This is a genomic window from Kocuria sp. CPCC 205235, from assembly GCF_040980905.1.
GTDB classification, from domain to species: domain Bacteria; phylum Actinomycetota; class Actinomycetes; order Actinomycetales; family Micrococcaceae; genus Kocuria; species Kocuria carniphila.
In genome coordinates this window covers 1-57,671 of the sequence record NZ_JAVKPR010000008.1, presented here as the reverse complement: position 1 = coordinate 57,671, position 57,671 = coordinate 1, and the positions used below count along the sequence as shown (strand labels likewise).

Sequence of the window (57,671 nt, the reverse complement as noted above, 5' to 3'; positions counted from 1 at the left end):
TCACGGAAAAGGTCGAAGAGGTCTCGACCGGAGAACTGGTCGAGCATCTGCTGCAGCAGGCCTACGGTGAAGCGACCGTCGAGCTGAATCAGACCCAGCGGAGGGGGAGAAAGGTGGCCCAGCAGGGCAGCCAGGACACCGTGGCCAAGCACCGTCGCACGGCCGAGCTCGCGTACCGACAGGACACCGTTCCGCGCACCGTGTACGTCTCCACGGAACCGGAACAGGCCCCGGAGCTCGAGAACTGGTTGAGCGAATTGCGCGGTTCCCGGGTGACCATCTCAGTCCCGCAGCGCGGTGACAAGGCACAGCTGCTGGAAACGGTGTCCGAGAACGCCCGCCAGGCGCTGGCGTTGCACAAGTCCCGCCGAGCTGGCGACCTGACCACGCGCTCCGCCTCCCTGCAGCAGCTGCAGGAGGCACTGGATCTCCCGGACGCGCTCATGCGCATTGAGTGCTACGACATCTCCCACGTGCAGGGTACCAACGTCGTGGCCTCCATGGTGGTCTTCGAGGACGGTCTGCCCCGCAAGGGGGAGTACCGCAAGTTCTCGATCACCGGTGATGCCGCCCGCGATGACACGGCTTCGATGTATGACGTGATCCACCGCCGCTTCACACGCCACCTCGAACAGCAACGCAAGGCCGCCGAACGCGGTGTGACCTCCGGTGAGGTCACCGCGGATCAGGCCGATGAGGACAACGGCCGGGTCTTCGCGTACCCACCGAACCTGGTGATCGTGGACGGTGGACCGCCCCAGGTGGCCGCCGCGCAGCGTGCCCTCGATGACCTGGGGATTACCGACGTGTACGTGGTCGGGCTGGCCAAAAGACTCGAAGAAGTCTGGTTGCCGGACGACGAATTCCCGCTCATCCTGCCCCGCGCCTCCGAAGGGCTGTACCTACTGCAGCGCGTGCGCGATGAAGCACACCGCTTCGCGATCAAGTTCCATCGTGAAAAGCGCTCCAAGTCCATGACCGTGTCCACCTTGGATGCCGTCCCGGGGCTCGGACCGGCCAAGCACAAGGCCCTCATGAAGCACTTCGGATCGATCAAGAAATTGCGTGCGGCGACCGTTGATGAGATCGCTCAGGTCAAGGGTTTCGGCCCGGGTCTGGCCGAGCGGGTGGTGGCTGCGCTGGGAGGCGGGGAAGCGCCGTCGGCGGCCGTGGACGTGGGGACGGGGGAGTTGCTCGATTGAAACTGGACTACCCTGGAAGCGGACCCATTGCAGGCAAACAGTCAGGCGGCGCAGACGGACATGAGTAATCCAACTCCTGAGTCGGATTCCCCCACCCCCCAACTGCAACCGGTTAAACCCCCCACCTCCGAACTTTTGATCGTCACCGGGATGTCCGGTGCCGGTCGCTCCACGGCGGCCAACGCGCTCGAGGATCTGGGCTGGTACGTGGTGGACAACCTGCCACCCCAGATGCTGAGTACCCTGGCGGATCTGGTCGCACGCACCCCGGAGACCCTGCCCAAGCTGGCGGTCGTCATCGACGTGCGCGGCAAGGCGCTGTTCAATGACATGCGCGAGACGCTCGCGGCGCTGGAGAACTCCGGTGTGGAGTTCTCGGTGCTGTTCCTGGACGCCTCGGACGAGGTGCTGGTCTCGCGCTACGAACACCAGCGCAGGCCCCACCCGCTGCAGGCCGGTGGCCGAATCCTGGACGGCATCAAGGCAGAACGTTCACTGCTCCAGGATTTGCGTGAATCCTCGGATTCCGTGCTGGACACGTCGTCCTTCAACGTGCACGCGCTCACGCGCGCCGTGGCGGACATGTTTTCGACCAACGGTCCGGTGGTGCTGCGGTTGACCGTCATGAGCTTCGGTTTCAAGTACGGCGTGCCTGCGGACGCGAATTTCGTGGCCGACGTCCGTTTCATCCCCAATCCCCACTGGGTTCCGGCGTTGCGTCCGCGCACCGGCAAGGACCCCGAGGTGCGGGATTACGTGTTCGGTCATTCCGGTACGGCCACATTCGTCGATCGTTTCGTCTCCATGCTTGAACCGGTGTTCGCCGGCTATCGGACGGAGAATAAGCACTACGCGACCATCGCCATTGGTTGCACGGGAGGTAAGCACCGTTCCGTGGCGGTCACCGAAGACATCGCGAAGCGACTGAGCAAGTCCCCGCGCGTGACCGTCAACATCCAACACCGAGACATGGGGCGCGAGTAGTCGCAGACCCGGTGCCCTAGACCCTACGGACCACTATGAGTAACTTTCCTTCGACCGGCGCGCTGCCGAGGCTGCCCTTGAGCACCCGGCGCGACGTCGACCCGTACCATTCCTTGGATCCCGCCGCTCGCGACGGCCTCACCGACGCCGATTCGGTGGTCGCCCTGGGCGGGGGTCACGGCCTCTCCGCGAGCCTGTCCGCATTGCGCCTGCTCGCACCGGCCGTCACAGCCGTGGTCACGGTTGCCGACGACGGCGGATCGTCCGGTCGGTTGCGCACCGAGATGAACGTGCTCCCTCCGGGGGACCTGCGCATGGCACTGGCTGCGTTGTGTGATGACTCCCAATGGGGCCGTACCTGGCGCGACGTGATGCAGCACCGGTTCCAAGACCTCGAACACCCCAACGAGGGACTGGACAACCACGCGCTGGGAAACCTGCTGATCGTGACCCTCTGGGAACTGTTGGACGACCCGGTTGACGGTCTGCGCTGGGCCGGTGCCCTGCTGGGTGCCAGGGGACAGGTGCTCCCCATGTCTCGGGAACCGCTGGTGATCGAGGGTGATATCGCACCCAACTCGGATCCCACCGAGCCGTGCCCGCCCGAACTCATCACCCGTACGGTCACGGGTCAGTCGTTGCTCGCCAAGCAGGCGGATGTGTGCAATGTCCGGATCAACCCGCACGATGCGCAGGCGTGCCCCGAAGCCGTGGCCGCCATCGACCAGGCGGCGTGGGTGGTTCTGGGCCCGGGTTCGTGGCACACCTCCGTGCTGCCGCACCTGTTACTGCCCGGGCTGCGGGACGCGATCTGCAAGTCCCCGGCCAAGCGACTGGTCACTCTGAACCTGTCCCGCGATTCCGAGACCCTGGGCATGAGCACCGGGGACCACCTGCGGGTGCTGGCCCGCTATGCGCCCGAGCTGCGGCTGGACGCCGTGCTGGCGGATCCGACCGCGGCCGAGTCTCCGCACGACGTCGAACTCGCGGCGGCGCAATTGGGCGCCAAGGTGCACTGGGCGGATCTGCGCGACAACGACGGCTCATCCGTCCACAACCACTTCAAGCTGGCTGCGGCCTACCAAAAAATTATGAATGCGGACGGCTGATCACCGACTCGATCGGTGGCCGTTCCTCAATCACGCACAAGGAGACCTACTCACATGGCATTGACCTCGTCGGTCAAGGACGAACTTGCACACCTGCAGGTCAAGAAATCCTCGGTCCGGGGCGCTGAGCTGTCCGCTCTGTTGCGGTTCACGAGTGGGCTGCACATTGTGGGCGGCCGGATTGTGATCGAGGCCGAGGTGGACACCGAAGCCACCGCGCGCCGCACGGCCCACACGATTAACGAGGTGTACGGGCACTCGACCGAATTGGGTGTGATGACCGGCAACGGACTACGCCGGGACCGCACGTGGATCGTTCGGGTGGCCCGCGACGGTGAAGCTCTTGCTCGCCGGACCGGTCTGTTGGACGCCCACGGGCGCCCGGTGCGGGGCCTGCCGCCCTCGGTCGTGAACGGAACCGTGGAGGACGCCGCGGCGGTCATGCGCGGTGCGTTCCTCGCCCACGGTTCCTTGACGGAACCTGGTCGCGCGGCGGCCATGGAATTCACGTGCCCGGGGCCCGAGGCGGCCCTTGCCCTGGTCGGGGCCGCACGGCGATTGGATGTGCTCGCCAAGGCGCGGCAGGTTCGTGGCATCGATCGCGTGGTCGTAAGGGACGGTGACACGATCGCCGCCCTGCTGACCCGCATGGGTGCACATCAGAACCTGTTGCAGTGGGAGGATCGCCGCATGCGCAAGGAGGTCCGCGCCACGGCCAACAGGCTCGCCAATTTCGACGACGCCAACCTCCGGCGTTCCGCACAGGCTGCCGTTACCGCCGGGGCCAAGGTGGAGCGGGCGCTCGATCTGCTCGGCGACGAAGCACCGGAACACCTGCGCGCGGCCGGCAAGCTACGCGTGGCCAACAAACAGGCGAGTTTGGACGAGCTGGGGCGGTTGTCCGATCCGCCACTCACCAAGGACGCCATTGCCGGACGGATCAGGCGACTGCTCGCCATGGCCGATCGCCGTGCCGAGGAGCTCGGTGTTCCGAACACGAGCGAGTTCGCGGCGGCCGCCGGCCTGTCACAGCGGCGGTGACCCTAGCACGCCGTCGAGAACGGAAAGTTAATGTTGGTTTATGTGGGGTTTGATCGCGCTCAGCGATGAAAATTCGCGGGATGCACTGGGAAACACCCGGGTATCTCGATAGAATAAACGCGGTAGAACAGCTCGGCTCTCATGAATCTGAGAATCGACAGATGTTGGAATCTTACCGATCGTGACCGATCCAACATCGGGTCTCGCGAGGGCCCGCATACCGACATTGTCAATGACAAGAGGAGATCGCAGTGACCATCAAGGTTGGCATCAACGGATTCGGACGCATCGGACGTAGCTTCCTGCGTGCAGTGCTCACGCAGCACGGACACAACATCGAGGTCGTGGCAGTTAACGACCTGACCGATCCGGAGACTTTGAAGCACCTGTTCGAGTTCGACTCCGTCATGGGCCGTTACCCGGGCAAGGTTTCCCTGGACGGCAACGTCATGACTGTCGACGGACATAAGATCACCTTCTTGGCCGAGAAGGACCCCTCCAAGCTGCCTTGGGGTGAGCTCGGCGTAGACATCGTGGTTGAGTGCACCGGTAAGTTCACCAAGGGCCCGCAGATGCAGGCGCACCTGGACGCCGGGGCCAAGAAGGTCGTGCTGTCCGCGCCGGGCAAGGAAGTTGACGGCACCTTCGTGTACGGCGTCAACGAGAAGGATTACGACCCCGAGACCATGAACCTGCTCTCGGCAGCGTCCTGCACCACCAACTGCCTGGCCCCGCTGGCCAAGGTCATTAACGACGAGTTCGGCATTCAGCGCGGTCTGATGACCACCATTCACGCTTACACCGGCGATCAGCGCCTGCACGACGCTCCCCACAAAGATCTGCGCCGCGCCCGCGCCGCCGCTCTGAACATGGTTCCCACCACCACCGGCGCTGCTGCAGCGGTCGGTCTGGTGCTCCCGGAGCTCAAGGGCAAGCTGGACGGGTTCGCCGTGCGCGTTCCCACCCCCACCGGCTCGATCGTTGACCTCACCGTGGACGTCGAGAAGGACGTCACCGTGGAGTCCGTCAACGCGGCCGTCAAGAAGGCTGCCGAGGGTGACTTCAAGGGCATCATCGAGTACTCCGAAGAGGCTCTCGTCTCCAAGGACATCGAAGGCTATGACGTCTCCACCGTGTTCGACGCCCCGCTGACCAAGGTCGTGGACAACCAGGTCAAGGTCATTGCCTGGTACGACAACGAATGGGGCTACACCATTCGTTTGGTCGACTTTGTGTCGTACGTGGCAGATAAGCTCTGAGTTAGACCTCTGAGCGGCGCCGATGCCCTGTGGGTATCGGCGCCGTTTTCATAGGGACCTGTTTTCTCACTGGAAGGGATGAACCGGACATGGCCAAATCGCTGGACGAACTGATTTCTGAGGGGGTGTCCGGTCGGCGAGTGCTCGTCCGTTCGGACCTCAACGTGCCACTGGACGGCACCACCGTGACCGACGACGGCCGCGTGCGCGCCTCGTTGCCCGTACTCACCAAACTGGCCGAGGCCGGCGCCCGAGTAATCGTCATGGCTCACCTGGGTCGCCCCAAGGGTCAGGTCGATCCTAAGTACTCGATCGCCCCGGCCGCCCAGAAGCTGGACGAACTGGCCGATGTCCCCGTCAAGGTCGCGAGCGACGTCGTCGGCGAGGACGCTCAGGCCGAGGCCGACGCTCTCCAGGACGGCGAGATCCTCGTGCTCGAGAACGTTCGTTACGATCCGCGCGAGACCTCCAAGGACGACGCCGAGCGGCAAGAGTTCGCCGCCGAGCTCGCCGCACTCACCGGAGACAACGGTGCCTACGTGGACGACGCCTTCGGTGCGGTGCACCGCAAGCACGCCTCCGTGTACGACATCGCTCAGAAGCTGCCCGGTTACCTGGGCGACCTGGTCAAGAAGGAAGTGGACGTTCTCAAGAAGGTCATTTCCGACCCCGAGCGTCCCTTCGTGGTGGTCATGGGTGGTTCCAAGGTCTCGGACAAGCTGGCCGTGATCGAGAACTTGATCGGTAAGGCCGATTCGTTGCTCATCGGTGGCGGTATGGTCTTCACCTTCCTCGCGGCTCAGGGCTACTCCGTGGGCGGCTCGTTGCTCGAGAAGGACCAGATAGACGTCGTCAAGGACTACCTGGACAAGGCAGAGGCCGCCGGCACCGAGATCGTGTTGCCCGTGGACGTCGTTTACGCTGCGGCCTTCGACAAGGACGCCCAGAACGAGGTCCGCCCCGTCGAGGACATCGAAGGTGGCGAGATCGGCGATTCCGGTCTGGGCCTGGACATCGGTCCCGAATCCGCCAAGATTTTCGCGGACAAGATCAAGTCCGCCAAGACCGTGTTCTGGAACGGCCCGGTGGGCGTGTTCGAGATGGCGGCCTTCGCCAACGGCACCAAGGCCGTTGCGGACGCGCTGGTGTCCTCGGATGCCATGAGCGTGATCGGCGGCGGCGACTCCGCATCCGCCGTGCGCAACCTGGGTTACAGCGACGACCAGTTCGGTCACATTTCCACCGGCGGCGGCGCTTCCCTCGAGTTCATCGAGGGCAAGGAGCTTCCGGGTGTGGTGGCCCTGGGCGCCTGAGCCAGCCCCCACCGAGAACGTGAGTGCCGCGCGGGGCCTGTGTTACGGCACGGGCCCCGCGCGGTTTTATTCGAAGGAGAAGCTATGACCAGCAAGACCGATGGAAACTTTGACCGCACACCCCTGATCGCGGGCAACTGGAAGATGAACATGGACCACGCACAGGGCATCGCTCTGTTGCAGAAGCTCGCGTGGACCCTCAAGGATGCCAAGCACGACTTCCAGCGCGTCGAGGTGGCCGTGTTCCCGCCGTTCACCGACCTCCGTTCGGTGCAGTCCTTGGTCGAGGGCGACGGCCTGCAGATCGTCTACGGTGCCCAGGACCTTTCGGATCAGGACTCGGGCGCGTACACCGGTGACATTTCCGGTGAGTTCCTGGCCAAGTTGGACTGCACCTACGCATTGGTGGGTCACTCCGAACGCCGCACCGTGCATCACGAGTCGGATGAGCAGTGCCGCGACAAGATTCGTGCGGCCATTCGTCACAAGCTGACCCCCATGCTGTGCATCGGTGAGGGTCTGGACGAGCGTCAGTCCGGCAACCACGTGACGTTCACGTTGGAGCAGCTGCGAGGCAGTCTGGCGGACCTGAACGAGAAGGAGCTCGAGGGCCTCGTTGTGGCCTACGAGCCCGTGTGGGCCATCGGAACCGGTGAAGTGGCCGGCCCGGAGGACGCTCAGGAAATGGCGGCTGCGATCCGAGAGGAACTCGGAAAGCTCTACAGCGAGGACTTCGCTCAGGCCACCCGCATTCTCTACGGCGGTTCGGTCAAGTCCTCCAACGTGGCCAACATCCTGGGCGGCTCTGATGTGGACGGTGCCCTGGTGGGCGGCGCCAGCTTGGATGCGGAGGAGTTTGCTAAGATTGCACGGTTCGAGCAGCATCTGCTCAGCAACTAGGCATTCCAGTGAGCGGCCCGCGGTGAGAATCCGCGGCGCTCCTACGGTCGATCAGCGACTCCCGAGGAATTGAGGCTTTACGTGGAGATCCTGCAGCTTGTTCTGCAAGTGGTCATTGTGGTCACCAGCATCCTGTGCATCATGTTCGTCCTGCTCAACAAGGGCAAGGGCGGCGGCTTGTCCGACATGTTCGGCGGCGGCATGACCCAGTCACTCAACACCTCCGGAGCGGCCCAGAAGAACGTGGTTCGCATGACCACCGTCCTGGCCATCGTATGGGTTCTCGCCATCGTCGGGTACGCCCTGTCCTTGCGGTTCGCGCCGCCGGTCGTCTGATCGTCTAAAACGTAGCCAAGGCCCGGAGACTTCGGTCTCCGGGCGTTGTGCGTTTAACGCTCGTACCCCCGCGACATTTCGGGCAGAGCTTCGCAGCTGATGACCACCATGACTCACAACCAGTCTGACAATGGGGGATGGGCACATTTCAGGCACGGGTTGGCGGCGGTGGCATAAATGGCCGAGGTTCGCACAGCTACGACGGTTTTAGCAGCGATCCTCTGCCAAGTATGTCCACCGGCGCCGAAGTCCTGGAGTGTGCCCGGTAGCCGGAGGCGAGGGGGCCCTCTTTCACGCCTCAGGTGGCGTTAGAACGCACAGGGAGACGGCCGAGAACTTTGGCGCCAAACCTCGCACGTCTTAGGTGCCGCCGGAACCGTTGATGTCATCTGACGCGTCGGTAGACCCCTTCTGAGCCTCCGGAAAGGTTCTAGGGACACCTCAGATGGGTTGGCGGGTTCTTGTGGCTCCCACGATGTCAACGTGAACTGGGCTCGAGGCGCCGGGGTGCGTCGTCGTCGCTGGTGGACAATGAAAGGGTTGGGACAGAACTAGGACTGTGGTCGGCAACATCTCAGGTAGAACTTCGTGACTGACGACCAGTGGTGGGGACATTCCAGGCACGGCTTCGCGGCGGTGACATTCTTGGCAGACGTTCGCAGAGCTACAAGGGTTTTAGAAGCGATCCTCTGCCAGAAATGTCTACCCACGCCTCAGGTGCCGCCGGAACCGATGATGACATCTGACGGGCCGGTAGAGCCCTTCTGAGCCACTGGAGGGGTTCTACCGGCCCGTCAGGTGTAGCGGTGTGGGTTCTCCCGGCACCTGAGGCGCGTTAGAGGTGAACATGACGTGGAAACGGGAGAGGGCCTGTCTACGCTTCAGGTGCAGTGGAGGGTTCTAGCTCCGACCAAGGTGCGCGGGTGCAGCGCGGGAGCATGAGGAAGAGCGGTCCCTTAGCCCTCGGGGTCCTGGGGGAGACCGGGGAGGGCGTCCTCCGTCACCAGCAGAAGCGTCTCTTCGGTTCCGCGGACGGCGCTGCCGGGGGCGGACTGGGGGGTGGCCTCGGGGTCACGGATGGCCGCGAGGGCTTCGGCCTTGGCGCTGCCGGCCACCAACAACCACACTCGTTCCGCCGAATTGATCGCGGGAAGAGTCATGGTCACTCGTGTGGGGGGTGGTTTGGGGGAGTCATGCACCGCCATCACAGGGGTGCTGGTCACGGTGACCTCTTCTCGGCCCGGGAACAAGGACGCCACGTGAGTGTCCGGACCCAGGCTGAGCAGCATGAGGTCGAAGTACGGGAGTCCGCTATCCGACCCTTCCTGCTCGGCCGCGGTGGCGAGTTCCTCGCGGTAATCGGCGGAGGCTTCCTCGGCAGTCGACATCTCGTCGGAGGCGGCGATGGGGTGAATCCGGTCCCATTCGAGATCCAACTGGCCCTGGGCGGCGTCGGCGGCCTGGACCCCGTTGCGTTCGGAGTCAGCGCCGGGCACGAACCGTTCGTCGGACCACCAGACGTTGACGCGCGACCAGTCCACCAGGGCGGAGTCCGGGTCGTTGGCTATCGCCTGGATCACCTTGTTGCCCATGCTGCCGCCGGTGAGGACCAGTGTGGCCTCGCCGCGCTCATCCTGGGCTTGCTCGAGCACGGTGATCACGCGTCGTGAGGTCTCCTGAGCGAGCTCCTCCTGACTGCCGTGAGGGACAATGCGGGCGTGGTTCACTGGGACTCTTCTCCATCCATTGCGTCTTCGACGGCCTCTTCCAACTCTGCACTGACCATGGCCTTGGTGATCACGTCTCCGTAGACCTCGTCCGGATCCAACCGACGCAGTTCTTCGGCCAAGCACACGTTGAGGTCGCGGACCGGCATGGCGATCTGCTGATCGGGCTGACCGGGCTGCTTGAGAACCGCCACCGTATTGCCGGGTCTGTGCAGTTCGATGGGGCCATCGTCCGTGACCAGGGTGACCCGGTCCATCCCGGGCCGTTCGGTCTGGGTGATGAACTTCGCTTCGCAACCCAGGGCATTGGCCAGCCACACGCCCATAAGAACGACAGACGGGGAGCGCTCGGCACCCTCGACAATGACCTCGCGGACCGGCACGGCACCGATCTGATCGAAGACCGCCGCGAGCTGGATCCGCCAGCTCGTGATGCGGGTCCACGCCAGGTCCGTGTCACCCGGGCGGTACTGCTGGGACAGCTGCTGCAGTGACTTGAACGGGTCATCCGCCCGGGCGGAATCGGTAATGCGGCGGTGGGCGATCTTACCGATGGACGAGTCGCCGGGGGGGTCCGGGAAGTCATGGGGCCACCACGCCACAATGGGCGCGTCCGGCAGCAGCAATGCAGAAATCAAGGTCTCGGTGGGCTCGGCCAGTTCACCGTAGCCGTGCAGGATGATCACCTCGGAGGCACCGGCGTCCCCGCCCATGCGCAGCTGGGCGTCCAAGCGGGTGGCCTCATTCGCGGAATGCGCCACGTGCACGATGATCCGGCAGGGGTGCTCGTGGCTCGCGAAGTTCGCGGCCTCGATCGCCATTTCCGAGTGGCCCGCGCGGGCCAGGATCACCAGCGTGAGCACGCGGCCCAGCGTAACCACACCGTTTTCGTCCCGCAGCGAGTGCAGCTTCTTCTCGATGGTCGATGTGGTGGTGTTTTCCATTTGTACGATCACGGTCGCCTCCAGACACGTCCGTCGCGAGCCATGAGCTGATCCGCGGTTTCGGGGCCCCAGGACCCCGGTGCGTAAGCGTCAGGCCTGATGTGGTGCTCGGCCCAGTAGTCCTCGAAGGGATCAAGGATCTTCCAGGACAGCTCGACCTCGGAATGGTCCGGGAACAGCGGCGGCTCGCCCAACAGGACATCCAGAATCAGCCGCTCGTATGCTTCCGGGCTGGACTCGGTGAAGGCATGGCCGTAGCCGAAGTCCATGGTCACGTCGCGGATCTCGGACTGGGTGCCGGGAACCTTGGAGCCGAAACGAATGGTCACGCCTTCATCCGGCTGAATGCGGATCACAATGGCGTTCTGACCGAAGTCGTCCTTGTCCGGGGAACGGAACAACAGGTTGGGCGATTTCTTGAATACCACGGCGATTTCCGTCACCCGGCGGCCCAGCCGCTTACCCGCGCGCAGGTAGAACGGGACGCCCGACCAGCGGCGGTTGTTGATCTCCAGCCGCAGGGCCGCATAGGTCTCGGTGCGGGAATCCGCAGGGATGTCCTGTTCCTGATGGAACCCCTTGACCTCGGCACCACCCTGCAGTCCAGCCGTGTACTGGCCCAGCGCCGAATACGCGCCGAGATCCTCGGGCAGGATCACCGACTCCAGGACCTTCGCCTTTTCGCGGCGCAAGTGGTGCGCGGAGAACGCCGGCGGCTCCTCCATCGCGGTGAACGCGAGCAATTGCAGCAGGTGATTCTGAATCACGTCGCGGGCAGCACCCACGCCGTCGTAGTAGCCGGCGCGCGACCCGATGCCGATGTCCTCGGCCATGGTGATCTGCACGTGATCCACGTAGCGGGCATCCCACAGCGGCTCGAACATCTGGTTGGCAAAGCGCAGCGCCAGAATGTTCTGCACCGTTTCCTTGCCCAGGTAGTGGTCGATGCGGAAGACGCTGTCCGCTGGGAAAACGCGCTCCACAATAGCATTGAGTTCGCGCGCGGATTCGAGGTCGTGGCCGAACGGCTTCTCGATGACCACACGACGCCAGCCCTCGCTGCCGTTGCTGTCGGCCAGATCGTGGTCGGCCAGCTTCTGACACACCACATCGAAGGCCTTGGGCGGAATCGATAGGTAGAACGCGTGGTTGCCCCGCGTACCACGGGACTCGTCGAGTTCGGTGAGGGTCTCGGCGAGACGTTCGTAGGCGGCGTCGTCGTCGAAATTACCGTGCACGAAACGCAAGCCGGACGCGAACTGCTCCCACATGGCCTCGTTGAACGGGGTGCGGGCGTTGTCCGCGATCGATTCCTTGACGTACTCGGCGAACTGCGCGTCGTCCCATTCGCGGCGGCCGAAGCCCACCAGCGAGAACGACGGCGGCAGCAAACCGCGGTTGGCCAGGTCGTACATGGCCGGCAGCAGCTTCTTCTTGGCAAGGTCGCCGGTCACGCCGAAAAGCACCAAGGACGACGGCGCCGCGACTCGCGTCAGGCGCCGGTCCCGGGGATCCCGGAGCGGATTGCTGGTGTTGTGGTGAGGCACAATGCTCCCTGACTCATCCGGACCAACGGACCGGGGCATTACGACGATTGCGTAATGCCCCGGTCCGCGGCGACCGGAAAACTATGAATGGTAACGATCTTAGAGCTCGGCTGCGGCCTTCAGGAGCTGCTCGACGCCGGGCGAACGGTCGGTCAGACGCAAGCGCAAGACCGGGCGGTGGTGATCCGTGAGGACCTTGGCGTCACCGTCGGCCTGGGCGGAAATCAGCTCGCCGAAGGAGAACGGGATCTCGGGGATGTCCACGTCCGTGTCGGTGGCGGCCGTGATCTGCAGGTAGACGCCCTGGGCCGGTCCGCCCTTGTGGTATTGACCGGTCGAGTGCAGGAACCGGGGTCCCCAGCCGAAGGTGACGGGGCGACCGGTCTTCTCGGCCAACACCGGCCGGATCTTCTCAAGTTCCGCCCAGCCCAAACGGTCGAAGTAGGCCTGCACGCTGACGTAACCGTCCTCGGGCAACTGATCCAGAAGGGCCTTGAGAGCCTCGGGAACCGTGGTGGCGCCCTGGAGAACCTGCTCGGAACCGCGGATCTCGATGGAGCCGTCCGTCGCTTCTGCGGGGGTCGGCTCGGGGGACGAGGCCAGCAATTCACGGGTGGCGTTCTTGGCGGATTCCACGTCCGGCTGGTTGTAGGGATCGATGCCCAACAACTGACCGGCCACGGCGGTGGCCACCTCGAAGGCCATCATCATGGCGGCCAAGGAACCGGAAATGGCCACGGCGTCGCCGTTGTCCACGGGCTCGGCGTCCTCCGAGACGAGGGATACCACAAGAATGTCGGCTGCGCCGCTGGACAGCTCCGGCGCGCCTTCGGACACGACCACGGGGAGCACGCCGGTACCGGACTTGCCGGTCGACTCGGCGATCAGCTGCTCGGCCCAATCCGCGAAACCAACTACTGGAGCGCCGTCGTTGACGATCACGATCTTGTCGCGCAACGGTTTGGTGCCGCCCAAGGCAGCGCCCAGGCGAAGGCCGATGTTGTCCTCGTCGTCATCGCTGAGGAATTCTGCGGCTTCCTCGGCGTCGTCCAGGAGCTGCTCGATGTCTGCCCCGGCCAAGCCGGAGGGAACCAGACCGAACGCGGTGAGCGCGGAGAAACGGCCACCCACGTTGGGGTCGGCATTGAAGACCTTGCGGTAGCCGGCCTCCCGTGCGGAACCGTCCATGGGCGACCCCGGATCGGTCACGACCACGATCCGCTGCCGCGCCTCAATGCCGGCCTTCTCGAAAGCGGCGACGAACGCACGCCGCGCCGAATCGGTCTCCACGGTGGAACCGGACTTGGACGAGACCACCAGGGCGGTCTTGTCCAGGTCCTGCAACGCCAACTGCACCATTTCGGGATCGGTGGAGTCCAGCACGAACAGCTCAACCCCCTCGGAGCGGGTGATGACCTCGGGCGCCAGGGAGGAACCGCCCATGCCCGCCAGTACGAATCGCGTGACCCCCTCGGATGCGAAATCATCGCGCAACTGCAGGATCTCGGCCACGAGGGGACGAGACACCGTTGCGGCCTCGGTCCAGCCCAGGCGAATCTTGGCCTCCTCTTCGGCCGCGGGCCCCCACAGGGTGGGGTCCTTGTCGAAGAGCTTGGACGCAAACTGTTCCTCGACCAAGCCTGGAACCTTGGATTCGATGGCCTGACGCGCGGCGCCTGCCGCAGACAATGACAGTGAGCTCATGAAGAGCCTCCTCGTGGGTGCGATGCGTGCTGGTGGGTTGGCGGTCAGTGAATCAGCGGGCGTTGTCCAGGGCGGTACGCACCGTCTCCAGCAGCTCGTCCCAGGACTTGTCGAACTTGTCCAGGCCCTCGGTCTCGAGCTGATCCACCACGTCCTGGTAGGAGATGCCCTGTTCGGCGATCGCATCCAGGAGCTCGTTGGACTCCTGGTAGGTGCCGGTGACGGTGTCCCCTGTGACCTCACCGTGGTCGAAGGTCGCGTCCAGGGTCTTCTCCGGCATGGTGTTCACCGTGTTGGGAGCCACGAGCTCGGTCACGTACAGGGTGTCCGGCAGGGCCGGGTCCTTGACGCCGGTGGAGGCCCACAGCGGACGCTGCGCATTGGCACCCGCGGTTTCCAGACGCTTCCAGCGTTCGGTGGTGAACTGCTCTTCGTAGATCTGGTAGGCGAGGCGGGCGTTGGCCAAGCCGGCCTTGCCCTTGAGCGCCTTGGCCTCGTCGGTGCCGACGGCGTCCAGTCGCTTGTCGATCTCGCTGTCCACGCGGGACACGAAGAACGAGGCCACGGAGTGGATGGTGGACAGGTCCTTGCCGTTGTCGAGGGCCTCCTCCAAGCCCAGCATGTACGCGTTGATCACCGCGCGGTAGCGCTCCAGCGAGAAGATCAGGGTCACATTCACCGAGATGCCCTCCGCGATGGTTGCCGTGATCGAGGGCAGGCCTGCTTCGGTCGCGGGGATCTTGATGAGCGCGTTGGGGCGATCGATCGTCTGGGACAGGCGCTGTGCCATGGCTGCGGTGGCGTCGGCGTCCTGGGCGAGTCGGGGATCCACCTCGATGGATACGCGGCCGTCCACGCCCTGGGTGGCTTCGGCGATCGGAGCGAAGACGTCGCACGCGTCGCGGACGTCGTCGGTGGTGATCGTGAAGACGGCCTCGTCCACGTCCGCGCCGGACTGGGCGAGCTCGGAGACCTGCTCCGCGTAGGACTCACCGTTGGCCAGAGCCGAGGCGAAAATCGTGGGGTTGGTCGTGACACCCACAACGTTCTTGGTGTCGATCAGTTCCTGCAGGTTTCCGCTGGTCAACCGCTGACGGGACAGGTCATCGAGCCAGATGGAAACGCCTGCGTCGGACAACTTCTTGGTGGGAGTGCTCACTGTGACTTCCTAACTCATTGCTGGAAATTCTGGTAGTGCCGTTCGGGTGCGGCCGGTCGTGCCAGCTGCACCCGCACGGCAAGGGGGAGAATCAGCGCGCGGCGGCGATGGACTCCTGAGCCTTGCTGACCACGTCCTCGGCGGTGATGCCGAACTCGCGGTACAGGGTCTTGTAGTCGGCGGACTCACCGAAGTGCTCGAGGGACACGGCGCGTCCGGCGTCGCCCAGGATGTCGTTCCAGGACATCTTGACGCCGGCCTCAACGCTCACGCGGGCCTTGACGTCCGAGGGGATCACGGATTCGCGGTAGTCCTCGTCCTGGGCGTCGAACCATTCGCGGCACGGCATGGAGACCACGCGAGCGGCCACACCCTGTTCGGCCAGCTGCTGACGTGCGGCGACGGCCAACTCGACCTCGGAACCGGTGGCGATCAGCACAACGTCCGGGGTGGACTCGGTGTCGGCCATCACGTACGCACCGCGGGCCACGCCCTCGGCGGAGGCGAACTTCTCGCCCTCGGCGTCCGGGTGGAGATCCACACGGGAGAAGGTCGGCAGGTTCTGACGGGTCAGCGCGATACCGGCGGGGCGGTCGTGGTGCTCGAGCATGGTGCGCCACGCGACAGCGGTTTCGTTGGCATCCGCCGGGCGCACGACGTCCAGGCCCGGAATGGCACGCAGCGCGGACAACTGCTCAACCGGTTGGTGTGTGGGGCCGTCCTCGCCCAGACCGATCGAGTCGTGGGTCCACACATAGATGGACGGCACCTTCATGAGCGCGCCCAGGCGAACCGCGGGGCGCTGGTAGTCCGAGAAGATCAGGAACGTACCGGAGAACGCACGGGTCTGCGTGCTCATCACAATGCCGTTGACAATTGCTGCCGCCGCGTGCTCGCGGATACCGAAGTGCAGCACACGACCGTATGGGGATCCTTCCCACATGTCGGTGGAGCGGTTGGCCGGGATAAAGGACTTGGCGTTGTCGATCGTGGTGTTGTTGGAGCCGGCGAGGTCTGCCGAACCGCCCCACAGCTCGGGGAACGTGTCGGCAATGGCGTTGATGACCTGACCGGAAGCCTTACGCGTGGCCACGTCCTTGCCCGCCTCGAAGGTCGGGAAGGCGGCAGCGTAATTCTCGGGCAGCTGCTCCTCACGGATGCGGTCGTACAGGGCGGCCTTGTCCGGGTTGGCCTCACGCCACGCGGCGAAGGACTTCTCCCACTCGGCGCGTTCCTCCTTGCCGCGTTCGGCCACGGAGCGCACGTGCTCGAAGATCTCGGGCTCGATCACGAAGGACTCGGCCGTGTCGAAACCGAGGATCTCCTTGACGGATGCGACCTCTTCTTCGCCCAATGCGGAGCCGTGGATGGCGCCGGTGTTCTGCTTCTTGGGGGCGGGCCAACCGATGATGGTGTTCAGAGCGATGATGGACGGCTTGTCCTTGACCTTGGTGGCCGAGATGATCGCGTTGTACAGCGAGTCGAGGTCTTCCTTGTACTCGCCGCCGTTGCGCCAATCAACACGGGCCACGTCCCAGCCGTAGGCCTCGTAACGGCCCAGGACGTCCTCGTTGAACGCCACGTTGGTGTCGTCCTCGATGGAAATGTTGTTGTCGTCGTAGATCACGACCAGGTTGCCCAACTCCTGGGTGCCGGCCAGTGACGATGCCTCGGACGTGATGCCCTCCTGCAAGTCACCGTCCGAGGCGATCACAAAGATGTTGTGGTCGAACGGCGAGGTGCCGGGAGCGGCGTCGGCGTCGAACAAGCCGCGCGTGTAGCGCTGGCCGTAGGCGAAGCCCACCGAGGAGGCCAGGCCCTGGCCGAGCGGGCCGGTGGTGATCTCCACGCCGGTCGTGTGGCGGTATTCGGGGTGACCGGGGACCTTGGAGCCCCAGGTGCGCAAGGACTTGATGTCGTCCATTTCCAGGCCGTAACCGGAGAAGAACAGCTGCAGGTACAGCGTCAGTGACGTGTGACCCGGGGAGAGGATGAACCGGTCGCGGCCCGTCCAGCGGTCGTCACTGGGATCGTGACGCATGATCTTCTGGAACAGCATGTAAGCAACGGGCGCCAGGGACATGGCGGTGCCGGGGTGACCGTTGCCCACCTTCTGCACGGCGTCGGCGGCGAGTACACGCGCGGTGTCCACGGCGCGGGCGTCCTGTTCGGTCCAGTTCAGCGGTTGCTCAAGGTTCGGCACGGTGGCAAGTCCCTTTCATCGGTGCGGTACTCCACTGCGGCCTGGGGCTCGACGACGTCGCGTCGGCCAGACCACACGGGTTTCAGCGTTAACCTTAGTCCCGCAGCCCAGGCGGCGTCAGTGTCTTGTGCTATCGGTGAATCACGTGCCCGGACGTGCTGTTGATCACCCGGAAATTACGCATTATGACGGCTATACTTCTGTGTGGGTATAGGTACGCGTTCGGAAGGCGGTATCTGCCCCGTACGGCTCGAAATACCACGGCGCCGGATTCGATTAGTTGGAGCATTGATTCTGTGAACCCCCTTGATACCGCGGCACAGTCGGGTCGAAGCGCATCGCAGGCCTCCCACGGCCACGGTGCCACCGGCTCTTCCATCGGCACGGTAGCGCCGGTGGGGTACGAGGGGCCCATGACCGCGGGGCGCAAGATCAAGGCTTACGTGGCGCTCACCAAGCCCCGCATCATCGAACTTCTGCTGGTCGCCACCGTACCGACCATGATTTTCGCCCAGCAGGGCATGCCCAATTTCTGGCTGATCCTGAACACGCTGATCGGCGGCAGCCTTGCGGCCGGCGCGGCCGGAGCGTTCAACTGCTACATCGACCGCAACGAAGACCGCCTGATGAAGCGCACCGCGCGGCGTCCGCTGGTCACCGGTGAGGTTGGTGATCGTGAAGCCCTGATCTTCGCCTGGGTGCTGTCCGCGGTGGCGGTCGCGTGGCTGACCATTGGCGTCAGCGTGCTGTGTGGCGTGCTCGGTGTCATCGCCATTGCGCTGTACGCCGTGTTCTACTCCATCATCTTGAAGCGCCGCACCGCGCAGAACATTGTGTGGGGCGGCATTGCGGGTTGCATGCCGGTGCTCATCGGTTGGGCCGCTGTCCGCGACACCATTGAGTGGCCGGCCCTGGTGCTGTTCATGTTCATCTTCCTGTGGACCCCGCCGCACTACTGGCCGCTGTCCATGAAATATGCCGAGGACTACTCCCGCGCCGGTGTCCCCATGCTGGGCGCCGTGGATACCGCCCGATCGGTGGGCGCTCAGGTCGTGCTCTACGCCTGGGCCACCGTCATCTGCTCGCTGCTGCTGGTTCCCGTGGGTGGCGCCGGTTGGGTGTACGCACTCATCGCTCTGGCCTCCGGCGGCTGGTTCCTGTACCACTGCCACAAACTGCACTCCATGGCGCAGAGCGGCAAGCCGACCCTCAAGCAGGCGATGTTCGTGTTCCACGGTTCCATCGCCTACATCACCTTCGTGTTCGTGGGCGTGGCTCTCGACCCGTTCATCGGCGGCCCGATTCTCTGATCCTCGGTTCCTGACCCGCCGTCACCGACTGGCCGGGCTCGAACTGACGGTACCCGCCGCGCGGGCTTCCTGACTCGCGGGCGTCGTTCCTTGTCACGGAATCTGTGTAAGGCTCACCTAAACTAGCTCCATGCAGTCCATGACTTTTTCCGGTGTCATTGCCTACCCCATCACGCCCTTCTTGCCGGGCGGCGGTTTGGACCTGGAGTCATTGGAGCTCAGCGTGGCCAAGTTGGCGCGCAGCGGCGTGGACGGCGTGGTGGTCCTGGGAACCTCCGGCAGCTTCGCGTACTTGAGCGCCGAAGAACGTGCCCAGGTCGTCAAGGTGGCCGTTGACGCGGCGTCGGGCTCGGAAACACCCGTGGGGGTCGGAATCTCCGCGATGACCACCCGCGAGGTCATGACCATGGCCTACGCGGCGGAGAACAACGGCGCGGACGGGCTGGTGCTCAACCCCCTCAGCTACATTCCGCTGGTTTCGCAGGAGATTGCGGATCAGGTCGAGACGGTTGCGTCCTCACTGTCGCTGCCGCTGTGCCTGTACAACAACCCGGAGACCACGGGCTTCAACTACCCTGTGGAGCTGGCCGCGGAATTGTCCTGGCTGGACAACGTGGTGGCCTTCAAGGACACCGTGGCCACGGGTCGGCTCTTCCACTCGCGGCAGCTGCTCTACTCCCAACGAGCGGATCCCACCACGGTCCACGGGGTGAGTGGCGACCAGATCATTGTGTCCGACTACCCGATGGCCCCGTGGCACACCGGCATGGCGGCGCTGCTGGCTCCCGAGTTCGTGGCCTTCCACCGCGCGGTCATCCACCATCGCGCCAACGAGGCCGCGTTGTGGAGCGCCACGTTGGCGCCACTCATGCAGCTCATGGGTTACGAACGCCCACTGTCCGCGCTTTACGCCCTGGCCGAAGTGTGCGGAGTCCGCACCGGCGCACCTCGTCGCCCCCTGCTGCCGATTCCCACCCGCAGCAAGCGCCTCCTCGCCGACGCCGTGGAACAACTGCGCTCCGCCGCCCCACACATCGCGGACTGACCACTTTCGATCGACGACGCCGCTCGGTCGCCTCGCGCCGCTCGGTACCGGGTACGTGGCCCGACATATGAGGGGTCCTTAGAACCCTTCATGACACCTGAGGAGCCGTTGCGACCTTTCTGCCGCCCCTGGAGGGTTCCTCTGGCACCTCAGGTGTAAGCGGCGGTTCTTCCAACACCTGAGAAATGATCCGCGGGACAGGGGTTCTGAGCATTTGATGTGTCGTTAAGACTTCGCCAAACACTAGAGGTGCCGTTATGACCTCTCTGCTTGCGGGGAAAGGCTCTAACGGCACCTCAGGTGATTGCTGGCTGAATTAGAGGACCGGCTCCGTGACGTCGCTGTCGCGGGCGAGGGCGCGATCGGCGTTGGCCTCGGTGGGATCCTTGGTGACCTGGAAACTGATGGAGCACACGCGAGTGGCTGCCCAGATCATGATGGCCGAAAGCACCATGTGGATGGCCACGGACAAAATCGGCACGTTGTTGAGGTACTGGTAGTAACCGACCAGGGCCTGCAGCACCAGGACACCGGCCAGCAGCATGTACGCGCGGACGAGGACCTTGGGCCAGTTCTGCTTCATGCCCAGGATCAGGGCGACGATCACAGCGGCGACGATCAAGTACACGGGAACCACGTGAGTGAAGGTGATCAGACGGGGTTCGAAGGCGAGACGGGCGGAGTCCTCGTCGCCGGCGTGGGGGCCGGTGCCGGTGACCAGGGTGCCCACGTAGAGGATCATTGCGGACAGCACACCCACGGCCGTGGCGAGAATGCGGACGGTCTTCTCTCGTCCGGGGAGCTGACCGGGGCGTTGCGCGTAGGCCACGGTGGCCAGGCTTGCTCTGCGTGTATCGAGAACCAGGAGTGTGGCCAGCGAGATCATGATGGCCGAGACGATGTAGTGCACGCCCACCACCAAGGGGTGCAGCTGTACCAGCACGGTGATGCCACCGATCAGCGCCTGCACGGGAATGCCGATACCCAGGAGCAAGGCGAAGAGAAACATCCGGGGGAACTCGTGACGCAGGCGCAATACGGCGATGAACGTCAGGACGGCGACAACCGCCAGCACGAACGTGAGCAAGCGGTTACCGAACTCAATGAGTCCGTGGATGCCCATTTCCGGGGTATTGGTCCAAGAATCGTCGGTGCAGCGGGGCCATGTGGGGCAACCGAGCCCGGAGCCGGTGAGCCGGACCAGACCACCGGTGAGGATCAGGAGGCTGTTGGCCACCAGGGACGCGATGGCCAGCGCGCGGACCCAGGGGGTCACGGTGGAAGGCCACCAGAAGTTGTCGGTGGCGGACGGGGAGACGGTGGCAGACATGGCGGTGCTTCCAGATGCTGGTGGATGAGGTAGGGAAAGTCTAGCGGCCGAGCCGGGGAATCAGCTCAACGGATCGAGCGTCGATTCGGGTGTCAGCCTGGGCCTCGAGGCACGCAACGGAGCGCACAGCGGTTTGAACAGCAGGGTGGGCCTAGACCCACTTGAACCACTTGACGGTCGCGGCCCCGCTGAGCACAGCCCAGACGGCCAGAATCAGAGCGGGCAGTAGGGCGAATTGGCCTGCCAAGAAACAGCTGCGGAGCAACTCACCCGCGGCAGCGGAGGGCAGCAGATCGACCAGCCAGGAGATCCAACCCGGCAACGCGGAGGTGGGGAACAGCACGCCTCCACCGGCGGCAAGCGCGACCCACACAAGATTGAGGATCGCCAGGGTGGCCTCGGCGCGCAGCGTGCCGGCGATCAGCATGCCCACTCCGGTGAAGGCCACAGCCACGAGGAGCAGAAATGGAATGGAGCCGAGCACGGCCAGTGGGTCCGGGCGCCATCCCATGAGTGCGGCAGTGCCGCCGATCAGGATGTACTGCAGGGCCAGTACCACGATGATGGCGAGCAGTTTTCCGGCAATCAGGCCGCCGCGGCCCAAGGGAGTGGTGGACAGGTAGCGGAGCACACCGTATCGGCGGTCGAAACCGGTTTGGATGCCCTGGCCCGAGAACGCACTGGAGATCACACACAGCACGAGCACGCCGGGCACGGCAACGTCCAGGCGGGTGGCGCCGTCGGGCCGGAACGAATCGAGCAGGTCCGTGACCGTGAGACCGATCAGTGCCAGGATCGGCAGGATGATGAGCAGCAGGAACTGCTCCCCGTTGCGCACCATGGTGACGGTCTCGTAGCGGGCTTGTGCCGCGACCCGGGTGGGTAGGCTCGCGGCGCGAGTGGACTGTTGAGCGGCTGGGGCCAGAGTGCTCATCGGGGATCACTTCCTGAGACTTCCAAGAACACGTCCTCCAAGGAACGGGGCTGCACGCTGAGGGCTTCGGGAACGGAATCATCCAGGGTGGCCCATTCCGTGATGTCGCGAATCTGGGGTGCCGTAAGTTCACCCGTGAGTGTCACGGTGCGGTCCTTAACGGTCCATTCAATGTCGCGGAAGGACTCTGCCTGCCACGGTGGGCGCTCGCGCAAGTCCCTAGCACGGGCCTCGGGCAACGTCACGGTCATGACCACGGGCGCGTGCTGTTCCGCGCTGACCAGGTCCGCCACCGTTCCCTGCGCGGCGACCGAGCCGTGATGAACGATGTAGACGTAGTCGGCCAGCCGAGCGGCGTCGTCCATGAGGTGGGTGGTCAAAATGATGCAGGTGCCGGCATCGCGTAACTGGGTAATCAGGTCGAACACGATCTGACGCGACTGGGGATCAAGACCCGCGGAGGGCTCGTCCAGGAAGAGGACGTCGGGGTGGCCGATGAGCGCGGCGGCCAGTCCCACGCGCTGGCGCTGGCCACCGGACAGGCGCCGGATCGAGGTGGTGGCGAACGGCTCGATACCCAATAAATCGACCAATTCGTTCACCGGCCGGGGTTCCTTGTACAGCCGGCTCACATGGCGCAGTAATTCCATGGGGCGCACGGCCTGGGGGAGTCCACCGTCCTGCAGCATGACGCCCACGCGAGCACGCAGTTCTGGCGAGGCCTGCCACGGGTTTTCGTCCAGCAGCCGTACGGTGCCCGACGACGGGCGCAACAGACCCTGAGCGCACTGCAATGTGGTGGTTTTGCCGGCGCCGTTGGCTCCCAGGAGTGCAGTGACCTGCCCGCGGTGGGCCGCCATGCTGAGCCCGCGCACCGCGTGCACCTGCCGACCCCTGCGCTCGAACTTTTTGGACAGATCCGTGATGTGGAGAGCCGGAACCTGGGAACCGGCGTCGAAATCCGGTGCAGACTGTGTGGGAGCAGGGTGGTTCAGCACCACGACAGTCTATGCGGTGACACCCGAACCTCTCGTGTGAGACGGCTCCCATTCGCGGATCGGAGGGCCGTGTTGGATTGGGAATGGATTAGCGCATATCCTTGTTGTGTATTGCAGATCCGCCCAGGTGTGGATCGTGACCAGAGGCCGAGCATCGACAAGGCCCGCAACGCAATCAATCCTGAGGATGTCCCACACAGTATGAGTTCCCAAGCAACGGAACACGCCACTCCGGTGCGCGCGGACCACGACGAGACCACTCGTTCGCGGGTGCTGTCTCTGGTGCTTGCTCACGGTCCCGTCTCCGCGGCGCAGATTGCCAAGGATCTGGGGCTCACTCCGGCTGCTGTGCGCCGACACTTGGACGCCCTCGAGGCCGAACAGATCATTGAAGTGTCATTGGTCCGCACCACCCAGGGCGGTGCCGGTCGTCCCGCGCGCCGCTACGTGGTGGCCGCGGAAGGCCACGACCAACTCGGTAACGACTACCTCAGCCTGGCCCGCAAGGCCATGCACACCCTTGAGGAGACCGGCGGCGAAGAACTGGTCCACGAATTCGTGGCCGAACGCATCCAGGAGATGTCGGAAAGGTACCGTCCCGTGATCAACGCGGCCGGGCCCGACGTCGAAGATCGCCTCAACGCCTTGACCGCCGAAATGAGCCGTGATGGCTTTGCCGCCTCCCACACCGTGGTGACCCCCCGAGGTCCCAAGGGCGTGAGCATGCGCTCGGCCCAGCTGTGCCAGGGCCACTGCCCCGTGCGTGAAATCGCCACGGAATACCCCGATTTTTGCGAACTGGAAACGTCCATGATCGCCCAGTTGCTGGGCGTGGACGTGCGCAGGCTGTCGACCATGGCCGCCGGCGCGCATGTTTGCACCACACACGTACCGTTGCAGCGCCGCTCAACGGCATCGACCACCACAACTAACCAACAACCGCACGACAAGGAGGGTTGTCATGACTGAGCGCACCGTTCCCGCAGACACCGCGGGTAACAAGCCAGAAGACACCGTGATCTCCGAGATCCTGGAAATGAACCCGGAGCTCGAGGGGATCGGCCAGTACCAGTACGGCTGGGCAGACAAGAATGACGCCGGTGCCTCGGCACGCCGCGGCGTTGACGCCGATGTGGTCCGTGATATCTCGGGCAAGAAGAGCGAACCCGAGTGGATGCTCAACCTGCGCCTGAAGGGCCTGAAGTTCTTCGACCGCAAGCCCATGCCCACGTGGGGCGCGGACCTGTCCGGCATCGATTTCGACAACATCAAGTACTTCGTGCGTTCCACCGAGCAGCAGGCCGGTTCGTGGGAAGAGTTGCCCGAGGACATCCGCAACACGTACGAGAAGCTGGGCATCCCCGAGGCCGAGCGTAACCGCTTGGTTGCCGGTGTGGCCGCTCAGTACGAGTCCGAGGTGGTCTACCACCAGATCCGTGAGGACCTGGAGCGCCAGGGCGTCATCTTCATGGACACCGACACCGCGCTGAAGGAGCACCCGGAGTTCTTCGAGGAGTACTTCGGCACCGTGATCCCGGTGGGCGACAACAAGTTCGCCGCGCTGAACACGGCCGTATGGTCCGGCGGTTCATTCGTGTATGTGCCCAAGGGTGTTCACGTGGACATCCCGCTGCAGGCTTACTTCCGTATCAACACGGAGAACATGGGCCAGTTCGAGCGCACCCTGATCATTGCCGATGAGGACTCCTACGTTCACTACATCGAGGGTTGCACCGCGCCGATCTACAAGACGGACTCCCTGCACTCCGCCGTGGTGGAGATCATCTGCAAGAAGAACGCTCGCGTTCGCTACACGACCATCCAGAACTGGTCCAACAACGTGTACAACCTGGTGACCAAGCGCGCCATTGCACACGAGGGTGCCACCATGGAGTGGGTCGACGGCAACATCGGCTCCAAGGTCACCCAGAAGTACCCGGCCGTCTACATGACCGGTGAACACGCTCGCGGTGAGACCCTGTCCATCGCGTTCGCCGGCGAGGGCCAGCACCAGGACACCGGTTCCAAGATGGTGCACATTGCTCCGAACACCTCATCCTCCATCGTCTCCAAGTCGGTGGCTCGTAACGGTGGCCGTTCCGCGTACCGCGGTCTGGTCCAGGTGCGTGAGGGTGCCAAGCACTCCAAGTCCAACGTGGTGTGTGACGCCTTGCTGGTGGACACCATTTCCCGTTCGGACACCTACCCGTACGTGGACATCCGCGAGGACGACGTCACCATGGGCCATGAGGCCACGGTCTCCCGTGTGTCCGAGGAGCAGCTGTTCTACCTCATGCAGCGCGGTATGGCCGAAGAAGAGGCCATGGCCATGATCGTGCGCGGCTTCGTGGAGCCGATCGCCCGCGAGCTGCCCATGGAGTACGCCCTTGAACTCAACCGCTTGATCGAATTGCAGATGGAAGGATCCGTTGGCTGATATGTCCACAACCGACCAGACCGTACGACACGGTAAAGAAGCCGCCGACAAGGTGGACGGTGTCCCCACGGGTGAGGATCGCGTTGCCATTCCGGGCATGAGCCAGGAAGGTGAGGTCCTCCAGGAGGGCCGCAACCAGGCCGGTGAGCCGGAGATCAAGCACACCAAGCACGGTGACATCTCCGGTGTCCCGGACTCCTCCCGCGCGGGCCGTTTCTCCTCTTACAAGGTGGAAGAATTCCCCAAGCTGACCTCCAAGCTCGAGGACTGGCGGTTCACTCCGCTCAAGCGCCTCAAGGGCCTGGACGAGACTGAGCTGACCGGTGCGGCACCCGCCGTCGAGGTCGTCTCGGGCGAGGGCCAAGTCACCGTGACCACCGTGGGGCGCGACGACGCTCGCATCGGTAAGGCAGGCATCCCGGAGGATCGTGTTTCCGCCAACGCGTGGAGCGCCTTCTCCGAGGCCACCGTCATCTCCGTCCCGGCCAACGTCGAGGCCGATCAGCCGCTGCTGGTCGACATCAACGGTTCGTCGATGGACCCGGCGGCTCAGCACATCGTGATCGAGACCGGTGCCAACTCCAGCGCCCTGGTGGTGCTGCGGCACCGCGGCCAGGCCGTGCTGTCCCAGAACGTCGAGTTCCAGGTGGGCGAGGGCTCCAAGCTGACCGTCGTGTCGATCCAGGAATGGGACGACAACTCGGTGCACGCGTCCGCTCAGCAGGCGAAGATCCAGCGTGACGGTTCCCTGAAGCACGTGCTGATCTCTCTCGGTGGAGATCTGGTGCGCGTCACGCCGTCGACCCGCTTTGCCGCCCAGGGTGGCAACGTGGAAATGTACGGCCTGACCTTCGTGGACGAGGGCCAGCACCTCGAGTCGCGTCTGTTCGTGGACCACTCGCAGCCGCGCTGCCGCTCCCGCGTGACCTACAAGTCCGCACTGCAGGGCGAAAACGCGCACGGCGTGTGGGTGGGCGACGTCCTGATCCGCGCCGAGGCCGAGGGCACCGACACCTACGAGCTCAACCGCAACCTTATCCTGAACGACGGTCCCCGCATGGATTCCGTTCCCAACCTGGAGATCGAAACCGGCCTGATCGCCGGCGCTGGTCACGCATCCACCACGGGTCAGCTGGATGATGAGCACCTCTACTACCTGATGTCTCGCGGTATCCCGGAGGAAGACGCCCGCCGCCTGGTGGTTCGTGGCTTCCTGTTCGAGATCATCCAGCAGATCGGCGTGGAGTCCATCGAGGAACAGCTGCGTAACAGCGTTGAAGAAGAGCTCGCGCGTCACGAGAACTGACTCGTAGACCGCCCACTAAAACTTTTACCCAAGGAGAATCACCGCATGTCTGTATTGGAGATCAAGGACCTCCACGCGTCCGTCATCCTGGACGACGAGACCACCAAGCCCATCCTCAAGGGCGTGAACCTCACCATCAATTCCGGTGAAGTGCACGCGATCATGGGCCCCAACGGTTCCGGTAAATCCACTCTGGCTTCCACCATTGCCGGTCACCCCAAGTTCCAGGTCGATTCCGGGTCCGTGACCCTGGACGGCCAGAACGTCCTGGAGATGTCCGTGGACGAGCGCGCCCGCGCCGGTCTGTTCCTGGCGATGCAGTACCCGGTCGAGATCCCCGGCGTGACGACCTCGAACTTCCTGCGTTCGGCCAAGACCGCGATCGACGGCGAGGCCCCCTCGCTGCGCACCTGGACCAAGGACATGAAGGCTTCCATGGAGAAGCTGAAGATCGATCCGGCCATGATCCAGCGCAACGTCAACGAAGGCTTCTCCGGCGGCGAGAAGAAGCGCCACGAGATCCTTCAGCTGGAGCTGCTGCGCCCGAAGATCGCTCTGCTGGACGAGACCGACTCCGGTCTTGACGTGGATGCGCTCAAGGTCGTCTCCGAAGGCGTGAACCGTGCGCTCACCGAGCAGAACACCGGCATCATGCTGATCACCCACTACACCCGCATCCTGCGCTACATCAAGCCGCAGTTCGTGCACGTCTTCGCGGACGGCCGCATTGTGGACGAGGGTGGCCCCGAGTTGGCCGATCGCCTTGAAGAAGAAGGCTACGACCGCTACATGAGCGTGGCCAAGTAACCAGCTTTCCACCACTTCGCTTGAGGAGGGTTCCATATGAGCGAAACCACCGAGACAGTCACCGCTGAGGCCCCGGGCCCCAACGGTCAGCCGTCCCTGGCCGAGGTCAAGACCGCGTTGGAGAACGTGATCGACCCCGAGCTGGGTGTCAACATTGTTGACCTGGGCCTGCTGTACGGCCTGGTCTACCAGGACGACAATTCGTTGCGCCTGGACATGACCCTGACCACGGCAGCGTGCCCGCTGCAGGACGTGATCGAGGAACAGGTTTCGCAGAACCTGGGAACCATCATCGACGAGTGGCACGTGAACTGGGTCTGGATGCCGCCGTGGGGTCCCGAGCGGATCACCGAGGACGGGCGCGATCAGATGCGCGCCCTGGGCTTCAACATCTAGTCCGGTTCTCAGCAGCGCGAGGGCGCGGGGTCTTTGACCTCGCGCCCTTTCGCGTGCCCGGGCTTTTGGTTCTGTCGACGACGACGCCGCTCGCTTCCTTTCCTGCCTCCCGGTACCTCCGGTGTTAGGTTCGGATTCAAAGACGTGATCTACGAGAGGATGTGGCCGTGGAACGACGACTGCCCCAAATTTCCGAACTCAAGCCGCTCATGCAGTTCGGCAAGTTCAATCCTGACCGCAGGGCCGCTCGGCTCGGGAAGGCTGCCGATATCGAGGCACTCAGGGCGATCGCGCGGCGTCGTACCCCCAAGCCCGCGTTCGACTACGTGGACGGCGCGGCCGGTCTGGAACTGACGTACAAGCGCAGCCGCGAGGCGTTCGAGGCCGTAGAGCTGCTGCCCAAGATCCTGCACGGCACCGCAGAGGCGGATCTCTCGACCGAGATCGCCGGATACCGCAGCGCACTGCCGTTCGGAATCGCGCCCACCGGTTTCACCCGCTTCATGCACAGTGAGGGTGAGATCGGGGGAGTGAAGGCGGCTGCCGAGGCCGGGATCCCGTTCTCGCTCTCGACGATGGGCACCCGCTCGATCGAGGAGGTTCGCGACGCCGCACCGGAGGCCGCCCGCTGGTTCCAGCTGTACCTGTGGCGAGACCACGAGGCCTCCCGGGATCTGATCGTCCGGGCCAAGGCGGCTGGCTACACTAATTTGATCGTTACCGTGGACACTCCCGTGCCCGGTAACCGCCTACGCGATGATCGCAACGGCATGAGCATCCCGCCCAAGCTGACACTCAAGACCGTCCTAGATGCTTCCTACCGGCCCGAGTGGTGGTTCAACTTCCTCACGACCGACTCTCTGAAGTTCGCGTCCTTGGCGGACACCTCCCACATGGTGGGGGAGCTGATCGGCAAGATGTTCGACCCGAGCCTGTCTCTGGAGGACCTCGTGTGGATCCGCGAGGAGTGGGACGGGCAGTTGTTCGTCAAGGGCGTTCTGACCGCCGAGGACGCCCGCCGCGCCATGAGCGTGGGTGCCGACGGGCTGATCGTGTCCAACCACGGTGGACGCCAGCTGGACCGGGCGCCCGTGACCCTGACGAGCTTGCCGGAGATCCGCGCTGAAGTCGGTCCGGCTGTGCCGCTGATCCTGGATTCGGGCATCATGTCCGGCACCGATGTTGTGGCGGCCCTGTGTGCCGGTGCGGACTTCGTGCTGATCGGCCGGGCCTACCTCTACGGCCTGATGGCCGGCGGACAACAGGGGGTCACCCGGGCGATCGAGCTGCTGGAGAAGCAGATCCGCACCAACATGCTGCTCATGGGCGCCGGTTCCATCGCGGACCTCGGCCCCGACTGCATGCGAGCGCCGTGGCTGAACACCTCCCGAGATGAGCGAGCCCTCCTGGACTGACCTCGGCTGACTGGTTCGACTGAGATTGCCGTCTTCTGAGCCTCCATTCTGAGGATTCAGGGCTGACAGAGTGAGGCTTGAGCAGAGGCCTTGGAGTGCGGAGTCTCAGGGGAGGAAAACGTAGCTGCGAAGCGTGAGGTGAGGAAGCTGCACAGATTCGGCGAGGATTCGACGTTTGCCTCCCCTGAGACTGCTCCACTGCATTTCCCTCACATTGGATTTGCTGCACTGGCGGATTCGACGAAACAGTCGTCCGGTATGGACGGACCGACATGCCGACGGGAGCCTTGGAAGGCCCCCGTGCGACGTCGTAGTGAATGTCGGTTTCGAACTGGACGGGCTGTTCTCGCGCTCACGCTTGCTACTAGGCGCGAACGACATCTCGATCCGGACTGGCGGACATGGCTGCGTTGGTCGCGGCCGGCCGGGTGCGGGGCCAGGTCCAGGCGTACCGCAGGACGAGGATGAGAAGGATGACTTCCAGTGCGACTCCCAGGCAGTAGAAATACATCCAGGACCCGCCGAACTCGCCCACCGCGTTGAAAGCGGCGAAGGGGATTTGTACCGAGGCGGCAATCAAGTTGGCGATGCGACTGGCCCGAGCGGGCAGGATTGTCGACAGGACGACCATCAAGATCGGGATCGCCAAGAGAGACAGCGCCGTGATGGCCCAGGTCTGGGTGATGTCGAGTCGCCAGACGGTACCCGCCAGGATGTCAGTGACCACTCCGGGCTTGTAGAACGCGAGAATGTCCACGTAGACGTACAGGAACATGAAGCTGGTCCACGCTGCAGCGAGCTTGAATCTGACCGGGACGCGCTGCTCGTCCAAGGCGGTGGTGGGGTGATGTGTTCTCATGACGGGCTCCGTTGTGGTGGTGTGGATCGGTAGTTCCAGAGTCGCTGAGTCCGTCGGCGGGCACATCGGCCCGGAGGTCGGAGTTGGCCCGGCCGATGGCACGGCGAGGCCCTCGTACTTTCGGCCGATCCGCCCCTGCCGCGCTGTCTCTAGACTGGATGAATGGTGACCAAGGCGCTGCACGCGTTGTGGGCCGAGCCTCGACAGGCGAACCCTCCTCAGAGGGTGTGGCGGGACTGGGCACTCTTCGCGGTGTTCGTCGCGTGGACTGTGGTGGAGGTGGTGCTCCGCCAGGACCTTCTCCCGCTCCCGCTGGTGCTCCCCGCCATGTTCGTAATCCTCACGCCCCTGTGGTGGCGCCGCACTCACCCACTGGCGACAGTTGCTATTTCTTTCGGAACGCTGATCGCCTTCGACGTCGCGAGGATCCTCACCGGCGAGGCGGCCTATCTGCCGGGGAGCATCTCGGGCGTGCTCGTCTTGGCCTACGCGTTGTTCCGCTGGGGATCCGGCCGCGAGGCGACGATCGGACTGGGGGTCATCCTGGTCTGGTTGGGTATCACCAGGGTCGCTGACGCGACCAGTACGCCGGATGCGGTGGCTGCCTTCGCCTTCTTCCTGTTCGCCGCAGCCCTGGGCGCTGCCATTCGCTACTACGCGTATACGCGTGCCCGGGACATCGACCAGGCCAAAGCTCGGGAGCGCGAACAGCTGGCGCGGGATCTCCACGACACGGTCGCCCACCACGTCTCCGGGATCGTCATCCAAGCCCAGGCCGGCCGGGCCGTCGCCACGTCCCACCCCGAGCGTGCCACCGAGGTCCTTGCCGTCATCGAAGAGGCCGCCTCGCGAACCCTGACCGAGTTGCGCAGCATGGTCGGTGTCCTGCGCACCACTGAGGGCGCGGACTTGGCGCCACGCCGGGGCGTGGCGGACCTGGGGCAGCTCACGGGTGAAACTGACGGAGGGCCACAGATCGACATCGAGCTGTCCGGTGATCTCGACGATCTCAGCCCGGCGGTCGGGGCGGCGCTTTACCGCTTGACCGAGGAGTCCGTCACGAACGCGAGACGGCACGCACGCTATGCGACGCGGGTGGCCGTGCGCGTCGTCGGCGACGCCGAGCATGTGCAGTTAACGGTAGATAACGACGGCGCTCTGGGCACGGTCGGCGGCAACCCATCCGGTTACGGCCTGGTCGGCATGCGCGAACGCGTCAAGCTGCTGGGTGGCACGTTCGACGCCGGCCCCAACGCGAGCGGTGGCTGGCGAGTCGAAGCGACGCTGCCCAAGAAGGGTGTTTCCCCATGACCATTCGGGTACTCATTGCCGACGATCAGGACATCGTGCGCACCGGCCTGACCATGCTGCTCAACGCCCAGCCGGACATCGAGGTCGTGGGCGCAGCCAGCGATGGGCGACAGGCGGTTCGTCTAGCGCGTGAGCTGCGCCCGGACGTGTGCCTGTTCGACATCCGCATGCCACTCATGGACGGAATCGAAGCCACGCGCCAGCTCGCCGGACCGGAGGTCGCCGACCCCCTGCCGATCGTCGTGATCACCACTTTCGACCTGGACGAGTACGTCCATGGCGCGTTGAAGGCCGGTGCTCGAGGGTTCCTACTCAAGGATGCAGGTCCCGTGCTGCTGTCCCAGGCGATTCACGCGGCAGCAGACGGTGATGCTCTGATTGCTCCGAGCGTCACGGTCCGCCTCCTCGCCACGTTTGCACGGTCGCATCAGGAGTCGCCCGCGCAACCGATAGAGCCGCTCACCTCGCGTGAGGAGCAAGTGCTCCTCACGGTGGCGCACGGCCGAACCAACAGCGAGATCGCGGACGAGCTCCACATCAGTCCCAGCACCGTGAAGACCCATTTGGCCAGCCTCATGCGCAAGCTTGACGCACGTAATCGGGTCGAACTCGCGATGTGGGCTCATGAGACCGGCCGCACGTGAGAATCGAGCAGACTAGCTTTGCATCCCCGCCGGGCGATCCAGGTTGCGCGCGCGGAAGGTATCGCACTGCTTGATGTCACCGGTTTGGTAGCCGGTCAGGAACCAAGCCTGTCGCTGCGCCGAGGAGCCGTGGGTGAAGGACTCGGGGTTGGCCCGGCCCTGGGTGGTTTCCTGGATCCGGTCGTCGCCGATGACCTCTGCAGCGTTGAGCGCGTCGGCCAGCTGTTCCTTGGTGATCGGTTCCAGGCTTACGCTGCCGCCGGGCTGGGACGCGTGGTGGGCCCACATGCCGGCATAGCAGTCGGCCTGCAGCTCCACCCGCACGGCACCGGAGTCGGCACCCTGCGGGTCCTGTTGGGCAATACCCAAGTTGCCCTGCAGGTTCTGGATGTGGTGGCCGACCTCGTGCGCCATCACGTACTCCTGCGCCAGGGCATTGGCACTCGCACCGAAGCTCTCGCGCATCTGGTCGAAGAAGCCGACGTCCAGGTACACGGACGTGTCGGCCGGGCAGTAGAACGGGCCCACCGCAGCCGATGCCTGGCCGCAACCGGATTGTTCCACACCTTCGTAGAGCATCACACCGGGGCGCTGGTACCGTTCGCCGGTGGCCTCGGGATAGTAGGCACCCCAGAATTCATTGAGGGAGTTGACGGTGGCGATCTGACGGCAGTCGTCGTAACGATCGGCATCGGCTCCGGTCTGGCAACGTTCGGCCAGCTCGCGGTCCTGTTCCTCCACGCTGGTGATCGAGCCCTGCTGCTGTTGCTGCTGGCCACCACCGGTCACCATGTCGATGCCGTCCTGGCCGAACAGCAAACCCGCCACGACCAGCAGGATGATGCCGCCCAGGCCACCACCGACCGCCACGCCACGGCCACCGCGTCCGCCGCCGGACCCTACCTGCGACGTATCCAGTCGCGAGTTGTCATTGAAACTCATGAGGGAAGCATAAGTCGCACCCGTGCGTTTCCGGTCGTGTCGCGCGTCAGAAATTTACGACGCCGCCCGGTCACGGTTCCGAGCACGAGCGAGACAACGCGGCGACCACCCGCGTCTAGAACCATGTGGTCCGGTGTTCTGACAAAAATGGGCTCAACATTTGTCAGAGCACCGGATGAAATGGTGCGCGGTGCCCGCCGCGGGTTAATCCAAGCCGCGGGCCGCGAGCGCCTCACCGGTCTGTTGCGCGTAGTTCACGGTCGCAATGGTTGCGGGGGTGACCAGGCGGACGGGGTTGGCGCGGATGGTGCGGGCGGTGGCGGCGTCGCGCAGTTCGCCCAGGCAACCGAACAGCCAGGGGACCGAGCGGATCATGAGCGAGACCGCCAGGCCGATGCGCTCGGTGTTGACCGCGAACCAGGAGAGCGGCGTGCACACCCACACCAGGCCGTCGATGAGTCGGGGGAGCGGCGTGGTGCTGATGAGTAATCGCGAGAGACTGACGACCGCGAGTAAGGACAGCACGATGGACGCCGCCCGAGCCGGCCCGTTGAAAATCAGGTGGTAACCGCCCAGCAGAATCACCAGGAACAGCAGCGGACGCAACGACGCCGCCCAGCGGTGCAGTCCCAGCCCGCTCACCACGGACGCAAGCCCGGTGAGCGCCAAAACCGCGAGCGAGAACTGCCAGTCACGGATCAGCATCACCGTGATACACAGCCCCAGGATCAGCACGGCCTTCAGGGCCAGGGGGCAGCGATGCAACAGGGAGCGCCCGGGGACGTAGGTTCCCAGGAGGTCGTCGCGACGCACCTTTCGTCTCATAAAGATTGCCAATCCGCGAAGCCGTTGGCGCACCAGTTCTTGTACTGGGGAATCATCTCGGCCGGCGGCCCCTGAGCAATGATCCGGCTCTCGTGCACCACGGCTACGTGTTGTGCAGTTGAGGCCAGATCCAGGTCATGGGTGCTGATCAGCTGCTGTTGCCCCAGGTTGTCGAGCAGATCGATGAGTTTGAGCTGATTCCGCAGGTCCAGCAGTGTGGTGGGTTCATCCAGGATCAACACTTGGGGTTCGGCGGCCAGCACCGCTGAGAGCGCGACGAGCTGCCGCTCACCGCCGGAGAGATCAAACACACTGTGGTGAGCACGGTGCTCCAGCCCCATCCGGACCAACCACTCGCGAGCCCTCTCGGTCCGTTCCTGGCGATCGGGCACGTGGCGGCGCAACGACAGCTCAATGTCCTCGATGGGAGTGGGCATGAGGATCTGTGACGCCGGATCCGTGAACACAAAACCCACCGCCGCACGCGCCTCCCGGGGGAATGCCACAGGGTCGATGCTGTTGACCCGAACCACCCCGGATTGCGGCACCACCAGTGCGTTGAACAGCCGCAGCAGGGTGGATTTACCGGAGCCGTTGAGACCGATCACCGCGGTGCGCGGTTCCCTGAACTCACAACTGACACGGTCGAGCACAGTGAACGGTCCCGTGGGGGAGTCCACGGTGAGGGTCACGTTGGCGCAGTAGAACGACCCCGGGGATGCTTCGGGCACCAGGGGGTCGTAGCGAGACGATCCTGACTTGCGAGTCATGTATTAGAGAACGGCCCCGGCCATGCGCGGGAAGGCACGATGCACGGCCACGGCAATCAGCGCGGCGGCGGCAGCTTTAATCAGATCACCGGGAATGAACGCCAAGTCAGCGATCACCGCGGCGTTCAAACTCAGGCCACCCACCAGCATCATGCCGATGACACCCAGCACGTGGGACAGGATCAGTCCGGCCACACCGGCCAGGAACAGTTTGATACCCAGCCCGCGGCGCTTGTCGGGCGTGGCGGAGGTGGAGCCGGAGCGGCGTCGTACGCGTTCCTCACGAACGGAACGGTGCGCCAAGAAGCCGACCAGGGCGGCGGCCAACGGGAACGAGAGCAGATAACCGACCGAGGGACCGGCCAGCACGCCCGGGCCGCCCACGAAACCCGCGAAGATCGGCACGCCCAGCAGACCAACCACCACGTATAGGGCGATGGCCAGGAACGCGCGCCAGCCACCCAGGATCATGCCGGTCAGGAATACGGCGAGGGTCTGGAGGGTGATGGGCACCCCGAGCACGCCCACGGGGATGGCCGGGGCCAACGCCAGAACACTGGTCAGCGCGGCGAAAACCGCGATATTGGCTAGGTCGAAGGAGTTGATTTTCCGGGGGGAACCTGTGGTTTCGCTCATGTTCACGGAGTCTAGTTCAGCCAGCGGGCTACCGCGGCTAGACTGGGTCGGTGCCCCGCAGGTTCGGGGCATCTCGTTTGCCCCCTCATGTCTTTGGAAAGGCCTCTCCCTCTTGATCACCGTTACAAACCTCGAACTGCGCGCCGGAGCTCGCCTGCTCATGGACGAAGTCAATTTCCGGGTGGATCGCGGGGACAAGGTCGGCCTGGTGGGCCGCAACGGAGCAGGCAAAACCACCATGACCAAGGTCCTCGCGGGTCAGGCATTACCGGCCGCCGGGGACGTGACGAGTACGGGCACCATCGGCTACCTGCCACAGGACCCCAAGGTCGACGATATGAACCAGCTCGCTCGCGACCGCATCCTCTCCGCCCGCGACCTGGCCGGGGTCACGGCCAAGTTGCGTCAGGCCGAGCAGGACATGGCTTCCGAGGACGACGCCGTGCGGTCCAAAGCCATGCGACGTTACGATCGCATCGAGACCGAGTTCCTCGCCGGTGGCGGTTACGCCGCTGAGTCCGAGGCAGCCACCATCACGAGCAACCTGAATCTGCCCGGGCGCGTGCTCGAGCAACCGTTGCACACGCTCTCCGGTGGTCAGCGCCGTCGTGTGGAGCTGGCCCGTATCCTGTTCTCGGACGCGGACATCATGCTCCTGGACGAGCCCACCAACCACTTGGACCACGACTCCATCGTGTGGCTGCGCGAGTTCCTGAAGAACTACCAGGGCGGCGTGCTCATGATCTCCCACGATGTTGAGCTCATGAACATGGTGGTCAACAAGGTGCTGTACCTGGACGCGAACCGCTGCGTGATCGACGTGTACAACATGTCGTGGAAGAACTACCTCCAGCAGCGCGAACAGGACGAGGCCCGCCGCAAACGCGAGCGCCAGAATGCGGAGAAGAAGGCCGGTGTCCTCATGGACCAGGCCAATAAGATGCGCGCCAAGGCCACCAAGGCTGTGGCCGCCCAGCAAATGATCCGCCGCGCCGAACGCTTGATGGCCGGACTCGAAGGCGAGCGCCAGCAGGACAAGGTCGCCGCGATCCGCTTCCCTAAGCCCGCCGACTGTGGCAAGACCCCGCTCACCGCGGAGGGACTGTCCAAGTCCTACGGCTCGCTGGAGATCTTCACGGACGTGGATCTGGCCATCGACCGCGGTTCCCGCGTGGTGGTGCTCGGCCTCAACGGTGCCGGTAAGACCACGCTGTTGCGCATGCTCGCCGGCCAGGCCGAACCGGACACCGGTAAGGTGATCGCCGGACACGGGCTCAAGCTGGGTTACTTCGCGCAGGAGCACGACACCCTGGACACCAGCCGCACCGTGCTGGAAAACATGAAGACCGCCGCACCGGAACTCCATGACACCCAGGTGCGCACCATCCTCGGTTCGTTCTTGTTCCAGGGCGACGACGTCGATAAGCCCGCCGGCGTGCTCTCCGGTGGCGAGAAGACGCGATTGGCGCTGGCAACGTTGGTGGCGTCGTCGGCGAATGTGCTGCTGCTCGATGAGCCCACTAACAACCTGGACCCGGCCTCGCGCCGGGAGATCCTCAACGCGCTGCACAACTACGAGGGCGCCGTGGTTCTGGTGTCCCACGATGAGGGCGCGGTGGAAGCACTTGAGCCCGAGCGCGTGGTCATGCTGCCGGACGGCATCGAGGACTTGTGGAGCCAGGAGTACCAGGATCTGATCTCGCTGGCCTAGGCCGTCAGCTCCGTCGCTGGGACTCGAGAGCGTCCAACAGGGCGTCCTCTTCGTCTTCGTTGGTCACGGCGTTGGTTCGGCGGTTCTTCTTGGGCCGGTACAGAGACTTGAGGTGGGCGGGCATGTCGTCGGCCATCTGAAGCTCGCGGATGATCAGTTCCTCGTCCACGTCGCCGGTGTAGTTGCCCTCGGCGTCGTAGTACTGCGCCAGCTTGCGTTGGACCTCGGCCGAGTAGGCGCGGTCCCATTCCTCGTTGCGCACGTGCTGCCGGGCTGCGTAACCGAAGGCCACGAACACCAGGAACGCGAACGCATACCACTGCAGAGAGTAGGAAAGGTGCGGGCCGTAATTGATTTCGGGCTTGGCCGGGGCCGCCGGTCGTTCAGCGGCGGGCGGGTCTTCCGAGGCCAGCAGTCCGTAACCGCCCGTGGCTATCGGGTAATCCAGTTGCTCCTCGAGCAGTCCAAGGTCGATGGACGCGATTTGGCCTTCCGGTGCACCGCGGTCCACGGACACTTCACCCGGACGCAAGCGGACCGTGGCCGTCACGTCACCTGAAGGAGGCTGGGGGATCACACCCGGCATGCCGTTGGCGCCGTCGCCGGTGGGCACCCAACCGCGGTTGATGACCACCGTTCGGCCGTCATCGGCGCGGAAGGGAACGAGCACTTCGTACCCCACGCGACCGTCCTGCGGGCGGTTGCGGACGAGCGTGGTGTCCTGAGGCAGATATTGCCCTTCCAAGGTCACCGGCTGCCAGGTCTGGCTCTCGTCATAGTCCTCGAACAGGGGTAGGCCCTCGGCGGGGCTGAGTGCGGGAGCGTCGTAGTTGTTTTCGATCTTGTCGTTTTCCACGACCAAGTAATCGTTGCGGGACATCTGCCACTGAGCGAGGAACGCGCACACGATGGCGGCGACCACGCACATGAGGAACCAGCCGATCCAGGTGCCGGAGAAGAGGAACGAGTACTTGCGCATCAGACCTGGTCCTCCGAGGCTTTGAACGGCTCGGTGGCCTTGAGGAAATCACGCTGGGTCAGGAAATCGCTCAGGTATTCGCGGTGGTCATCGCATGCGAGCCACACTTTACGGCGGTCGGGCGTGTGCACCTTGGGGTTGTTCCAGAGCAGTTGCCATTGGGCGTCGCGGCCACAGCCGCGGCGGGAGCACTGGGGAACTTCGGGATGTTCCGTGGAGTCCTTGGCCGGTTTCGGGGAGCCCCCGTTGGGACTCAGGGAACCCAGCAGATCAAATTCCACGGTGCCATTACTCCTTGGTGTGACTGACGTTCGGTGCTCGGACGGTGGCCGGGGCTTAATTGCGTGATGTGCCCATTCGTTTATACGTGATGGCCTTGGGCGGTTCATGGGTGCGGTATTCGCCGTCCACCACCACGGTCTCCGGGTTCTCGGGCTTCGCCTGGGTCTCGGCGGTGGTCGGTAGTTCGGTGCGCTGGGGCGGGCGGTAATACGTGCTGGTGCGTTCGGACCGGTCTGCACCGCGGTTGGCCATCATCACGGCGATCCAAGGGAGCACAGCCGCACCGATGCACAGCAGGATGCGCACCCACAGGATGTCGATCACCACCACGCCAATAATGCACACGATGCGCAAACCCTGTTGCAGGGCATACACCTTCATGCGGTGGGACATGTCCTGCGTGTGGGGGCCCGCCGCCGAAGTAATCGAGTGAACTCCGGTGGTGTCTCGCGTATGCGTGTGCGTGCGTGACATGTGAACAGATCCTTGGAAGTCAGTGGCCGGAAATCCCAGACGCAACATGGTGCCACGGGTTCCGGGGAGCGCGCTGGGCGCTTCCGTTAATTGTCTCACCGTTGGGCTAACTCCCCAAGTGACGACGTCCAGTTCTGTCGGTGTCCGGCTAGGATGGCTTGTCAGTTCGTTACTAGATTGTTACCCGGCGTTGCCTCTGCCGCGCCGTCCTGTCGATGAAAGGTTCACCATGGCTGATCAGCCCAACACCGAAGGCGCCCGCACCGTACTGGTCACGGGAGGCAACCGCGGCATCGGCCGCGCCATTGCCGAAGCGTTCGTGGCCGCAGGCGACAACGTGGTGGTCACCTCCCGTTCCGGCGATGATGGGCCCGACGGCGCTTTCACCGTCCAAGCGGACGTCACCGATTCCGCCTCGGTGGACATCGCGTTCAAGCAGATCGAAGAGAAGTACGGCCCCGTGGAGGTGCTGGTGGCCAATGCAGGTGTCACCAAGGACACACTGCTGCTGCGCATGAAGGAAGCAGACTTCCAGGATGTCATCGACACGAACCTCACCGGCGCGTTCCGCGTGGTGCAGCGCGCCACCAAGGGCTTCATGCGCCTGAAGAAGGGCCGCATTGTCCTGATCTCTTCCGTGGTCGGTTTCACCGGTGCGCCGGGCCAGGTCAACTACGCATCCTCCAAGGCCGGAATGGTGGGCATGGCTCGCGCCATCACTCGTGAGCTCGGTGCCCGCGGGGTGACCGCCAACGTGGTGGCCCCCGGTTACATCGACACCGCCATGACCGACGCCCTGAGTGATGAGGTCAAGGCCGAGTATCTGTCCATGATCCCGGCCAGCCGCTTCGGTAAGCCCGAGGAGATCGCCAAGGCCGTTCGTTGGATTGCCTCCGACGACGCCGCCTACATTTCCGGCGCTGTCATCCCTGTGGACGGCGGCTTGGTCATGGGACACTGACTCCCAAGACAGTCTTCAACAGCGCAGCGTGACAAAGGAGAACCGCATGAGCTCAGTGGCAGGCAAAACCGTAGTTATTACGGGTTCCTCGCGAGGGGTGGGCGCAGACACCGCCAAGATTCTGGCAGGGGAGGGCGCGAACGTCGTCGTCAACTATCGCCAGAAGGCCCCCCGCGCCAACAAGGTGGTCAAGGAAATCACCGAGGCCGGCGGCAAAGCCATTGCGGTCCAGGCCGATATGACCGATGTGGAGTCGCTGCGTGGCCTGTTGCAGGCCGGTGTGGACGAGTTCGGCGGCGTGGACATCCTGATCCTCAACGCCTCCGGCGGCATGGAATCCGACATGGGCGAGGATTACGCGCTGCGCCTGAACCGGGACGCTCAAAACGATGCCCTGACCGAGGGACTCAAAGTTCTGCCCGAGGGCGGCCGCGTGGTGTTCGTGACCAGCCACCAGGCGCACTTCATCAACGACGTGGAAACCATGCCCGAGTACGAGGCCGTGGCCAAGTCCAAGCGCGCCGGCGAGGACACACTGACCGCTCGAGTGCCCGAAATGGCCGAGCAGGGTGTGAGCTTCGTGGTCGTCTCCGCGGACATGATCGAAGGCACCGTGACCGCCACGCTGCTCAACCGTGCCCGCCCGGGTGCGCTCGAGGAGCGCCGTGAATCCGCCGGCAAGCTCTACTCGGTCAACGAGTTTGCTCAGGAGATCGCCAAGATGGTCTCTGCAGACGTCGAGACCGGCCACGTGGAACTCGTGGGTGGCGCCGAGGACTTCCTGGCCCAAGCCGGCAAGTAAATTACCTGCGCTGCAGCAGTGCCGCCTGTCCGTGAAAACGGGCAGGCGGCACACTGCTTTCCGGGGTCCTCGTGTGTTTTCGAGTCTGGCTCTCATCTGTGGTAAGTTACTTCTCGTTGCCAACGGCCACGTGAGGTCTCCCGAGTCCTCAATTCGTAGTCGTGACACCTGCGCGGGTGGCGGAATAGGCAGACGCGCTAGCTTGAGGTGCTAGTCCTCGTATTAGAGGGTGGGGGTTCAAGTCCCCCCTCGCGCACAGGATGAAAATCCCCGTTCGACTGGGTCGAACGGGGATTTTTCTTGCTCTGGGAGCGCCGGTGTCCCGCGTATTAAGTTACAGCCGAGTCTGAATAGCCAGGTCGCTGAGCATCTCAGCGTCCTTTGACTTGCGGTGGTCGCCCTCACGCTTCTGCGTGTCCCATACTTAACGAGTGCCTCAGAAAACATTGACGGTTGGTCTCATGGCCGACCCAGGCCTCCCTGAAGCAGTTGCTCGGTCAGTTGTCTCACTGGTGAATCGGGATCTGAACCAGCTGACGCAGGCGGATTCCGTTGAGTGGTCGGTGGAAGTCAGCCGGGATACCCTGCCGTTGACCGAGCAGAACGAAATCCACTTGCTCGATCGGGCGCCAGGTCTCAGAGATGCCCACGGTTGGGACTACATGGTCTATCTGACCGACCTTCCGCGTTCCTTGGACAACAACTCACTAGTGTGTGAGGTCGATGTCACCGGCAATGCCACGTTGCTTTCCCTCCCTGCCCTGGGAGCGGTGCACGTGAAATCCAGGGCGCGCAGGGTGCTCACTGAACTGGTCATTGCCATGGCGGAGGAGTCGCCGGGCAAATACACCACGGGCTATCCCCGCGGATTCAGCCGTCGGAACTGGCAGAAGGTTCAGCGAGAAGGGGATGAGGAGAACTACGAAATCATCCTCCGAGGCGCTTTCAGCCGTCCTCGTCTTCTGGCGGGCATGGTTCGAAGTAATCGGCCCATGCGATTGCTGCCGGCCCTGTCCAGTTCGGTCGCGACCGCCGTGGCCACCGGTGGCTTCGGCATTTTCTACGCGTCCATCTGGAACATGTCGGATGCGCTCTCCACCCCTCGAATGGCAGCGATCAGCGTGTTCGTGGTGGCCGCCTTCGCCACCTGGCTCATCGTTCACAACGGGCTATGGGTCTCTTCAGAGTCGGCGGGTGGCCGAATACGCAGCGGCTTGGACAACGCGGCAACAGTCCTCACCGTGGGAATCGGCGTTGCCTCCATGTACCTGGTTTTGTGGGCCATCCTGTTTGCCGTGACCTTGGCAGTGGTCAATGCGGAGTACTTGGCAGGCGACATCGGCCACCCGGTGAACCTCTTGGACTATCTGGATATAGCCTGGCTCGCCTCCGCACTGGGCATGATGGGCGGAGCCATGGGGTCCAATTTCGACAAAGAAAGCGACATCCGCGAAGCCACCTACACCCGTCGCGAATATACGCGCCGGAAAATGGCCGAGCGCGAGGAGAACCAGGATTGAATTCGACTGGTCCCACTGAAGGAGCAGACAGGCGGAATCCGCCAACGGCGGTTCTGCGACATCCGGTCCGCTCTCTAATAGGGAGGGGCCAATTACGGCGGGACTTTGATTAGGAACCCGGCAGGCCCTTAGCGCTGCCGGGGTTCTCTCCCCGCTGAGCGTCCATCATGCGGGCGTTGTTCATGCTTTTCAGCCCCGAGGCGATGATCGTGGTCCCGACGATCGGCGCGAAGATCCACGCCGCCGGGTACCAGTGGAACAACATGACCAGCCCGACCGCCCAGAAGAGCAGGCCGGTGAACCAGCTGAACCAGAGACCGGGCTGAGCCTGGGTCACATAATCGAGATGGTCCGGCAGAGGCTCAGGATCCCCGTTCACCAACTGATCAGCGAGTTTCCGGCTGTGGACCGAGTAGATGACGTAGCAGGCCGTGCCGGTCAGCAGCCCCACAGCCAGGTTGGACAACCAGTATCCACCGATTGCCACGAGAGCCTGCATGGATGCTTTGAACTGGTCGGCGATCCAGTCATCCAGGAAAACCGAGACGAAAAAGTAGGTCCCGAAGATCAGTATCCAGCGCCAGACCGGTTCGCGGTTCGGCTTGGTACCGTCCCTCATCAAGACCCACCTTTGCTCGTGATGATCGAACAGTAACGAGCGGTTCGTATCCCTGTCCACGCCCTCGAGCAGCTAGACCCGTCGGGTACACATACAAGCTCGGCTGAACCGATCAACCGAAAGGTTGATTTCGGCTGTGCAACACGGGTGATCAGCCTGGTGAGCAATTAGACTGCAAGGCGGACGCCGCATACGTGGCGCGTACGTTCACGGCGCCGGGCGCCCGATCTCCCCTGAGCTGGGGTGCCCCGTGGCATCAGATGACAGGTGAATAATGCCCTCCACTGATACCCGGTCCTCACACGCCAAGAAACGCAGCGGTTCAAAGCCCGGTGCCGTTCGATGGGTCATTCCCATCGTGTTGGTCCTGGCGTGGCTGGGTGTCATGGGTGTGGGTGGACCCACTTTCGGCAAGATCTCGGACGTGGTCACCAACTCCCAGGCGGACTTCCTGCCGGTGGACGCACAGGCCACCGAGGTCCAGGACCGCATTGGGGATTTCAGTGACTCCGAGGGCATCCCCGCCATCATCGTGGCGGAATCAGAGGACGAGATTTCCCGGGCCCAGATTCGGGATCTGGGGGAAACGACCCAGGGATTGACCGACATTGAGCAGGTCACCCAGGTTTCGCCTCCCATCCCGTCGGAGGACGGCCAAGCCGTAGAAATCATTGCCCTGGTGGACGCGGAATCGGACACGGCCACCGTGGTGGAAGAAATCCGTTCCGAGCTCGGCACTGACAGCGAAGACGGCCTCAACATTGCCGTCACGGGCCCCGCCGGCTTGGTGGCGGACCTCAGCGGCGCGTTCGCCGGCATCGACGGTCTGCTTCTGATCGTCGCCCTGGTCGCGGTGCTGGTGATCCTGGTTCTGGTGTACCGCTCACCGATCCTTCCGTTCCTCGTCCTGATCACCTCCATGGCCGCGTTGTGCGGTGCGATCCTCACCGTGTACTGGCTGGCCAAGGAAGAATTCATCACCCTGAGCGGCCAGACGCAGGGCATCCTCTCCATCATCGTGATCGGCGCGGCCACCGACTACGGCCTGCTGTACACCGCACGGTTCCGCGAAGCTCTGCACCAGACCGAATCCCGTTGGCATGCCACACGCGTCGCCTGGAAGGGCACGTTCCCCGCGGTCATGGCTTCCGGTACCACCGTGATCGCCGGCCTGTTGTGCCTCCTGCTGTCGGCACTTGAATCCAACCGCGCGCTCGGCCCGGTGACCGCAATCGGCGTCGTCTTCGCCATCCTCGCCGGCCTGACCCTGCTGCCGGCCCTGCTGGCGATCTTCGGCCGCGTGGCCATGTGGCCGCGCATTCCCAAGGTGGAGACCGTCCCCGAGGCCCACGAGCAGGCCGACGACCTCGAGCACAAGAAGGGCCTGTGGCCCGCCGTCGCACGCCTGGTGGACCGCAAGTCCCGCACCGTCTGGATCGTGTGTGCGGTCGGTCTGGGCATTGCCGCGGTCGGCGCGTCCCAGCTGGACGCCGGTGGCGTACCCGAATCCGAATTCGTCCTGGGCGAGTCCGAGGCCCGCGACGGCCTGGCCATCATCGATCGCCACTTCCCGGGCGGCGCCGGTGACCCCACGTACGTGCTCGCCTCAGAGGAGCACGGCGAGGCGGTCGCGGAGAAGCTCGACGCTGACGACGACGTCGCTTCGGTCGCCTTCAACGCCAAGGACTCACCGAGCGGGACCATTCCGTTCCCCGCCCCGCAGGCCGGTCCGCTGGCCGACGCTGAACCCACCGAGGACAACGGCCAGGTGCTCATCCAGGCCACACTGACCTACAACACCGACTCCGCCGAGGCCCAGGGCGCCGTCGAGCGTCTGCGCGGCGAGTTGGCCGAGGTCGATCCGAACGTCTTGGTCGGTGGCACCACTGCCGTCCAGCTGGACACTATTTCCGCAGCCGAACGCGACCGGGCCCTGATCATCCCCATCATCCTGGTAGTGATCCTGCTGATCCTGATCGTGTTGTTGCGCAGCATCTTGATGCCCGTCCTGTTGGTGGCCACCACCGTGCTGTCGTTCCTGTCCGCATTGGGTGTCGCCTGGGCCGTGTTCGAGCTGTTCGACATCAACCAGGCTGACCCCACGGTGCCGCTGTTCAGCTTCGTGTTCCTGGTGGCACTGGGCATCGACTACAACATCTTCTTGATGAGTCGAGTCCGCGAAGAAGTGGTGCAGATCGGTCACCGCAAGGGCGTGCTGGTGGGCCTGGTGACGACCGGCGGCGTGATCACGGCCGCGGGCGTGGTGCTCGCGGCAACGTTCGCCGCGCTGGCCGTGCTCCCCATTCTGTTCCTGGTGCAATTGGCCATCATTGTGGCCATCGGCGTTCTGATGGACACCGTGATCGTGCGTTCGCTGCTGGTGCCCGCTCTGGCCTTGGACATCGGTCCCAAGTCTTGGTGGCCGTCCGGTGCAGGCTCGCCCGGTAAGCACCGTAAAGTCGAAACTTCTACGGTCGGGTAATTTTATGCCCGTCCGCCACGATGACTAGACTGCACCTCATGCCCCAGAAGCTCGCTGTCGTTGCGTTTGCCGTGTCTCCCGAGGAGGGGGCCACCGAATCCGTGTTGGATCTGATCGAGCGCTCCGGTGGAGACGTCGAGTCGCACAACTGGGTGCGAGTCACAGAGTCGGCCTCGGATGGTCAAGCCACGGACGTGGAAGGTTACAACGCCCTTACCGTCCATGCCGTCGCTCCATCCGTCGACCACCTGCGTAATGCGCTTCAACCAAACCGGCGGGAACAGCTGCTGCCCGGTGTGGATCTCAACGTGATCGATGCGCGCTGGTTCGACAACTCGCGCCGCAAGCTACTGGTCACGGACGTGGATTCCACGCTGATCCGCCAGGAAGTCATTGAGATGCTGGCCGCGCACGTGGGTCTCGAGTCTGAGGTTGCAGCGGTTACCGAGCGTGCGATGCGCGGTGAGATCGACTTCGAGCAGTCACTGCGTGAGCGTGTGGCCGTTCTCAAGGGTCTGCCGGCATCGGTTATCGATGAGGTTTCGTCGTCCGTGCGGTTGTCTCCCGGTGCCACGGTCCTGGTCAAGACCCTGCTCGGCTCCGGCCACGCGGTGGCTGCGGTATCCGGTGGGTTCAACCAGATCCTGGACCCCCTCGCCGAGAAATTGGACCTGACGCGAGCCGCGGCCAATACCCTGGACATCGAGGACGGTAAGCTGACCGGTCGCGTGACCGGCGGCGTCGTCGACCGCGAAGCCAAGGCTCGTCTGCTGAGCCAGTGGGCAGAGGAACTCGAGGTCGCCCCGGAAGATGTCATTGCGGTCGGCGACGGCGCCAATGATATCGACATGTGTCGCGCCGCGGGACTGTCGGTGGCTTATCGTGCGAAACCGGCCCTGCGCGACGTCGCCGATACGCAGCTGAGCATCCCCAATCTGGATGCCCTGCGCTTCTTCGTGGATCTGTGACCGCAAGTGCCCGTCTCCACGGTGTGCCCGCATGCCGGTGACCGCCCGCTCACGTTAGAGTTGCGAGCATGAGTGCTGTGCTGGAATTGGTGGACGTCAGTGTCGTCCGTGGCGAGAAAACCCTGTTGGATTCGGTGGACTGGACCGTCCAGGACGGGGAGCGTTGGGTCATTCTCGGCCCCAACGGAGCCGGCAAATCCACGTTGCTGTCGATCGCTGCTGCGCGGCTGCACCCCACGACCGGCATGGTCGACATTCTTGAAGAGATCCTGGGCGCGGTGGACGTGTTCGAACTGCGCCCGCGCATCGGCGTCAGCTCCGCGACTCTGGCCACTCAGATCCCGAACGCGGAGACCGTCCGCAACGTGATCGTGACCGCCGCCTATGGCGTCACGGGTCGCTGGCGCGAAGAGTACGACGAGTTCGACGACGCCCGCGCCGTCGAGCTGCTCGAGAGCTGGGGGCTCGCCGAGCTCGCCGAGCGGCGCTTCGGCACGCTCTCCGAAGGTGAGCGCAAGCGAGTGTTGATCGCCCGCGCGCTCATGACCGACCCCGAACTGTTGCTCCTCGATGAGCCGGCCGCCGGTCTGGACGTGGGCGGCCGCGAGAAGCTGGTCGCACGCCTGGACGAGCTCGCGAAGGATCCGTCCTCGCCGGCCATCGTGATGGTCACCCACCACCTCGAAGAGGTCCCGGACGCCTTCACCCACGCCATGCTGTTGCGCGAGGGCAAGATCGTGGCGGCCGGTCCGGTCGGTCAGGTCATGACCCAGAAGAACCTCTCCGAGACGTTCAACCTTCCGCTGAAGCTCGTGAAGGTCGGCAACCGTTACGCCGCGTTCGCCCGGTAATCGAGACTCACGTTGTTGAACCTTCCCTTGTCCGCGGCTGCCCCCATGCAGCTGTTCGGCGAATCCGGAACCATTCCGTTCGAGTGGTGGCAGGTCGCCCTGATCCTGGTGGCCGGTGTCTGGGCCGGTCTGATCAACACGATCGTGGGATCCGGCACCCTGGTGACCTTCCCAGTGCTGGTGACCATGGGTGTGCCTCCTGTGACGGCCTCCATGTCCAACGCAATGGGCCTGATCGCCGGCAACCTGACCGGGGCGTGGAGCTACCGCAGTGAACTCGGGGGAGTGAAGCACACCCTCAAGAAGCTGATTCCGTGCTCCCTTTTGGGCGGCGTGATCGGTGCCGCGTTGCTGCTGACCCTTCCGGAGGAAGTCTTCGGTGTGGCCGCGCCCATCCTCATTGTGGTGGCGCTGCTGTTCGTGATCTTCCAGCCGCGCCTGCAAGCCATGGTGCGGCGTCGTAAGGCCCAGCAAGAGGCCGCGGCAACCGCCGACACGGACATGGAAACCTCGGGTGGGGAAGTTGACCCGGATCGTTCCAAGCAGCCGCTCCCGCTGTACATTTTGGTGTTCTTCGCCGGTATCTACGGCGGGTACTTCGTGGCGGCGCAGGGCGTGCTGCTCATGGGCATCCTGGGCGTGTTCCTGCTGGCGTCCATGCAAGCGGCCAACGCGGTGAAGAACGTGCTGGTGGCAGCGGTGAACATCGTGGCGGCGCTGTCCTACATCTTCCTGGCGTTCGATCGCATCAATTGGTGGGTCGTGCTGTTCATCGCGCTGAGCTCAACGCTCGGCTCGTGGCTGGGGGCCAAGATCGGCAAGCGGATGTCGCCCATCGTCCTGCGCACGGTGATCGTGATCCTGGGCGTCGTGGCGCTCATCAACATGGTCTCCCAGCTGTTCTAGGAGATCAGTCGTGACGTATTCATCTTACGAAGACCGCATCGTCCGCCTGACGGACCCCAAAGATCCGCGCGTAGCCGACTACACGAGCCTCACGGACGTGGCCCTGCGCCGAAAGATCGAACCCGAACGCGGGCTCTATCTCGCCGAATCCTCCAAGGTGCTACGCCGCGCGCTCGACGCCGGCCACCAGCCCCGCTCGTTCTTCATGGCCGAGAAGTGGCTCGATGACATGCGCGACATCTTGGACGCCTACGACGTTCCCGTGTTCGTCGGTTCGGACGAGGTGCTCGAGCACATCACCGGCTTCCACTTGCACCGCGGGGCCATCGCGGCCATGCACCGCCCGGCGCCGCTTTCCTTGACCGACGTGCTGGCCTCCGCCCGCCGCGTGGCGATCCTGGAAGACATCGTGGACCACACCAACGTGGGCGCGATCTTCCGTTCCGCTGCGGCTTTGGACGTCGACGCCGTTCTGGTCACCCCACGCTGCGCCGACCCTTTGTATCGCCGGGCCGTTCGGGTGTCGATGGGCACCGTGTTCCAGGTTCCGTGGCTGCGACTCGAACACTGGACCTCAGACCTGCAGGCCGTGAAGGACGCAGGGTTCCTGACGGCGGCTCTGGCGCTGTCGGAGGATGCCGTAACCGTGGACGAACTGGCAGCGGAGCGACCCGAGAAGCTCGCGCTGATTCTCGGCACCGAGGGCCAGGGGCTCGGTGAAGCCACCCTGTACCACGCCGACCGCCACGTGATCATCCCCATGAGCCACGGAGTGGACTCCCTCAACGTCGCGGCAGCCAGCGCTGTGGCGTTCTGGGAGACCCGGCCACGGTAACAAGCCGCTCCGTCCTGCCATCTACAACTGATACCTCCTGAGCATATAATGGTTCATATAAAAGAAGGGGTGCACCATGGCAATGACGAGTGTTGACCTTGACCCTGGGCTCATTGAAAGAGCTCGAACTCTCACCGGTGAGCGTTCTAACCGCGCCGTTCTCGATCTGGCTCTCCGCAGGCTGATCGCTTCCAAACAAAAGGGAGCGATGATTGATGGAATTGCCGAGTTGACGGACCTTGAGTCCGGGCTTGGCGCTCCCACCGACGAGGCGCCGGGCTCAGAACTGCCCAGCTCGTGACCGATTACCTGGTTGATAATTCGGTATGGGCGAGATTGGCGTCCGGTGATCAGCGAATCACGGCTCGACTCCGCCATATTGAACAGACGCCGTCGGATCTCTTCGTGACATGCGCGCCCCAGGTTCTGGAGTTTTGCCACAGTGCTCGATCGCCGGAACAATACACGCTTTATCGACAGCAGATTTCCTTAGGGTTTCCGCTCGAACATGCTCCCGATGAGTCGCTCGTCCTGGATATCCAAAACGCTCTCTGGAACTCGGGGCTCGTACGTATCGCGGGGTCCCTCGACATCCTGATCGCGGGGTACGCGATATTAAACAGCGCGACCGTACTCGCGGCGGACCAGGATTTCGACCACATCGCCAAGGTCAGCGATCTCCACCACGAGTACGTTGCGCCATCGTTCTAGTACCGCGGAAGGTTTAAGCCTGAATCTCTGGAGCCGCGGATTAGGGTTCGTGCTACACAGGGTTCATGACTTCCGCCAATGTACGTCCCTGCACTTTGCGGCCCGCCTTGAAGATCGCTGGGGCGACACTCACCTCGGTAGCCGGAATCGCCGGCACCGCGCTCGGTCTCTACGCGTGGAACAACATCACCTTCGCGAAACGTGATCGCCAAGCGGTGACGGCTGCGGGGTTCACCGAACAGACTCACTCGCTACCGAGTGGCACGGTCATCAATTACGCGGAGGGACCTCGGAACGGACCTGCGGTTCTGCTCATTCACGCACAGAGCAGCGCGTGGGAAAGCTACTCTCCAGTGCTGCCCAAACTTGCACGGGACTTCCATGTCTACGCGATAAATGTGGTCGGTCACGGATCTTCCGATCGTACGCCCGGGCGTTACGACATCCACGCGATCGGGGCGGATGTCGTAGCATTCATGGCCGAGGTCATCGACGAACCCGCAATTCTCTCCGGACACTCATCCGGCGGGCTGATAGCTGCGTGGGTTGCTGCGGACGCTCCGGAACGGGTGTCGGCGGTCTTGTTCGAGGATCCGCCTTTCTTCTCCACCGACGCGAACCGCATGCCCCAGCAGTTCAACTTCGTGGACCTCGCTCGTCCGGCCCACGAGTTCCTCGCACATGATGCCGAAGGGGATTTCGTGAGTTGGTACATCGAGCACAACGCTTGGATCCACTACTTCGGCCGTGGGAAGGACAATGTGGTGAAGTTCGCGCGGAACTACCGCCGGAAACATCCGAACCGGCCGTTGAACTTCTGGTTCCTTCCACCCTCGCTCAACAAGTCCGTCCGGTACATGCACGAGTTCGACCCGCGATTCGCGGACGCTTTCTACACCTTCGAATGGCAGGCCGACTTCGACCAGCAGAAAACGCTCGAAGCAATTCATGCACCTTCGATCCTCATTCACGCGAACTGGAACATTTCCGGGGAAGGGATCCTCGAGGGAGCCATGACGGACGATGACGCCGCTCGGGTCTGCGCAGCTCTGCCGAACTCCCGCCTGGAGCGCGTTGACACCGGTCACGGGTTCCACGACGCAGATCCGCAGTTGTTCGTGGACCTCATGCATGAGCTGAGGACGAACCGGCCTCGGTAGACGGACAGCCGTGCCCGCGGAAGGTACTTTTCACGCGCACACAGTGACATCCGTGGCAGAGTTTCGTAGTTCTAGAGGCTCCCCGACATTCCTGGCAGAGGTTCGCAGCGAAACCAGCCCGAATTCTACGAACCCCAACCCGAAATTTGCACCGTTGCGAACCTCAGCCCGAGATGTCGTCTAAACACGACACAGGGGCCGCTCCCTCATGGGAACGGCCCCTGTGTCGTGGGTGGTGATTACTCCGCCACAACAGCGGCGATCGGACCAAATGATGCGTTACCGCGTGATCCACACCCCGCGGGCGGAGGTCCAGTGGGCGGTGACGCCGTTGGAGTAGTGCTGGCGTACTTCGTTGCCGGAGCGGTACTCGCCGGAGGTGGGCCAGCCCCAGCCGCGTTCGTAGCCGGCGCGCATCCAGGCCCGGCCGATGCCCCCGTTCTCCTGCACGGCGTGGGCGCCGGTGCGTGACGTCCAGAGCACCTTGTTGATCTTCGGCCCATTTACGAACACCTGGTAGGCGCCGCCGGTTGCGCGGCGCTCATCAGTGGAGGGGAACCCATAGCCGCGTTCACGGCCGTGAGCCAGGAACGCGCGGCCGATCGCGGTGGGGTTCTCCACGATGCGTGCACCGGTGCGGGAGTGCCAGTAAATGGTGGTCTTGCGACCGGACTTCACGAACTCCTGGTAGCGGCCACCGTTGGCAGCGGCACCTTCCCGAGTCACTGGGTTACCCCACTTGGCGGCACCGCCGGTGGCGCGCCACTTGGAGCCAATTGCACCGCTAGCGGTGTAGTTGGTGGCCACTTGGCCGGTCAGTGCCACGGAGCGAACCGCTGCAGCGGGGTTGATCTGCAGCGACCCGAGCCGACCAGTGGAGGTGGACTTGAGCACCTGCTCGATGCGCGCCGGGGTCAATCCGGGGTTGGCCTGCTTCATGAGCGCCACGGTGCCTGCCACCAATGGTGCGGCCATCGAGGTGCCATACTGGTTGTTGTACGTGCCACCAGCGGGGGTGCGAGCACCGCTGTTCACCGTGGACAACATCGGATCGCTCCACGTTCCACCGGGAGCCAGAACGTCCACCACGGCACCAATGTTCGAGTAGGAAGCCGGCACGCCATTGGGGCCCGCCGCACCCACCACGATGGTGTTGCCGCAGTTCGCCGGAGCGGTGCCCGCAGCGTTCACGCCGCTGTTACCCGCGGCCACCACCACGGGAACGTTGCGGCCCACGGCCGTGTTGATCGCGGCCTGCAGGGTGTTACCGCACTGTCCCGGGTAGTTGAGGGACATGTTGATCACGGTGGAGGGGTTGGGGTTGCGGGGCTGACCGGCCACGCTCGCTCCGGAAGCCCAGGACACGGCGTCGGCGATGTCCGAAACCCAACCGAAGGTGCACTTGCCCAGCACGCGGACGGGCTGGATCTTGGCGCCGGGGGCTGCGCCGGCAATGCCGGTTCCGTTGTTGGTCGCCGCGGCGGCCAGGCCGGCCACGTGGGACCCGTGCCAGGACGAGTTGCGGGCGGGGCTGCCCGTGCCGCAGTGACCGGCGGGGGACCAGTCGCCCTCGTCACGGGGGTTGGCGTCGCGGCCGTTACCGTCCACGGAGAGATTGGTGGGCGTGATGAAATCACGTCCCGCGACCACCTTGGGGTTGAGATCCGGGTGCGAAGTGATGCCGGTATCCAGGATACCGATCGTCTGACCGTTACCGCGGGCCAGATCCCACGCGCCGGGGAAATCGATTCCCCGAGTCTTGGTATTGGCCCACTGAACGGGCCGGAAGTACGGGTCGTTGGGCATCCAGCTGGCGGCAGCGAGGCGGTCCGGCTCGGCGTATTCCACGGCGGGATCGGCACGGAGCTCGTTGACGACCTTGGTTTGTTCGGCTTCGTCGAGTTCGCGATCCAGTCGGACCACGTCAGCATCGGCCACGGTCTTCTTGACGTGCTCGGTGACCTCGGGGGTGGCGCCGGGTTCGGAGGAGAGGGCCTCATCGGCGGCAGTTTCGACCACTTCGTCCTTGGTGGTCTTGTCAGCGGCCGGCTCGCGGAACTTCACGATCACGCGATCGGTTTCCTTGGGTGGCTCGGCGGCGGAGGTGGTGGCCGGTGAATCCGGGCCATCGGTGGGGGCTGCGAGTGCGGGCTGGGCAGAGAGCGCTAGAACCGCGGTGACTGCTAGGGGGAGAACGGCCTTGCGTAAGCGCGAAGAACGTACCGTCATAGGGCGGGGGACCTTTCGGGCGCCCGGGCTCGAGCGGGGGAACTCGGTGATTGACGTGCCCGGGTAGTGGAGGGGATAGGCCCCTCATAAGGAGCCTTTTGCATATTACCCAGGTATGAGTGGTAAGTGGGGTTATTGACGCAATATGGCTATGACCTGCGAAAAAACTCCGGAACCCGCCCCGGACAGCACAACGCCCGGTTCGGAATGATCCGAACCGGGCGTTGTTGGCAGTTCCAGAATTAGCTGGAGGACTTGCCGAAGTTCTTGAAACGCTGGTTGAAGCGCTCCACGCGACCAGCGGAGTCCATGATGCGCTGCTTACCCGTGTAGAACGGGTGGGACTCGGAGGAGATTTCAACCTCGATGATGGGGTACTCGTTGCCGTCTTCCCAGGTCTCCGTCTTGGAGGAGGTGGCGGTGGAACGAGTCAGGATGACCTTGCCGGAAGCGAGGTCACGGAACAGCACCGGGTGGTAATCCGGGTGAATTTCAGCCTTCATGGTGTCAACCTTCTGTAGGTGCCTGGATTTTGCCAGGCACGGCGTTGCTCGGATAGTCGGTGTTTTTGGGCGCGAACGCGCAAAGCACCAATCGACCAGTGTACACCCGGGGTCCGCGCCGGGTCGACTTCCCATGGCTAGGATGGACGCGTGGTTGCCGCCCCCGAACTTGCCCCCGCCTCCGTGTTTCCTTCTAGTCGACGACGCCGCTCGGTCGCCTTCCTGGGCACCGCGCTCCTGTTGCTCACGGCCTGTTCGGACCAGTCCGAACCGGCACCGACCCCGGAACCCGAACCCACGGGACTGATCGCGGGCGTCGAACGTAATGCCCCGCTGCACTCGGTGGATCCCGCGAAGGTTGCCCAAGCGAGAAATCTGCCGGACACCTATCCGGGCAGTTCGGCGAGTGCGGACGGATCGGAGGCCACGGTCACGCTGCGGGGAGGTGAACCGGGGGAGGACTACCGGCACGGTTCGGTCGGGCTGTCGTTGGAATCCACGGATCTGGCGGACCCGCGCATGAACCGGGATAACGCGGACCTGGTCACCGTTCTGGATTCGCTGCACGAACCGACGCTGCGCTTCGGTGGAAATTCCACGGACCGCCGGTTCTTCTTCACGGCCTCGGACGAGCCCATCCCCAAGGACTGGCCCCTCAATGAGGGGGAGGAGATCACCAAGGTCACTCCCGAGGACCTGAAACGCGTGGCTAAGCTCGCCCAACGCACCAACTCCTCGGTGATCATCAGCGCCAACCTGGCTCGTTACCACCCCGATCGTGCGGGGGAGTTGGCGCGTCACGCGAAGGAAGCCTTTGGGGATCGTCTGGTGGGCATCATGGTGGGTAACGAGCCCAACGGTTTCTATCAGGGCAAGACCAACGACCTCACCATTAAGAGCGAGGACTGGGATCAGGAGACGTACGCCAAACAATTGACCGCGTACGCCAAGGCCATCCACGAACGGGTGCCGAACCTGCGCATCGTGGCACCCGGTGCCTACTCGGCCGACTGGTGGAATGCCGCCGCGGATGCTCCCGGTACGGATCCCATGGCCATGGCCGTGCATCAGTACCCGCTCTCCGAATGTGGCAGCCAGTGGGAACATCAGGAACCCACCGTGGCGAACGCCGTGGACCCCGCCACCCGGGACAACATCGACCGGCTCGTGGGTCAAGCCGCCGAGGACGCAGCTGACCACACCATGCCGCTGTGGATCACCGAGACCTCACTCTCGGCGTGTTCGGGTTCCAATGAGATCACCGAAACTCTCGTGGCCGCCGTGCACCAGGCGGAATACTCCATGCGCGTCCAGGAACACGGGGTCGAACGCGTGGCCGCCCACTCATCACTGGCCTCCTGCGAAGGCGGCGCACCCATGTCCGTGTTGTGTTCGAACGGCACCCTGGCCAACCCGGGGGAGGCGTTCTCCGTGCGCGCCAATGGTCTGGCCCTGGCGCTGATCGCGAGCATCCCGCAGGGCAATATGGTGGAGACGTCGACCTCCACGGACAACCTCACGAGCTTCGCCGTGGAACACGGTAACGACACCGTGTCCGTGGTGCTTACCGACTACCGCAACCCGGCCAGCGGCAAGGACCGCACTACGACCGTCAATCTTCCGTTCGCGGTGGACTACGCAACACAGTCGCAGCTGCGAGGCCCCTCGTGGACCTCCAAGTATCCGGTGGCGGGCCTCTTCGAGGACCACTCGAACGCAAGCAACAGCCCCAACCCCAGCTCAAGTGCAACGGGAGGTCCGAGCGCAAGTGGCGCAGCGGCGTCGTCGGCGCCCGACTACCCGGCCGATCCGGACGTGGCCCTGAGCGTAGAACGGGCCCTGAAACCGGCGCCCAGTAACGCCGCCAGCGTGGATGGCTACGGCCTGCCGATCACGCCCGTGGGGGAGCGACCGCGCGTGGGTGGGGTCAAGGCCGGCAGCAAAACTGTCGACGTGGCATTACCGGCCGGGTCCACCACTGTGCTTACCCTGAAGAAGACGCAGCCGTCCCGGAGCCCCAAGGAGAGCCAATGACCAGCACCCGCAGACACGGCGAATACAAGGTGATGGGCGGCAAATTGGTGGTCGCCGACCTATCGGTTGTTGACGGTCACCTGGCGAACGTCTCGATCAACGGCGACTTCTTCCTGGAGCCGGATGAGGCACTCGATGACATCAACGCCGCGTTGAACGGGCTGGCCGAATCTGCCGCCCCGGATGAGATGGTTGCGGCCATTGAGACGGCCCTTCCCGCCGACGCCGTGCTGTTCGGTTTCGACGCCCGCGCGGTCGCGATCGCGGTGCGGCGCGCGCTGGCCAAGGCCACCGGCTGGGGCGATCACACATGGGAGGTGATTGCCCCGCAGGTGCGGCCCACGCTCGAGAACCTTGCCCTGGATGAGGTGCTCGCTCGCGAGGTGGGCGCCGGTCGGCGCAACCCCACCCTGCGACTGTGGGACTGGGAGGACCCCGCCGTGGTGATCGGTTCGTTCCAATCGGTGCGCAACGAGGTGGACCCGGAAGGCGCAGAGCGCCACGGGATCGAGGTGGTGCGCCGCGTATCCGGCGGCGGCGCCATGTTCATGGAGGCCGGTAACTGCATCACGTACTCGCTGTACGTTCCGCAGTCGCTGGTGGACGGATTGAGTTTCGCCGATTCCTACCCGTTCCTGGACGCGTGGATCATGCAGTCCTTCCAGTCCATGGGTCTCGACGCGCATTACGTGCCCCTCAATGACATTGCCACCCAGCACGGCAAGATCGGGGGCGCCGCGCAGAAACGGTTCTCCAACGGCGGCATGGTCCACCACGTGACCATGAGTTACGACATCGATGCGGACAAAATGACTGATGTTTTGCGGATCGGCAAAGAGAAGCTCTCCGACAAAGGCAACCGCTCGGCCAAGAAACGCGTGGACCCGCTGCGCCGACAAACCGGCATGAGCCGCTCGGACGTGATTGCCACCCTCAGCACATCATTCACCGAACGCTATGACGCGGCGGCCGGTGAAATTACCGCCGACGAACTGGCAACAGCACGCGAACTGGTGCGCACCAAATTCGCTACGCCGGAGTGGATCAACCGCGTACCGTAAGATGTGCGAAAGTAACCGCCCTGATCGGGGCGGAGCAGCACAACCGAATGACCCCCACACCTCGGAGCGCCTACATGTCCCTGAATGACTTCGACTACGAAGAAGAAGAGCGCCGGCCACGCAAGAAACACACGGGCCGCAATGTTCTTCTCGTGTTCCTGGCACTGGTTCTGACGGTCGCTGTCGTGGCGGGTTTGTTCGTGTGGAACCTGGGCCGCAACTTCGACCGCGGCTCCAGCCCCATTGAGTCCGCATTCCCCGCCGAATCGGATCGTCCCGAGAAGGACTCCGCGCAGGACGCCGGCACCACGGTCATGCTCCTGGGCTCGGACAAGCGCCCGGAGGGTGAGGACCCCACCGTCACCGGTTCTCGCGCGGACTCCATCATGCTGCTGCACATCCCCGATGACGGTGGCGAAATGTACATCATGTCCATCATGCGTGACACCTGGGTGGACATCCCCGGTGTGGGCGAGGCCAAGATCAACGCCGCACTGGACCACGGTGGTATGCCGCTCATGGTGCAGACGGTCGAAGAACACTTTGGCACTCGCATTGACGAGGTCGCTCAGGTGGACTTTGCCGGCTTCGAAGGCCTCACCGATGCCCTGGGTGGGGTGACGGTCAACGTGCCCGTGGGCTTCACGAACGACCAGGGTCAGACCTTCCAGCAGGGACCGCAGGAAATGGACGGCGAGACCGCACTGGCGTTCGTTCGCGAGCGCTATGCCTTCCAGGACGGCGATTACCAGCGCGTGCGCAACCAGCGCGCCTACCTGCAGGCCATGATCAACAAGTTGGTCAGCTCCGAGACCCTGACCAATCCGGTCAAGATCAATGAAGTGGTCAAGCAGATTTCCCCCTATCTGACCGTGAGCGATGGGTTAACAGCTAACTGGATCATCCGTCAGGCCCCTAAGCTGGTGGGGCTGAGTAATAGCGACATCCACATGTTCACGGTGCCCACCCAGGGCACCGGGAGCTCGGCTGACGGCCAGTCGATCGTGGTTGCCGATACCCAGGCCATGCAGGAGATCGGTGTCGCCATCTCCGAAGGCACCCTGGGTGAGTACGTGTCCAACCTGCCCGCAGGAGATCAATAACCTCCACGTCCCGACCCCCCGTTACCTTTTTCATGACGCCGGTGTCCGGGAGGATGAAGGCGTAGGTAACCAGCCGGCCCCGGCATG

At 64.0% G+C, this 57,671-nt stretch carries 53 protein-coding genes and 1 tRNA gene (1 of these 54 running past the window's edge); 34 read left to right on the top strand and 20 right to left on the bottom strand.

Going from position 1 to position 57,671, the window contains the following annotated elements; genetic code table 11:
* The 8 genes from uvrC to secG form a co-directional block, all read left to right on the top strand.
* Positions 1–1,202 carry the 3' portion of an excinuclease ABC subunit UvrC gene (uvrC, locus tag RF638_RS07640; RefSeq protein ID WP_129699444.1) on the top strand. It extends 862 nt beyond the left edge of the window, so only the last 1,202 of its 2,064 coding nucleotides appear in the window; its start codon lies beyond the left edge, outside the window; the stop codon is at positions 1,200–1,202.
* Between the two features lie 60 nt (positions 1,203–1,262).
* Positions 1,263–2,186 carry an RNase adapter RapZ gene (gene rapZ, locus RF638_RS07635; protein ID WP_095798297.1) on the top strand — a complete coding sequence of 308 codons (924 nt, stop codon included), beginning with the start codon at positions 1,263–1,265 and terminating at the stop codon, positions 2,184–2,186.
* A gap of 35 nt (positions 2,187–2,221) precedes the next feature.
* Positions 2,222–3,295: a uridine diphosphate-N-acetylglucosamine-binding protein YvcK gene (gene yvcK / locus RF638_RS07630; RefSeq protein ID WP_095798122.1), complete on the top strand. Its 1,074-nt coding sequence runs from the start codon at positions 2,222–2,224 to the stop codon at positions 3,293–3,295.
* A gap of 54 nt (positions 3,296–3,349) precedes the next feature.
* Positions 3,350–4,336, top strand: coding sequence for a DNA-binding protein WhiA (gene whiA / locus RF638_RS07625; protein ID WP_095798121.1), 987 nt, complete (start codon positions 3,350–3,352; stop codon positions 4,334–4,336).
* 251 nt (positions 4,337–4,587) lie between these two features.
* Positions 4,588–5,595 carry a type I glyceraldehyde-3-phosphate dehydrogenase gene (gene gap / locus RF638_RS07620; RefSeq protein WP_016996631.1) on the top strand — a complete coding sequence of 336 codons (1,008 nt, stop codon included), beginning with the start codon at positions 4,588–4,590 and terminating at the stop codon, positions 5,593–5,595.
* An 89-nt stretch (positions 5,596–5,684) separates the two neighbouring features.
* Positions 5,685–6,908 (top strand): phosphoglycerate kinase, encoded by a 1,224-nt coding sequence (gene pgk / locus RF638_RS07615; RefSeq protein ID WP_259915377.1) that lies wholly within the window; start codon positions 5,685–5,687, stop codon positions 6,906–6,908.
* 84 nt (positions 6,909–6,992) lie between these two features.
* Positions 6,993–7,808, top strand: coding sequence for a triose-phosphate isomerase (gene tpiA / locus RF638_RS07610; RefSeq protein ID WP_095798118.1), 816 nt, complete (start codon positions 6,993–6,995; stop codon positions 7,806–7,808).
* 81 nt (positions 7,809–7,889) lie between these two features.
* Positions 7,890–8,144, top strand: coding sequence for a preprotein translocase subunit SecG (secG, locus tag RF638_RS07605; RefSeq protein ID WP_016996629.1), 255 nt, complete (start codon positions 7,890–7,892; stop codon positions 8,142–8,144).
* 956 nt (positions 8,145–9,100) lie between these two features.
* Here the strand turns inward: secG and pgl are convergent.
* From pgl to tkt, 6 genes are all read right to left on the bottom strand, one after another.
* Complete coding sequence (gene pgl / locus RF638_RS07600) at positions 9,101–9,871, bottom strand: 6-phosphogluconolactonase (protein WP_368841704.1); 771 nt, start codon at positions 9,869–9,871, stop codon at positions 9,101–9,103.
* Positions 9,868–10,827, bottom strand: coding sequence for a glucose-6-phosphate dehydrogenase assembly protein OpcA (locus RF638_RS07595; protein ID WP_368841703.1), 960 nt, complete (start codon positions 10,825–10,827; stop codon positions 9,868–9,870). Before RF638_RS07595 ends, pgl begins: the two co-directional genes overlap by 4 nt.
* Complete coding sequence (gene zwf, locus RF638_RS07590) at positions 10,824–12,401, bottom strand: glucose-6-phosphate dehydrogenase (RefSeq protein WP_173674305.1); 1,578 nt, start codon at positions 12,399–12,401, stop codon at positions 10,824–10,826. The genes RF638_RS07595 and zwf overlap by 4 nt, the downstream gene beginning before the upstream one ends.
* Positions 12,402–12,461: 60 nt before the next feature.
* Positions 12,462–14,066 carry a hypothetical protein gene (locus RF638_RS07585; RefSeq protein WP_095797871.1) on the bottom strand — a complete coding sequence of 535 codons (1,605 nt, stop codon included), beginning with the start codon at positions 14,064–14,066 and terminating at the stop codon, positions 12,462–12,464.
* Positions 14,067–14,118: 52 nt separating this feature from the next.
* On the bottom strand, positions 14,119–15,225 hold the full coding sequence (gene tal, locus RF638_RS07580; protein WP_315279166.1) for a transaldolase: 1,107 nt from the start codon (positions 15,223–15,225) through the stop codon (positions 14,119–14,121).
* A gap of 91 nt (positions 15,226–15,316) precedes the next feature.
* Positions 15,317–17,428: a transketolase gene (tkt, locus tag RF638_RS07575; RefSeq protein ID WP_368841702.1), complete on the bottom strand. Its 2,112-nt coding sequence runs from the start codon at positions 17,426–17,428 to the stop codon at positions 15,317–15,319.
* Between the two features lie 413 nt (positions 17,429–17,841).
* On the opposite strand from tkt, the gene RF638_RS07570 reads away from it, so the two are divergent.
* Both RF638_RS07570 and RF638_RS07565 read left to right on the top strand, forming a co-directional pair.
* Positions 17,842–18,738 carry a heme o synthase gene (locus RF638_RS07570; RefSeq protein WP_095798090.1) on the top strand — a complete coding sequence of 299 codons (897 nt, stop codon included), beginning with the start codon at positions 17,842–17,844 and terminating at the stop codon, positions 18,736–18,738.
* Positions 18,739–18,868: 130 nt separating this feature from the next.
* Positions 18,869–19,783: a dihydrodipicolinate synthase family protein gene (locus RF638_RS07565; protein WP_095797874.1), complete on the top strand. Its 915-nt coding sequence runs from the start codon at positions 18,869–18,871 to the stop codon at positions 19,781–19,783.
* 316 nt (positions 19,784–20,099) lie between these two features.
* On the opposite strand, the gene RF638_RS07560 is transcribed toward RF638_RS07565, so the two are convergent.
* The 3 genes from RF638_RS07560 to RF638_RS07550 form a co-directional block, all read right to left on the bottom strand.
* Entirely contained in the window at positions 20,100–21,113 is a 1,014-nt protein-coding gene (locus tag RF638_RS07560; RefSeq protein ID WP_095797875.1) for a heme A synthase, read from the bottom strand.
* Positions 21,114–21,264: 151 nt separating this feature from the next.
* Complete coding sequence (locus RF638_RS07555; protein ID WP_368841701.1) at positions 21,265–22,047, bottom strand: ABC transporter permease; 783 nt, start codon at positions 22,045–22,047, stop codon at positions 21,265–21,267.
* Positions 22,044–23,045, bottom strand: coding sequence for an ABC transporter ATP-binding protein (locus tag RF638_RS07550; protein WP_368841700.1), 1,002 nt, complete (start codon positions 23,043–23,045; stop codon positions 22,044–22,046). The genes RF638_RS07555 and RF638_RS07550 overlap by 4 nt, the downstream gene beginning before the upstream one ends.
* A gap of 201 nt (positions 23,046–23,246) precedes the next feature.
* Between RF638_RS07550 and RF638_RS07545 the strand changes: the two genes are divergently transcribed.
* The 6 genes from RF638_RS07545 (at position 23,247) to RF638_RS07520 (ending at position 29,406) form a co-directional block, all read left to right on the top strand.
* Positions 23,247–24,014 carry a metalloregulator ArsR/SmtB family transcription factor gene (locus tag RF638_RS07545; RefSeq protein ID WP_238662976.1) on the top strand — a complete coding sequence of 256 codons (768 nt, stop codon included), beginning with the start codon at positions 23,247–23,249 and terminating at the stop codon, positions 24,012–24,014.
* Positions 24,007–25,482, top strand: a complete 1,476-nt coding sequence (gene sufB / locus RF638_RS07540; RefSeq protein WP_095797877.1) for a Fe-S cluster assembly protein SufB — start codon at positions 24,007–24,009, stop codon at positions 25,480–25,482. The genes RF638_RS07545 and sufB overlap by 8 nt, the downstream gene beginning before the upstream one ends.
* A 1-nt stretch (position 25,483) precedes the next feature.
* The gene (gene sufD, locus RF638_RS07535) at positions 25,484–26,788 is read left to right on the top strand and encodes a Fe-S cluster assembly protein SufD (protein WP_095797878.1); all 1,305 of its coding nucleotides are present in this window, start codon (positions 25,484–25,486) and stop codon (positions 26,786–26,788) included.
* A 45-nt stretch (positions 26,789–26,833) separates the two neighbouring features.
* A complete protein-coding gene (gene sufC / locus RF638_RS07530; RefSeq protein WP_095797879.1) occupies positions 26,834–27,595 on the top strand; it encodes a Fe-S cluster assembly ATPase SufC in 762 nt (253 codons plus the stop codon).
* A gap of 36 nt (positions 27,596–27,631) precedes the next feature.
* Entirely contained in the window at positions 27,632–27,991 is a 360-nt protein-coding gene (locus tag RF638_RS07525) for a metal-sulfur cluster assembly factor (protein ID WP_259915397.1), read from the top strand.
* Positions 27,992–28,158: 167 nt separating this feature from the next.
* A complete protein-coding gene (locus RF638_RS07520) occupies positions 28,159–29,406 on the top strand; it encodes an alpha-hydroxy acid oxidase (protein ID WP_368841699.1) in 1,248 nt (415 codons plus the stop codon).
* Positions 29,407–29,770: 364 nt separating this feature from the next.
* On the opposite strand, the gene RF638_RS07515 is transcribed toward RF638_RS07520, so the two are convergent.
* The gene (locus tag RF638_RS07515) at positions 29,771–30,265 is read right to left on the bottom strand and encodes a DUF6326 family protein (RefSeq protein ID WP_368841697.1); all 495 of its coding nucleotides are present in this window, start codon (positions 30,263–30,265) and stop codon (positions 29,771–29,773) included.
* A 162-nt stretch (positions 30,266–30,427) separates the two neighbouring features.
* Here RF638_RS07515 and RF638_RS07510 point away from each other — a divergent pair, with 162 nt between their 5' ends.
* Positions 30,428–31,576, top strand: coding sequence for a sensor histidine kinase (locus RF638_RS07510; RefSeq protein ID WP_129699433.1), 1,149 nt, complete (start codon positions 30,428–30,430; stop codon positions 31,574–31,576).
* Positions 31,573–32,220 carry a response regulator transcription factor gene (locus RF638_RS07505; protein WP_129699432.1) on the top strand — a complete coding sequence of 216 codons (648 nt, stop codon included), beginning with the start codon at positions 31,573–31,575 and terminating at the stop codon, positions 32,218–32,220. Before RF638_RS07510 ends, RF638_RS07505 begins: the two co-directional genes overlap by 4 nt.
* Before the next feature lie 12 nt (positions 32,221–32,232).
* On the opposite strand, the gene RF638_RS07500 is transcribed toward RF638_RS07505, so the two are convergent.
* The 4 genes from RF638_RS07500 to RF638_RS07485 form a co-directional block, all read right to left on the bottom strand.
* On the bottom strand, positions 32,233–33,162 hold the full coding sequence (locus RF638_RS07500) for a neutral zinc metallopeptidase (protein ID WP_315279193.1): 930 nt from the start codon (positions 33,160–33,162) through the stop codon (positions 32,233–32,235).
* A 204-nt stretch (positions 33,163–33,366) separates the two neighbouring features.
* A complete protein-coding gene (locus RF638_RS07495; RefSeq protein WP_368841696.1) occupies positions 33,367–33,975 on the bottom strand; it encodes an energy-coupling factor transporter transmembrane protein EcfT in 609 nt (202 codons plus the stop codon).
* 8 nt (positions 33,976–33,983) lie between these two features.
* Positions 33,984–34,757, bottom strand: a complete 774-nt coding sequence (locus tag RF638_RS07490; protein WP_129699430.1) for an energy-coupling factor ABC transporter ATP-binding protein — start codon at positions 34,755–34,757, stop codon at positions 33,984–33,986.
* Between the two features lie 3 nt (positions 34,758–34,760).
* Positions 34,761–35,393, bottom strand: a complete 633-nt coding sequence (locus RF638_RS07485; protein WP_129699429.1) for a biotin transporter BioY — start codon at positions 35,391–35,393, stop codon at positions 34,761–34,763.
* Positions 35,394–35,505: 112 nt separating this feature from the next.
* Here RF638_RS07485 and RF638_RS07480 point away from each other — a divergent pair, with 112 nt between their 5' ends.
* Positions 35,506–37,104: an ABC-F family ATP-binding cassette domain-containing protein gene (locus RF638_RS07480; RefSeq protein WP_129699428.1), complete on the top strand. Its 1,599-nt coding sequence runs from the start codon at positions 35,506–35,508 to the stop codon at positions 37,102–37,104.
* 4 nt (positions 37,105–37,108) lie between these two features.
* On the opposite strand, the gene RF638_RS07475 is transcribed toward RF638_RS07480, so the two are convergent.
* The 3 genes from RF638_RS07475 to RF638_RS07465 are packed head-to-tail and all read right to left on the bottom strand — an operon-like array spanning position 37,109 to position 38,839.
* Positions 37,109–38,083, bottom strand: a complete 975-nt coding sequence (locus RF638_RS07475; protein WP_259915404.1) for an SURF1 family protein — start codon at positions 38,081–38,083, stop codon at positions 37,109–37,111.
* Entirely contained in the window at positions 38,083–38,364 is a 282-nt protein-coding gene (locus tag RF638_RS07470) for a hypothetical protein (protein WP_202976165.1), read from the bottom strand. The genes RF638_RS07475 and RF638_RS07470 overlap by 1 nt, the downstream gene beginning before the upstream one ends.
* A 55-nt stretch (positions 38,365–38,419) precedes the next feature.
* The gene (locus RF638_RS07465; RefSeq protein WP_016998127.1) at positions 38,420–38,839 is read right to left on the bottom strand and encodes a DUF3099 domain-containing protein; all 420 of its coding nucleotides are present in this window, start codon (positions 38,837–38,839) and stop codon (positions 38,420–38,422) included.
* Between the two features lie 229 nt (positions 38,840–39,068).
* On the opposite strand from RF638_RS07465, the gene RF638_RS07460 reads away from it, so the two are divergent.
* The 4 genes from RF638_RS07460 to RF638_RS07445 all read left to right on the top strand — a co-directional run bounded on the left by RF638_RS07460 (position 39,069) and on the right by RF638_RS07445 (position 42,122).
* Entirely contained in the window at positions 39,069–39,800 is a 732-nt protein-coding gene (locus tag RF638_RS07460) for a beta-ketoacyl-ACP reductase (protein WP_259915406.1), read from the top strand.
* 46 nt (positions 39,801–39,846) lie between these two features.
* Complete coding sequence (locus RF638_RS07455; protein ID WP_129699425.1) at positions 39,847–40,602, top strand: SDR family oxidoreductase; 756 nt, start codon at positions 39,847–39,849, stop codon at positions 40,600–40,602.
* 170 nt (positions 40,603–40,772) lie between these two features.
* A tRNA-Leu gene (locus RF638_RS07450) sits at positions 40,773–40,858 on the top strand.
* 256 nt (positions 40,859–41,114) lie between these two features.
* On the top strand, positions 41,115–42,122 hold the full coding sequence (locus RF638_RS07445; protein WP_368841695.1) for a hypothetical protein: 1,008 nt from the start codon (positions 41,115–41,117) through the stop codon (positions 42,120–42,122).
* A gap of 109 nt (positions 42,123–42,231) precedes the next feature.
* On the opposite strand, the gene RF638_RS07440 is transcribed toward RF638_RS07445, so the two are convergent.
* Positions 42,232–42,741, bottom strand: a complete 510-nt coding sequence (locus tag RF638_RS07440) for a hypothetical protein (protein ID WP_095797893.1) — start codon at positions 42,739–42,741, stop codon at positions 42,232–42,234.
* A 274-nt stretch (positions 42,742–43,015) separates the two neighbouring features.
* Between RF638_RS07440 and RF638_RS07435 the strand changes: the two genes are divergently transcribed.
* The 8 genes from RF638_RS07435 (at position 43,016) to RF638_RS07400 (ending at position 50,654) form a co-directional block, all read left to right on the top strand.
* A complete protein-coding gene (locus tag RF638_RS07435; protein WP_368841694.1) occupies positions 43,016–45,223 on the top strand; it encodes an MMPL family transporter in 2,208 nt (735 codons plus the stop codon).
* A 38-nt stretch (positions 45,224–45,261) separates the two neighbouring features.
* Entirely contained in the window at positions 45,262–46,191 is a 930-nt protein-coding gene (gene serB, locus RF638_RS07430; protein WP_129699422.1) for a phosphoserine phosphatase SerB, read from the top strand.
* 68 nt (positions 46,192–46,259) lie between these two features.
* Positions 46,260–47,042, top strand: a complete 783-nt coding sequence (locus RF638_RS07425) for an ABC transporter ATP-binding protein (protein ID WP_129699421.1) — start codon at positions 46,260–46,262, stop codon at positions 47,040–47,042.
* 45 nt (positions 47,043–47,087) lie between these two features.
* Positions 47,088–47,948, top strand: coding sequence for a sulfite exporter TauE/SafE family protein (locus RF638_RS07420; RefSeq protein ID WP_095798094.1), 861 nt, complete (start codon positions 47,088–47,090; stop codon positions 47,946–47,948).
* A 10-nt stretch (positions 47,949–47,958) separates the two neighbouring features.
* Positions 47,959–48,783, top strand: coding sequence for an RNA methyltransferase (locus tag RF638_RS07415; protein WP_129699420.1), 825 nt, complete (start codon positions 47,959–47,961; stop codon positions 48,781–48,783).
* 76 nt (positions 48,784–48,859) lie between these two features.
* Positions 48,860–49,084, top strand: a complete 225-nt coding sequence (locus tag RF638_RS07410; RefSeq protein ID WP_311198969.1) for a type II toxin-antitoxin system VapB family antitoxin — start codon at positions 48,860–48,862, stop codon at positions 49,082–49,084.
* Complete coding sequence (locus RF638_RS07405; RefSeq protein WP_129699419.1) at positions 49,081–49,494, top strand: PIN domain-containing protein; 414 nt, start codon at positions 49,081–49,083, stop codon at positions 49,492–49,494. Before RF638_RS07410 ends, RF638_RS07405 begins: the two co-directional genes overlap by 4 nt.
* A gap of 65 nt (positions 49,495–49,559) precedes the next feature.
* Positions 49,560–50,654: an alpha/beta fold hydrolase gene (locus tag RF638_RS07400; RefSeq protein WP_368841693.1), complete on the top strand. Its 1,095-nt coding sequence runs from the start codon at positions 49,560–49,562 to the stop codon at positions 50,652–50,654.
* 279 nt (positions 50,655–50,933) lie between these two features.
* Here RF638_RS07400 and RF638_RS07395 read toward each other — a convergent pair whose 3' ends face one another.
* Both RF638_RS07395 and RF638_RS07390 read right to left on the bottom strand, forming a co-directional pair.
* Entirely contained in the window at positions 50,934–52,883 is a 1,950-nt protein-coding gene (locus RF638_RS07395; RefSeq protein ID WP_368841692.1) for a S8 family serine peptidase, read from the bottom strand.
* 242 nt (positions 52,884–53,125) lie between these two features.
* Entirely contained in the window at positions 53,126–53,386 is a 261-nt protein-coding gene (locus RF638_RS07390) for a type B 50S ribosomal protein L31 (protein WP_016998141.1), read from the bottom strand.
* A gap of 150 nt (positions 53,387–53,536) precedes the next feature.
* Here RF638_RS07390 and RF638_RS07385 point away from each other — a divergent pair, with 150 nt between their 5' ends.
* From RF638_RS07385 to RF638_RS07375, 3 genes are read left to right on the top strand one after another with little or no spacing between them, the layout of a single operon-like run.
* Entirely contained in the window at positions 53,537–55,420 is a 1,884-nt protein-coding gene (locus RF638_RS07385) for a cellulase family glycosylhydrolase (RefSeq protein WP_368841691.1), read from the top strand.
* Complete coding sequence (locus RF638_RS07380; RefSeq protein WP_368841690.1) at positions 55,417–56,481, top strand: biotin/lipoate A/B protein ligase family protein; 1,065 nt, start codon at positions 55,417–55,419, stop codon at positions 56,479–56,481. The genes RF638_RS07385 and RF638_RS07380 overlap by 4 nt, the downstream gene beginning before the upstream one ends.
* Positions 56,482–56,528: 47 nt before the next feature.
* Complete coding sequence (locus RF638_RS07375) at positions 56,529–57,584, top strand: LCP family protein (RefSeq protein ID WP_368841688.1); 1,056 nt, start codon at positions 56,529–56,531, stop codon at positions 57,582–57,584.
* Positions 57,585–57,671: the final 87 nt, after the last annotated feature.

Coding starts and splice junctions, on each gene's coding strand:
- RF638_RS07545 (WP_238662976.1), top strand. CDS start 23,247: ATGAGTTCCCAAGCAACGGAACACGCCACTCCGGTGCGCGCGGACCAC.
- RF638_RS07460 (WP_259915406.1), top strand. CDS start 39,069: ATGGCTGATCAGCCCAACACCGAAGGCGCCCGCACCGTACTGGTCACG.
- RF638_RS07565 (WP_095797874.1), top strand. CDS start 18,869: ATGCAGTCCATGACTTTTTCCGGTGTCATTGCCTACCCCATCACGCCC.
- RF638_RS07510 (WP_129699433.1), top strand. CDS start 30,428: ATGGTGACCAAGGCGCTGCACGCGTTGTGGGCCGAGCCTCGACAGGCG.
- RF638_RS07475 (WP_259915404.1), bottom strand. CDS start 38,083: ATGCGCAAGTACTCGTTCCTCTTCTCCGGCACCTGGATCGGCTGGTTC.
- RF638_RS07380 (WP_368841690.1), top strand. CDS start 55,417: ATGACCAGCACCCGCAGACACGGCGAATACAAGGTGATGGGCGGCAAA.
- RF638_RS07440 (WP_095797893.1), bottom strand. CDS start 42,741: ATGAGGGACGGTACCAAGCCGAACCGCGAACCGGTCTGGCGCTGGATA.
- RF638_RS07505 (WP_129699432.1), top strand. CDS start 31,573: ATGACCATTCGGGTACTCATTGCCGACGATCAGGACATCGTGCGCACC.
- sufC (WP_095797879.1), top strand. CDS start 26,834: ATGTCTGTATTGGAGATCAAGGACCTCCACGCGTCCGTCATCCTGGAC.
- RF638_RS07490 (WP_129699430.1), bottom strand. CDS start 34,757: ATGACTCGCAAGTCAGGATCGTCTCGCTACGACCCCCTGGTGCCCGAA.
- RF638_RS07570 (WP_095798090.1), top strand. CDS start 17,842: ATGACCGCGGGGCGCAAGATCAAGGCTTACGTGGCGCTCACCAAGCCC.
- rapZ (WP_095798297.1), top strand. CDS start 1,263: ATGAGTAATCCAACTCCTGAGTCGGATTCCCCCACCCCCCAACTGCAA.
- whiA (WP_095798121.1), top strand. CDS start 3,350: ATGGCATTGACCTCGTCGGTCAAGGACGAACTTGCACACCTGCAGGTC.
- serB (WP_129699422.1), top strand. CDS start 45,262: ATGCCCCAGAAGCTCGCTGTCGTTGCGTTTGCCGTGTCTCCCGAGGAG.
- RF638_RS07410 (WP_311198969.1), top strand. CDS start 48,860: ATGGCAATGACGAGTGTTGACCTTGACCCTGGGCTCATTGAAAGAGCT.
- yvcK (WP_095798122.1), top strand. CDS start 2,222: ATGAGTAACTTTCCTTCGACCGGCGCGCTGCCGAGGCTGCCCTTGAGC.
- RF638_RS07560 (WP_095797875.1), bottom strand. CDS start 21,113: ATGTCTGCCACCGTCTCCCCGTCCGCCACCGACAACTTCTGGTGGCCT.
- RF638_RS07420 (WP_095798094.1), top strand. CDS start 47,088: ATGCAGCTGTTCGGCGAATCCGGAACCATTCCGTTCGAGTGGTGGCAG.
- RF638_RS07455 (WP_129699425.1), top strand. CDS start 39,847: ATGAGCTCAGTGGCAGGCAAAACCGTAGTTATTACGGGTTCCTCGCGA.
- sufD (WP_095797878.1), top strand. CDS start 25,484: ATGTCCACAACCGACCAGACCGTACGACACGGTAAAGAAGCCGCCGAC.
- zwf (WP_173674305.1), bottom strand. CDS start 12,401: ATGCCCCGGTCCGTTGGTCCGGATGAGTCAGGGAGCATTGTGCCTCAC.
- RF638_RS07390 (WP_016998141.1), bottom strand. CDS start 53,386: ATGAAGGCTGAAATTCACCCGGATTACCACCCGGTGCTGTTCCGTGAC.
- RF638_RS07425 (WP_129699421.1), top strand. CDS start 46,260: ATGAGTGCTGTGCTGGAATTGGTGGACGTCAGTGTCGTCCGTGGCGAG.
- RF638_RS07585 (WP_095797871.1), bottom strand. CDS start 14,066: ATGAGCTCACTGTCATTGTCTGCGGCAGGCGCCGCGCGTCAGGCCATC.
- RF638_RS07395 (WP_368841692.1), bottom strand. CDS start 52,883: ATGACGGTACGTTCTTCGCGCTTACGCAAGGCCGTTCTCCCCCTAGCA.
- RF638_RS07485 (WP_129699429.1), bottom strand. CDS start 35,393: ATGAGCGAAACCACAGGTTCCCCCCGGAAAATCAACTCCTTCGACCTA.
- RF638_RS07375 (WP_368841688.1), top strand. CDS start 56,529: ATGACCCCCACACCTCGGAGCGCCTACATGTCCCTGAATGACTTCGAC.
- RF638_RS07465 (WP_016998127.1), bottom strand. CDS start 38,839: ATGTCACGCACGCACACGCATACGCGAGACACCACCGGAGTTCACTCG.
- pgk (WP_259915377.1), top strand. CDS start 5,685: ATGGCCAAATCGCTGGACGAACTGATTTCTGAGGGGGTGTCCGGTCGG.
- RF638_RS07555 (WP_368841701.1), bottom strand. CDS start 22,047: ATGAGCACTCTGGCCCCAGCCGCTCAACAGTCCACTCGCGCCGCGAGC.
- RF638_RS07525 (WP_259915397.1), top strand. CDS start 27,632: ATGAGCGAAACCACCGAGACAGTCACCGCTGAGGCCCCGGGCCCCAAC.
- sufB (WP_095797877.1), top strand. CDS start 24,007: ATGACTGAGCGCACCGTTCCCGCAGACACCGCGGGTAACAAGCCAGAA.
- RF638_RS07500 (WP_315279193.1), bottom strand. CDS start 33,162: ATGAGTTTCAATGACAACTCGCGACTGGATACGTCGCAGGTAGGGTCC.
- RF638_RS07515 (WP_368841697.1), bottom strand. CDS start 30,265: ATGAGAACACATCACCCCACCACCGCCTTGGACGAGCAGCGCGTCCCG.
- RF638_RS07435 (WP_368841694.1), top strand. CDS start 43,016: ATGCCCTCCACTGATACCCGGTCCTCACACGCCAAGAAACGCAGCGGT.
- tpiA (WP_095798118.1), top strand. CDS start 6,993: ATGACCAGCAAGACCGATGGAAACTTTGACCGCACACCCCTGATCGCG.
- RF638_RS07400 (WP_368841693.1), top strand. CDS start 49,560: ATGACTTCCGCCAATGTACGTCCCTGCACTTTGCGGCCCGCCTTGAAG.